Below are 57671 nucleotides of genomic sequence, written 5' to 3' on the forward strand. Positions count from 1 at the left end.
AAATATCTCAACCTCTCCTTGTGCATTATTGGAAAAAGTTGTAGCTCCATCTATCTTAGATACATGAAATGCATTTAAACTTATTGCGGTTTGATTATCTGAAAAATCATTACTTGAGAAAGTTCCTAGGTCAGATAAATCATCATTAACGTGCAAACCATAACCATCACTATTAGAAATAGATGAATTAGTCAAATTCAAAAACCCTCCTGCATCCAAAGCAATATTGGCTTTATAATCTGCGCTACTTGCTAAAGCCCATTCTGAATTTCCAGCATATGATACCTCTACATTATTTAAACTATTGTTTTGATTTGAAGAACTGATGTAGATCCCTTGCCAGTGTATTCCCCCTGAAATATTAGAACTGGTGAAGGTAATAGTGTTAGATTCTCCTCCATCCGCATTGATGCTAGCACCTGAATTGATTGAAAAATAAGTATCTTCATCAAAAGCAAAATTAGATCCCTCAGCAATCGTAAGATTACCATTTATGTTTATATCTCCACTTACTCTATACTGTGTATTAGCATTCAATTTGTTCCAAGTTACAGTTTCAGTATCCGGAAGAGTCGAACCAAAAATTTCAACATCTGCATTTGCATTATTGTTGAATGAAGTAGCGCCATCAAGTTTGGCTACATTTAGCGCTCTGACTGAAATACCTCTACTATTATTTTCAAAAATATTATTAGCAAAAGTACCTAAATCACTCTGATCATCATTTACATGAACTCCATATCCTGCACTATTGCTGATGGTGGAGTTTTCAATATTTAAAAATCCACCTTCGTCTAATCCAATATTGGCTTTATAATCTGCACTGCTTCCAAAAGCCATTTCTGAATTTCCTGCATACTCAACCGTGGTGAATTCCAAACTATTTCTTTGATCGGATGATTGAATAAAAATCCCCTTCCAAAGTTGGCCTGCTGCTACATTAGAAGATGTCAATTTTACCATGTCTTCTGCAGTCCCATTCGCATCAAACACTCCACCAGAACCTATATAAATTTGTACGTTTTCATCTAAAATCACTGTGACACCCGGATCAATTGTTAAATAAGCAGAGACAGAAATGTTCCCTATCACCTGATAATCAGGTAAACTAGAGTCTTCATAAACATTTTCCCAAGTAGTGTCTTCTATTACATCAGAATCAATGATTACCGGAGAAACCTCGGCTTCAATAGTTGCTTGCGCAGTACTTTCATTTCCCTGACCGTCATCAACTGTTAATTGGATGGTATATTCACCAGCTACATCTGCTGTAAATTCCAATGTAACCGTTTCTTCATTCGCTAAAGTCGGTGTGCTTCCAGAAGGGGCTGAAGTAACTTCCCATAAATAAGTTAAATCATCATTTTCTGGGTCAGATGAGTTTGCTCCTGATAATTGGAATGTGTTTCCAACATTAATAACATTATTGTCATTTTCTGGAGCTATCAATTGACTATTTTCATCTGTGATGATAGCCTCAGGAGCTTCGTTATTATTAACAGTAACAAAAATTACAACATCATCAGTTGCTGTATTACCATCTTCATCTTCAACCGTCAAGGAAGCGGTATATTCACCTTCAAGATCAGGGACAAAACTTGCCTGTTCGCTTGATGCATCAGAAATACTTACACTACTGCCTGTGGGAGATTGAGTTAATTCCCAACTAAATGTTAAGGCACCTCCATCCGGATCAGAAGAATTACTTCCATTGAGTGTGACATTACTATCCACAAACGCATTAATATCTGTTCCTGCATCAGCCACAGGTGGTTCTCCTACAATCGGATCTTCTTTTGTACATGAAATCATGACGAGGACAGCAATAGCCAGCGTCCCCCATTTTCTTAATTGATTTAAATTTTTCATAATTGTTTAGATATAGTTTTTTCTTTTCATCATGCTATACACCAACTTTTTCTAAGTTGGGTCATATTTTAATAATTATTATAAAAAAATATCTATCACTAACAAATTCCGTTTTCTCAGGTTAGCCTTTTATCTTTGTAAGCTTATGGAAGTAGTAGAAAAAACAGATGGTCAGATAGATTTCGAAAGTCTTGACCCTAAAAAATATATCATCATAAAAGGTGCTCGGGTCAATAATTTAAAAAACCTTAGTGTTGCCATTCCAAGAAATAAACTAGTGGTAGTTACTGGACTGTCAGGTTCTGGCAAATCATCTCTAGCATTTGACACACTATTTGCCGAAGGGCAGAGAATGTATGTGGAAAGCTTGAGTTCTTATGCTCGTCAGTTCTTGGGAAGAATGGAGAAACCTGAAGTTGATTATATCAGAGGGGTATCACCTGCCATTGCAATAGAACAAAAAGTAAATACCCGAAATCCGCGTTCTACGGTTGGGACTACTACTGAAATTTACGATTATATGAAACTCCTTTTCGCTAGAATTGGAGTGACCTATTCTCCTAAGAGCGGCAAGATCGTGACAAGAGATACCGTCACTAGTATTTCAGATGAAATTCACCAACATAAGGAAGGTGACCGATTTATGATACTGGCGCCTTTAATTGTAACTAAAGGCAGGACTTCACTACAAGAATTGGAATTGCTTTTGAGCAAAGGATACACAAGGGTTATCCATAAAGATGAAGTATTGCAGATCGAAGATATTCTAGAAGAAGAGCAAGCCTTGAAAAGAAAAGAACTTTTTATTCTGATTGACAGGACATCTGTTCAGAAGGAGGATGAAGACAATCAATTTAGAATTGCCGATTCTATTCAAACTGCTTTTTTTGAAGGTCATGGAGAATGTGTGATTGATTTTGTAGAAAGCGAAGGCAAAAAAGGATACAATGACCGTTTTGAATTAGACGGAATCCAATTTGAAGAACCTTCTATCAATTTATTTAGCTTCAATAATCCGTATGGGGCTTGCAGGACTTGTGAAGGCTTTGGTAAAGTCTTAGGTATAGATGAAGATTTAGTAATTCCTGATAAAACGCTCTCTGTCTATGAAGGAGCAATTGCCCCTTGGAAAGGAGAAACCATGAAAAAATGGGCAGAACCGCTATTGAAACATGGAATTGAATTCGATTTTCCTATACACCGACCAATTGAAGAACTGTCTACAGAAGAATATCAATTACTATGGGAAGGAAATAAATATTTCAAAGGGTTAAATGCATTTTTTGACCACCTGCAATCTAAAATGCATAAAATTCAGTACAGAGTAATGCTTTCTCGATATAGAGGACGCACAGTCTGCCCTGATTGCAAAGGAACAAGATTAAGAAAAGACGCAGGTTATGTGAAAATCAATGATGCTTCGATCATTGAATTGGTTTTAAAGCCAATTGATAAATTAATTGAGTTTTTTAATGGCATTAAGCTCACAAAAAATGAGCAAAAAATAGCTGGCAGAATACTAAAGGAGATTAGCAATAGATTGGAGTACCTGATGGAAGTAGGTTTGAGTTATCTTACACTCAATCGTCTTACATCGTCACTGTCTGGTGGTGAATTTCAGCGAATTAAATTGGCTACTTCATTAGGAAGCGCTTTGGTGGGTTCCATGTATATTTTGGATGAACCCTCTATTGGTTTGCATCCAAGAGATACTGCACGTTTAGTAAAGGTATTGAAATCATTACGTGATATGGGCAATACCGTCATTGTAGTAGAACATGAAGAAGAAGTAATGCTAGAAGCCGATGAAATTATTGACATCGGCCCTGATGCAGGAGTTCATGGCGGAAATCTGGTATTCCAGGGAAATTTAGATGAATTAAAAAAAGCTGACAATACCCATACTGCTAGATTTCTAAATGGCAGCAATGAGGTAGCGGTTCCGAAAAGCCGGAGAAAATGGAAAAATAGTATTTCCATAAAAGGAGCCAAAGAAAACAATCTTAATATTAAAGAGGTAAAAATACCTTTAGAGGTTTTGACTGTAGTAACTGGTGTCAGTGGTTCCGGGAAATCTACTTTGATTAAGAAAATATTGAATCCGGCTTTGGCCAAAATGATTGGGCAAGGAAGTACGGAAAGCACTGGTAAATTCGAAAAGCTGGATGGAGATTATAAAAAAGTAAAATCTATTGAGTTTGTGGATCAAAATCCGATTGGAAAATCTTCTCGCTCCAATCCAGTGACTTATGTAAAGGCCTATGATGCTATTCGTCAATTGTTTTCAGATCAGACTTTAGCAAAGCAAAGAGGCTATAAACCTGCCTTTTTCAGTTTTAATGTAGATGGCGGAAGATGTGAAATGTGTCAGGGAGAAGGCATCCAGAAAATTGAGATGCAGTTTATGGCTGATATCGAACTGACCTGTGAAAGTTGTAAAGGGCAAAGATTCAAAAATGAAATACTGGAAATAAAATATCAGGACAAAAATATAGCGGATGTTCTCGATATGACGGTAGAAGAAAGCTTAGAATTCTTTGAAGGTAACAATCCTGTAATTAATAAATTACAACCTCTATTTGATGTAGGATTAGGCTATATCAGGTTAGGTCAATCTTCCAATTCATTGAGTGGTGGTGAAGCGCAAAGAGTCAAATTAGCATCCTACCTAGGAAAAGGAGGCGCTATAAAAAATGATCATAATCTGTTTATTTTTGATGAACCTACTACTGGCTTACATTTCCACGACATCAAAAAATTATTAGAATCTATCAATGCGTTGATTGAACAGGGAAATTCAGTAATTATTATTGAGCACAATATGGAAGTCATCAAAACAGCTGACTGGATTATTGATTTAGGTCCAGAAGGTGGAGAAAAAGGCGGAAAAGTTGTTTTCGAAGGTCTACCTGAAGAAATGGCTAAGCTAAAGGATAATTATACAGCTCAGTTTTTGAAGGACAAATTATAAACCTGAAAATAAGAAGTCAGCATAGTTCTTTTTTAAATTCTATCATGAATACCAGTTTTTTGTATCTGCTAATTGGTCAATTCATGGACTTTGTCAAAGCCTTGATCGAAAAAGAAGCGAATTAAAACACTTTATAATAAATTAATTATGAAAAAATAAAACCGAATGAACATTCATTCTTACATTTGCATCAATGAATAAAAGAGAACTCATATTAGAAGCTACACTTGATTTGATCACGGAAAATGGTTTTCATGCCACTCCAATGTCAATGATTAGCAAACAGGCCAAAGTAGCAGCTGGCACAATCTATCATCACTTTGAAAATAAAGAAATTCTATTAGAAGCTTTGTACACAGAATCGAAGCAAAAAATGGGCAGAGCCATGCAATTGGCTACAGTGAATGGAGAGAATTATGAAGCTGATTATAAGTCGATATGGATTTCACTATTTATCTTCTATGCGGAAAATAGCAAAACATTTCAGTTTCTGGAACAATATGCTCAATCTCCCTTTATCAGAAAAGAAACTAAAGAAGAACAACGAAAACATTATCAGCCAATTATTGACTTCCTCGGTGAAGGAATAAGAAAAGGATTCCTAAAGTCGATGGATGTAGAAATTTTAACTGAAATGGTGCATGGCACAGTGGTTTCAGCAGCAAAAATATTTCATCAGCAAAAAGGGCTATCTAAAAATACAATAGACGAATTAGCTCAGTTCGCCTGGCAAGCTGCTGTAGCATAAAAATTTTAATTAAAAACCGAATGCATATTCAATCTATAAATATTAATAAAATGAAAACTGCATTAATTACAGGAGCTTCTTCAGGCATTGGCATGGAGCTAGCAAAAATTCACGCACAAAAAGGAGACAATCTAGTTTTAGTGGCTAGATCAGAACAAAAATTGAATGATCTTAAAAAGGAACTAGAAAGTCAGTACAAAATCACAGCAACCGTTATTGCATTAGATCTTTCCAATCCTGAGGCTGCGCACCAACTCTTTGACTTAACCGAAAAGGACAATATTCAAGTTGACTATCTGATCAATAATGCTGGCTTTGGTGATTTTGAGGAATTTCAAAAATCAGATTTAAATAAAGCCATGCAAATGATAGATCTCAATACTAAAAGCTTAACCATTCTAAGCAAACTTTATTTAGATGGGATGGTAGAAAGAAAATCAGGGAGAATTATGCAATTGGCCTCCACAGCATCTTTTCAGCCTGGCCCTTTGATGGCGGTTTATTATGCCACAAAACATTATGTGCTGGCTTTTTCAGAAGCAATAGCAGAAGAATTAAAAGGTTCTGGTGTTACGGTTACAGCATTATGTCCAGGCCCTACATCATCAGGTTTTCAAAATGCTGCAGATCTAGGAGAGTCAAAATTAGTGAAGGATAAAAAATTACCGACCTCAGCTGAAGTAGCAAGGTATGGTTATAAATCCATGATGAACGGAAAACGTGTAGCAATTCACGGTTTTCAGAATAAAATGATGGCTTTCAGTGTGCGTTTTACCCCTAGAAACTGGGTGACTGCGCTAGTTAAGAAACTTTCTGAAAAAGGATAAACTAATCCACCTTATTCAATTTGAAAGTGTAAAAACCATAATCGTCATATACTTCTATGTTCAAGTTGTTAAAACCAATTCTAGTTGCATTGCTATAAAAACTGAAATTTTCACGATGGATATGATCAAGGAATTCCATATCAAGGGTATAAATTCTTTCATTCCCATCGTGATATTGGGTTTTGTGAAGCGTTAAAAACCAATCACCTTCAAAATAAGCATTTAATGAGGCGTCATAATATTCAGCAAATCCATCATCATAAAATGTAATTTCATCACCTCTGTAGTCATCTATTAAGTTTTTTCGAAAAAGCGCATAATCACCTTTGTAAAAAGCGCGGTCAAAATACCATCGACCTTCTATACGATTTTCTCTTCTTTCTAATCTACCTCTATCGGTGCAAGAGATGAATACGATAACAATCAGCAAAAGGAAGCTTAATTTTTTCATAAGTCTGATTTTTGATTAGTTTTTCCTAACCAAAAATCAGACCAAACTGCATTTTACCTATGTTTATGACCAGGTTCATATATCAGTCTTATGAAGCTACTTAATCGTTCCCTTTCTCTGTCTATGGGTATTCCACCAACAATACCCACCAATAAATTATTAGAAATAGATACTCTCATTTGAGGTCTAATAGTCATATCAAAATCATTTTTGGCAAGAGTTTTATTAAACTCCACCCCAATAAAATTGCGTGTATTAGGAATCATATAATGAAAGTTAGTATTGATTTCATATTCAAAGTCACGATCTAATTCACTATTGAAAGGTACAAACCATTTTGGACCAGTATAAATCAAAGAATGAAATCCGTTTCTCCAGTTTGTAGCTGTAATCAGAAATGGATTGACTACATCACCTTCAAAAATCGAGCTTGTGCTTATGCTATCTAAGGGTGTAAATACCAATTCATTTATTCCTCCAAATGCCACGGAAGTATTCATTTTTTCAGACACTAAAAAAGTCCACTGAAATGCAGTTTTGATAGATTCAACTCTATTGGAGGGTCGCATCCCATTAGTATTCTCCAATCCATTGGAAGTATAAATAGAAACGGGTACTTCAATTTCCAGACCTAATCGATCCATTACTGCCCACTCGTATTCCACCAAGGCTTCATATTTGTCATAATTTAATCTATCAAACATTCCTAAGCCAACATTCCATTCACTTTCGCCTTTTCTGGCTCCTAAATCTCGAATAAGGTCGATAAAAAGGGGTTCAGCATGTTCAATTTTTAACGGTTTTTCAGCTTGTTCCTCAACTTTTTCTTGTGCATTGACCGTGTGCAGGGCACATAATAATAGTATTGCTATAAGTATAGCTATAGATTTCTTGTAAATCATCTCTAAAATAATTTTATAAGTTAAACCCTGGAATTAGGGCTATAAATAAATTGCGACCAACTAAATTGTTGATTCTTAAGATTGTGATTTACAAAAATTGAGGTGGTGGTGTATCAATCACTTGAAACCCCTTAGCTATGCTGAAATAGGGATATATAGATTGATTCTCGCTGATATGATTATTCTTTTCAATTAATGTTATTTCCAAAGTACTGCTCACAAATTTTTGAATGCTATCCACTAAATCATCCGAACTATCATCATGTTCATCTGTCTCAACCAAATCTGTATTTACAACATCCTCTACCAATATCTCTAAAATACCTGCAGCATTATTTTCAATTTCCGTATTTGGATTGAAGCGCTCCATTTCAGGTATCAAAATATTGTTTAGCAAAATAAAAATGAGGAAAATAGACGAGACTACTTTACCTTTTCTAGATGTGATATTTTCTCTAAGTATTTTCAATATAGATACAAAACAATAAATTTTTGAAGCAACAAACGTAGATAGAATCTGTTTGGTTTAATAATTTTTCTCATATTTATTAATCCTTAAACACTCAACTAATTATTTATGTCTGAAAACGAATTATTAGAAAAAATAAAACAAAGAAATCCCAACGAACCGGAATTCATACAAGCTGTGGAAGAAGTCATTTCTTCTGTAAGTACTGTTTTCAAGAAACATCCTGAATATCACCGTTTGAAGCTTTTGGAAAGAATGGCAGAACCTGAACGACTGATCTCTTTTAGAGTGAACTGGTTGGATGATGCAGGTGAAGTACAAGTCAACAGAGGCTTTAGAGTCCAAATGAACAGTGCCTTAGGTCCATACAAGGGAGGATTAAGGTTTCATCCTTCGGTCAATCAAAGTATTCTTAAATTTTTAGCTTTTGAGCAAATTTTCAAAAATGCTTTAACTGGCCTTCCATTAGGAGGAGGCAAAGGAGGAGCGGATTTTAATCCAAAAAATAGATCTGATGCAGAAATTATGAGGTTCTGTCAAGCTTTTATGAGCGAACTCTATCGCCACATCGGTCACTTCACAGATGTTCCTGCTGGGGATATAGGAGTTGGAAGCAGGGAAATTGGATTTTTGTTTGGGACTTACAAAAAACTACAAAATGAATTTACTGGAGTACTCACAGGAAAAGGCAGAGAATGGGGCGGTAGTTTAATAAGACCGGAAGCAACCGGTTATGGATTAGTTTATTTCTCTCAGTATATGTTAGACAAAGTAGGTGATAGTTTGAAGGATAAAATATGCATTGTCTCAGGTTCTGGGAATGTAGCGCAATTTACTTTGGAAAAATTAATAGAGTTGGGAGCCAAACCTATAACTGCATCAGACTCTTCAGGATATATAATTGATGAATCAGGAATTGATGTTGAAAAATTAGAATACATTAAAGAAATTAAAAACATCAATAGAGGAAGGATATCGGAGTATATTGAAAAATACCCTGATGCAAAATATCAAGAACTCAATAGAGAAAAAGACCATAATCCCTTATGGAAAACAAAAGCCGATTGTGCTTTCCCTTGTGCCACTCAAAATGAAATTAATAAAAAAGATGCAGCGAATTTAAAGAATTCAGGTGTAAAGCTAATTACAGAAGGCGCTAACATGCCATTAACAGCTGAAGCAATTGACATTATTTGCGAATCAGAAATTTTGTATGCTCCAGGCAAGGCAACTAATGCTGGTGGTGTGGCCGTTTCAGGTTTGGAAATGAGCCAAAACAGAATTGGTGTGTATTGGTCGAGAGAGGAAGTGGATGAAAAACTGAAGAAAATCATGAAAGATATCCATGATAATTGCGTGAAAACCGCAGAAGAATATGATCTTAACCAACACGATTATTTGGCTTCAGCAAATATTTTTGGCTTTCTAAAAGTGGCTGATGCCATGAAGGCGCAGGGGGTTATTTAAATAAAAGTAAGCTGTCATAACATTTATAAATTCATTCTAAAAATCGAATAAATGTTATGACAGCTAGCAATGCTTTTAATCAGGGTCTCCACTGCATTTACAAGTTCTAGTACTTCCCGAAGTGGATGTGATCCCGCGTTTATAACCATTGTTCTCGCAGCATTCTTGACAGTCTTCGGTATAAGTTACAGGATCGCTTGATGCACCAACGCAAGCATCAATTTCTTCCCCACCACAAGAGCTAAAAAACAATCCGAATGCAATGAATATAACTGTAAATAACAATCTTCTCATAATATTCTATTTTTGTTTCTATACTCTATCACAAATTTACGAACAAAATCAGGTCATAATTTTTCGAGAATTAAAAATATCCCGATTATCAAATAATTCTTTGAATATTTAGCTTAATCTTCTAGCTTTCAATTTCACTATCAACCTTTAATAGCATGAATTCAATTTTAAGGCATCAATGGCTTAGTTTTAGAAGATCCCCAGCTTTTGAAAAAGATTTAGGGATAAAAATATTCTTAGCAATTTTAGGTCTACTTGTCTTGGTAAACTTAATTTTTTTAAGTTCCAACTTGAATGAAACACTTCAAGCATTAGGGGTCGATAGCGAACCAACTCAATTGGTTAACCAGTTTCTTCTTTATTATTTCATCAGCGAACTGGCGTTAAGGTACATTATGCAAACTGTTCCAGTTTTAGACATTGAGCCTTATTTGCATTTGCCAATAAGAAAAAAGCTGATAACACGATTCTTAGTAATTAAATCGATTTTCAATCCCTACAATTTGATTGCTCCGGCAATTTTCATCCCATTAGCTATCACCACTTTTATTCCTGAAATAGGAATTGAAAAATCGATAGTTTGGCTCGCATTTACGCTTCTACTTTCTCTTTCCCTTCATTTCTTTAATATTTTGATGAAGAAAAAATTGGAGAACAATATGATGGTATGGTTGGTATTGGCAGCTTTGGTTGTGTTAAACTATATAGGAAATCGCTATATGAGTTTTGAATTAATTCCCTTGGGCACCTGGGCAACAGCAGTTTACAATATGCCAATACTTTTACTCATTCCAGTAACGCTTTTAAGTTTCTTAATTTACATAAGTGTTCAATTTTTCTATCAAAATCTTTACTTAGAAGATCTATTTGATGCCAAAATGATGTCTGGTGAAAAATTTACTAGCCGGCTTAGCAACTGGGAAAATAAAGGTTTGATGAATACACTTATTGTTCAAGAGCTAAAACTTATCTTGAGGCACAAGAGGAGCAGATCAAGCGTTATGCTCGCAGGAATATTTCTATTTTACCCATTACTTATTTTTAGTATGGGAGAAGAAGCGCAATCAAAAGCAATGGCTATTTTCGTGAGTGTCTTTTTTACTGGAATATTTATCATACAGTATGGCCAATTTTTGTGGAGTTGGAACACCAACCAAATGGATTTCTTTTTAACTAAAATAAACCCCTACACTTATTGGGTAGAATCAAGATATAGGCTGTTGATTTATTCTGTCTTAATTACCTCAGTTCTTTCCCTACCCTATTTTTATTTTGGCTACGAAGTAATGTTGATAATGGGGGCTACAGCTTTATATAATGTTGGTATAAATAGCATGTTGATCATGCGGATGAGTCTTTGGGGTGCTAAGCCTATAGAATTGAATAAAAGTGCAATGATGAATTATCAAGGTGTTGGAGCTGCTCAGTTTGTAGTTGGAATCCCCCTAATTTTAGGCCCAATAGCTGTTTATACTCCCTTTTCTTTACTTTGGAATAACCATATTGGGATTTTAGCTATCGCAATAGCAGGTCTAATTGGCTTGATATTTAGAAAAGCTTTTTTCAATGCCATTGCAAAAAAGCTTAAAAAAGATAAATATAAACTTATTCACGATTTAACCATTTAGAACAGTGATCAATATAAACAACCTTAAAAAAAGTTACAAAAACAATACAGTTTTAAACATACCAGAAGCCGAAATACCTACAGGTCAATCGTTTGGGTTAGTTGGCAATAATGGAGCAGGAAAAACCACACTATTGAGAATCATGCTAGATTTAATACGCCCCACTGATGGAGAAGTATTAATTGAAGAGAAAGCTGTAAACAAAAGTGAAGAATGGAAAAGTTTTACTGGTTCCTTTATAGATGAAAAATTTCTTATTAATTATTTAACTCCCGAAGAATATTTTCAATTTATTTCAAAAATAAGAGGAGTAAGCAAAGGAGACCTTGAACAACATCTAAAGTTGTTTCAAGCACTTTTTAACGATGAAATTTTCGGGAAGAAGAAGTACATTCGGGACTTATCAAAAGGAAATAAAAAGAAGCTTGGAGTTGCTGCAGCTTTATTGGGAGATCCCAAGCTGGTTTTGCTAGATGAACCATTTGAAAATTTGGATCCTACTAGTCAAATCCGACTAAAGAAAATTATACAGCAGTTCAGAGCTGATGATTCAGTTACTTTCATAATTTCTAGCCATGACCTCAATCATGTTACTGAAATTTGCGAGCGCATTGTGATTTTGGACAAAGGTGAAATTGTAAAAGATATTGAAGTGACAGAACGCACTTTGCAGGAACTCACAGAGTATTTTGGGGAAAATGTTTAAAGTCTTACAATAATTTTCAAACTCTTAGGTTATAGGGGCTTTATTTTAAAAACTACTAACCTAAACCCAATTACAATATGAAACGCCTTTATTTCATTATTTTTAGCTTATGCTTTACAAATGCAATTTTAGCACAAGACGAACTCCCTCATATTCCTATTTCTTCTTACGACCCAGATAAACCTACAACAGAGCTAAATCAACTTAATTATTATTTCGAAGATGTCAGGCTCATTGGCCTGGGAGAATCAACTCACGGCACTAGTGAATTTACCCTAATGCGCCATAGATTATTTCGCTTTTTGGTAGAAGAGCATGATTACAATACTATTTTTCTAGAAGAAGATTATGCCACCTGCTTAAGAGTAGACAACTATATTAAAGGGGCTGAAGACAATCCAATTGAAGTGGTTAAATCATTTAATCAATGGCCATGGATGACGCAAGAAATGGCGGATTTAATTGAATGGATGAGGGAATACAATTCTGATAAGAAGAATGAACAATTAAGCTTTGTAGGTATTGATATGCAATATTACAAAACCACTTTAGATTTAATTGATAGTATCTTAATTGCTAACTCATCAGCTTTAAAAAATGAGTTGACGGTTTCAGAAACAACAAATGAGCAGTTCATGACTAAGTCTGATACTGATGGAATTGAAAAGTTCGAAAACATAGTAAAGGAAAGACAAGCTGCTATTGAAAATATTGACTTATCAGAAACTGTTGAAAATAAATTAAAACATCTAACAAGAGGCTTAAAATTTATAGTAGAAGAAAAGCATAATCTGGATAATGGAGCCTATAGAGATGTTAAAATGGCGGAAAATATTTTGGCTCATTTTGAAGAAGCTCCTAAAACCAAAGGGGTTTTTTGGGCGCATAATGGTCATATACTAACGGCCTGTTCAGACAAAAGCGTTAGTAAATGTAGAGCAGGGGCAAATTTGAAAGATAAGATGGGAAATGAGTATTTTGCAATTGCTTTCGATTTTGATAAAGGGGCTTTCAATGCTTATTATCTTTCAAACAATGAAGGGGATCAGAATGATAGAGATAATTACAAATTGGGCGAAGTTGCAGTTGATTCTGCTCCAGACGGCTTTATCGCATCTAGAATAAGAAATAACTATAATTCTGTAGTATTTATACCAAAAGAAAGTTTTGAAAACAGAAAAGACAGAAAGCTAGCTGGACGATTCGTAGGTGCAAAGTTTACCAATTACTCGAAAGAAGGCTCCCAACCTTATTCTGAAAAATGGTATATCAGACAGTTTGATGCAATAATTATTATTAAAAATACTAGTGCTACTCAATTACTAGTAGATTCTTCAAAATGAAAAAAAAGGTTGGCTTTTACAGCATTCTGTTTATAACCAAAAAGAATCAGGGCAAATTACTTTTCTCTGTTTCTTTTTGAATTTAAAGGTCATAGTGAGCTCATGACTTCCCCCACTGTAAGGCCCTATATCTGAAATAATAAAATCATAAGAGTAAGTGAATGCAAAATCCTCCATTGCCGAAAAACCAACTAAAGCACTAAAGCTATCATCTTGACGGAAGGAAGTACCAAACCAAAAATTGTCATCTTTTTGAGCTCTAATATTTATATCGAAGTGTCCAGAAGATGGACGCACTGATTTAAACAAGACTGAAGGAACCAAAAACCAACCTGATCTTTCATCCCCTACATCAAGTTTATAACCAACATTAGCAAAATAATGCGCCTCCAAATCAAAGGTCTCTATCTGTCTTTCTCCTGTTGGTAAAAACATTGTAGTATTACTAATGATTTGAGTCACGGATGCACCAAAGTAAAAACGGTCACTGTATAGCCATATTCCAACTGAACCATCAGGAATAAAACGTGTGGGCATAAGGCGATCGATAATTGGATCATTTGAATTTCTAAAATTCAATTGGCCCATATCAATTGTATGTTGCAAAACACCTAAAGATGCTCCTACTGCACCATTTAGATTGGACGTAAAAGGGTGGTGATAAGCGTAATTAAAATGTGCAGATGTTTGACTTACAGGACCGGTGACGTCCTTAATCAAAATCGCTCCTATGCCGTGATGTCCTCTTTTTTTCATGGTCGTTTGAAAAGGCATTTTCTTAAAGGGTGCATGATAAGTGGCAAAAACAGTTTGCGGGGCATCCTCAAACCCTATCCATTGAATCCTTCCACCCAATTTGATTTCATCCATATCTTGAGAGCCCGCAATGGCAGGATTAATCAAGAATTGATTTGTGGCATATTGTGTATACTGTGGTCTCTGCTGAGACACCACATGGTGAGAAGCAAATGCCCATAAAATTATCGATATGTAAACTATTTTCTTCAATGTATCAGTACAGTATAGTTATTGTCCCTGTGACGGCATCATAACCATCTTTTAAATCTATCACATAATAGTAAACACCAGGTGCTAATACTTCACCATTAAACACACCATCCCAAGGTTCATTATAACCTATAGATTGGAACAGTTCTTTTCCCCAACGATTATAAATTTTAACCTCAGCATCGGGGTATTCATCGATTTGATCTATTAGCCATACATCATTAAAGCTATCTCCATTTGGAGAGAAAACATTTGGTGGCTCAACAGGAGGACGAACAACAACTGTTACAGAATCTACATCAGGACAACCATTTAATGTTAAACCATCTACAATAAAAGTGGTAGTCTTTTTTGGACTAACCTGAATCCTTGCATTTCTAACATCACTTTGGATGGAAACATCATTTCTCCACACAAAACTTTGCCCATTGGTGGCCTCCAAAATTCTTGTATCTCCTTCTCTTATACTAATATCATTACCTGCATCAATCGGATCATAAGGCACTACCCGAGCTGTTGCTGGGGGAGTAGTTTGTGGACATAACCCTTGTGAATCAACTATCCTTGCTCTGTAGTATGTGTCTTCCTCTGGAAAATCAACTAGCTCAGGGTTAGAAACACCTAAACTTGTCCAATCTTCCAAATTAGTGCTTACTTCCCAATCTAATATATTATAATTACCAGGATCCAAACTTACCACTACCGAATCCCCAATACAAACAGGATTAGGGGTTGCATAAGTGTTGCCTGGATACTGATAATCTAAAATATTTGCTACTACTTCATTGGACATTACCTCATTTTCAATGACACATTTTGCATCAGAAATTAATTTGGCACTTATAATATCTTGATCAGCTAACAAGGTACTATCAAATTCATCTCCTATTGATCCTCCATTTATAAACCACTCAAACTGCGGATTACCTCCTTGATTTTCAGTTTCAACCGTTACGGATACATCAGTATTCTTACAAACAATATCAGGGACACTAATATTAATGCTAGGAAAAGAAGATGGTTCAACAGCAATGGTCTTTAATAATTGATTTGTATTACATATAAAACCATCAATATTAATAGATACATCTTTCTGCCCTGCAGAATTCCAGAATAACTCATATGGGCCAAAACCAGATCCGCTAATAACTTGTGCATCACCAAAATCCCATGTATAGCCATCATCTGCTATAGCTAACCCATCAGCCTCAAATTCAACAATGGCAATTTCATGTTGACAAATAGAATCACGTTCCACCGTTAAATTTTCAAGACTGAAAACATTCAAGCTATGAAAGGCTGTATCTGACGGACAGCCATCTAAGGTAGTCACTACATAGAGGGTTTTAATTCCACCTTCATCCCATCCTAATTCATAGGTTTCATTCCCTAAATCGTTTTCAGTTGTTGCCCCGTCAAAAAACCAATCATAAATTACTCCGGTTCTCAAACTATCGCCAAAAGAAATATCTGCTGTGCCTTCCAAACAAATAAAATCAGGCGCATTTATTGATGCAACAGGTTTTTCACGTATTTCTATTGATGTGGTATAGATATCCTGACAACCATTTTCCAAAACACTCAAGCTAACTTCAATACTCCCTGCTTCATCTAATAACAATTCAAAATCAACACTATTTTGGGTGCCTGTCTGACCATTATAATCATAACTCCATCGGACTATACTAAATGGAGAAATATCCCAATCTGGAACTAGCATGAGCAGATCATCTTCACACATGAAATTATCTGTCTGAAACTCTGCATTTGGCAACTGTTTCACCTCTATTTGGAAGGTGCTGTCTCTAACACAACCTTTATTATTGATACTGACAGTAACATTTTTAATCCCAACAGAATCCCAAGTGACATAGTAATCTTCTCTAGTATTGCTAATTTTAGTCACTTGACTTGGGTTATCAAAATCCCATTCAAGCTCACGGCCATTTACCATTGGTAGATTAAACACTATCCTTGCGCTATCGTTGGAACAGATCTCTGTATCAGCTGAAATATCAAAAGGTATTAACTCACCTACATTAATGAAAAAAGTAGTATCAAAATCCTGACAAATAGCTCCATCAATCATAAATCTTACGCTTTTCTCACCGGTTGAATCATAGCTAAAAACAAGTTCTGTGGAATCTGCATTTGACCATAAAGAATCAACTCCCTGAAAGTCCCAGCTCCAGGTAGCTCCTGGATCAAAAAACTCAGGATTAACCGATGCCATGCCCAAAGAATCAATACATAGATTTGTATCAATAAATACTGTTGAAGCTGAATTATCATATACATCTACGTTTTGAAAGGTAGTGTCAGAAATACAGCCTCCATCTTGTACTACCAGACTTAATTCCTTAGAGCCTGGGGTCGGCCAATGAACTTCAAAAGTTGAATCATTCAATTGTGTTGGAATTCCATCTACCCAATCCCAAATTAATTCACCGCCATCTGAAGTTGATCCTGTATAGGTGATAGTAGTTAAATCTCCTAAGCAATTTTCTGTTGCTCCCAATGTGAAATCTGATGTAGGCTGTTCTCCAATAACGAAGCTACTTTGAAAGTCATCATCATTACATGTTTCGCCCGTAATCTCTAAGCGAATAGTTTTTGGCCCTGTTGAATTATAAGTGATTTCAAATAATGAATCCGTTGCAATTTCATCTACGAAGTCACCTGCAGCTTCATCAAGATCAAAATCCCAGTCATAAGTAGCTCCTGGCTCAACGACTCCTGTGAACCATATGCGTGTAGTAGCTCCTTCACATAAAGAATCATTTGCAGTAGACAATTGAAATTCGGCCAAGTTATTTACCGCTATGATATCGGTGAAAGTTTGGCTGCCACAATTGTCATTAGTAACTGTAAGCGACACATCTTTTCTGCCGGGAGTGGTAAAAACCACATCATAATTTTGTGTTCCTGCAATTTGAGTTGCACTTTCCCCTGCGGCAGAGTCAAGATCAAAATCCCAATCAAACGTATCAATATTTATATCATTATCTCCAGTATAAACTATAGTTCCGGTTGCTTCCCCAGTATTTTCATCTAAGCAGAATAGCGGGGCATCAAAACTTGGATCAGGAGAATTTAAAACCCTAATTGTTCTTGTTCTAGTAGTGCTGCAACCATTTATACTTGCAGTAGCAGTCACATTAGTATTGCCAACATCTTCCCAAGCCGCTGTAATTCGAGTGCTATCTGCATTTGCAGCAAGAATGACACCGTTTGATCCAAGATCCCAAGAATATTGATAAGTGGAATCTGGATTCGAAATAAATAAATCTTGTTCCACAAACTCACAAATAGTTGCAGGTAGGGCGAAGGATACTGTAGGCGAAGGATTAATGGTAATTGTAGGGAGAGAAATGGTATTCTCACATCCGCTTTCACCAATAATATCCACGACAATAGGATAAGTTCCTGGGGTATCCCATACTACCTCATAAGCTTCTTGTCCTGACAACTTAGAAACAGAAACTGCATCATCGAAACTTGTACCCCAATCAAAATCTGCAAAGATACCAGCAGCCCCAGTTCCACCATAGCTCACTAATGTTGATTGACCCACACAACCAATATCCACTGTGATTTCTCCTAAAGGAGTTGGCAATACTTCTACAGTGGCTTGACGAGTAATATCACATTGACCATTAGAGATTGTATAGTTCACTGTTTTGCTGCCTGGTGTAGTCCAAGTCAGCAAATTCTGATTATTGGAGTCTACAATTCCATCTTCACCAGGATCTATGTCTACTAGCGTTTCACCTCCCAAATAGAATGCAATTTGATCAAAAGCACATGGTTCCCCGTCATACACTGCTAAATCTGTTGGCCCTTGTCGTAGTTCAACATCAAAACTAACATTGTTCAGACATCCATTTGAATTTTCTACTTCTATGCTTATCGTGCGTAAACCAGGCGTACCCAAACTATCATATCGAACCCTATACGCTTGTTGACCTGCAATTTTGGTTGCATAGTTTAGATCAGCGGCCTCAAAAGTCCAATCAAAATCATCTGTAAATGGATCAGCACTGCCAGTGTAACTTACAATGAATTCTTCTCCCAGACAGAAATTTGCTGGGGCATCATATGTCATAGTTGGTAATGGCAAGACTTCGACTTCTATACTAGTAACTGCCGGGCAATTGTTGTCATCCAACATTTCAACTCTAATTTCCTTTGTACCTGAGGAACTCCATGCAATGGTAGAGGTAGTATTATTAGATCCAATTTCTGTTCCACCATCGAAATCGGTAACATCAATTGCTATACTACCAGTATAATTAGTACCCAACACACCTGTATATTCAAAAGTGAATAAATCACCAACACAAACCTCAAGCGGGCTGGCATCATATACTACATCTGGCGCAGGGTTTACGATAATATCTTGAGAAAGTGAATTATTACAACCGCCTGCACCTGTTATCTGCACACTTACCGTTTGAGTGCTAACGCTTGGAAAAACCAATTCATAATCTTCATTTCCTAAATCTGTAACAGCAGCATTACCAAAATCCCAAGAAAAATCAAAGTCTGATATGGTTCCAGTTCCATTATTGACTAAGCTAACGGTGACTGGTGAATTTCTACATACATCAGCAGGTAGATCGATTTCAAAATCAGGAAATAGTAAAACCTCTACTGTACGACTCGCACTATCGATACAGCCACCATTATCCAATATCAGATTAACTGTTTTAATTCCGGGGGTTTGCCATGCAACTGAATAATTTCTGTCAGGGGTGTTTTCAACAATATCATTACCATCGTCCTCCATGAATTGCCATTCGGCTACAGTACCTGCAGGCATGCTTCCATTAAAATTAAAATCCACTTCTTCACCAACGCAGACAATATTATCACTTCTGGTAAAAGATGCTACAGGTATATCATGAACCGCTATTTGGTAATCAGCAGTATCAATACAACCTCCATTATTCACAATTAATGAAAAGTTCTTAGTTCCAACTGTATTCCAAACCGGAGCAAAAATACCGTTTTCAGGCTCATCGTTAGTGGTGTCATTTGGCATATTGCCATAGATGATTTCCACGCCATTTAAAGTACTGTTTGTTGTTAGCAAACTCATGTCATAAGCAATATTCGCTACTTCACCTACACACACATTTGCATCAAAGTCTAAAGAAGTATCAGCTGGCTCACCAATATTTACAGTAATGCTGTCTTCAATGATGTTACATTGGCCAACTATCTCCAACCCTATAGTTTTGGGTCCAGAAGTATCCCAACTGAGTTCATATTCTTCGTCTTCTACCACTTCGTTTACATTTGCCCCGGCAAAATCCCAATTAAAAGTGGCTCCATCTTCTACTACACCAGAAAAACTTATATTTAAAATATCACCAATACATCCATTGTCAGGAAAGGCATTTAATTCAATAAAATTGTAAACAGCATAATCAATAGTTTCAGTATTATTAGGACAACCATTTCCAGAAACATCTCTCACTTCCATGATCGCTTGTTTATATCCACCATAATCCCATCCGTCAAGAAACAAACTTAATCCATCCGCTGAAATTACTCCTGTTGCATTGTCATCATTAGGTACTAATCTAAAACCAATGATTTCAACATCAGTATCAGTTGACTCTACTAACTCTATTTCATAAGGATCGGGGTCGTTAATACATACTTGCTCTTCAAAATTGACGGAATAATCTGGCCCACCAGATACATCTACTGTAGCAGTTTGAACTTCCGTACCGCAGTCCCCGTCAATAGTTAAACTTATGGTTTTTTCTCCAGGAGTATCATATTCAACGCTGAAAGTAGTATCATTGACTTGTTCAAAAATTGCACCATCGCCAAAACTCCAAGTTGTATCAATATCTACTGTTAAAACATCTGGATAAGTCACAAAAACCGCAATATTTGTACAAGTATTATTTGAAGACAAGCCAAAATCAGGGTAAAAATTGACATTTATACTAAAAGTTGTATCTACAGTACAACCAGCGCCACCTGTCATTGAAAGGGTAACCACTTTTTCTCCAGGACTATCAAATTCTACTGTCCAACTATCAGTTCCATCAAAGGTGAAAGTTCCCCCCGCATTTTCAGTCCAGTCGAAATTCGTTACTTCTGCAGCATTACCTAAATATTCAATTTGAAAAGGTTCATTTTCACAAACATTAGCAGGGACATCAAGATCTCCTAATTGCGGTAAATAACCTATAGTAATAGTTTCTGTGTCTGTACTCACACATCCATTAGGAGACTGAACTCTTAATTCAATATCTTTATCACCAGGATCTGCCCAACTCATGGTCCAAATTCCAGCACCATTGTAATTATCTATTGCTCCTCCATCAAGATTCCATGTATAAGAATTATTTGCATCAAAATCAGCTGAAATATCAACTGTTACAGGATCGGTAGTACAAATAGAACCTAAATTTGGAATTGCAGCGATTGGAGCTGGTTGTACAGTTACATCTTCTTGAAAAGTTATATCACAATTTCCATTAGATATTAACGCTTCAATTGTGTAAGTAGCAGCAGTTCCAGTGACTGGAAAAGAAATTTCTATATCTCTATTGTTTCCTGAAACTTGCGTGAAAGTTACACCAGCTGGCATTGTCCAAGTAATAGCTGGATTTCCTGGCCCTTGGTAGGTGAAATTGGCTGTTTCATTATCACAGACTTGTGTTTCCGTATCCATATTATCGGATGGGATAGGGAATATTTCTATGTTTTGAATGATAGTAGAATCACATCCATTGATGGAATAGGTAGCAGAAATGGTTTTAGTACCGATGGAGGACCATACAACATCCCACACTTCTGGGTCAGCTGTTGCTGCCTCAGTTCCATCAGTTCCAAAATCATAACCTGTTAAAGTTGCCCCTGGCAAATTACTATCAAATGTTACGGATACAGTTTCATTTAAACAAGCTTCAGTTGGAGCACTTATTTGTGGGACTGGTTTCGGAGAAATTGATATGGTAAAATCTCGAACAACTGTACAACCATCTTTAATAATCTCAAGCGTTATGGTTTTGATCGTATCAGCAGGATTGTAAGTATCCCAAGTCACGTCATAAACCTGGTTTCCTAAATCAACTTCATCGTCAGCATCCTCAAATGTCCAATTGAATGTTGTTCCAGGATCATTCGTATCACCAGAACCAGCATAAATAAATCTGGCAGGCTCACCTTCACATGCAAAAGCAGGATACGTGACAGTTGTTGTAGCAGGTTCTAAGACATTAATTGTATAGGTCTCCGTATCTACGCAGCCCTCATTATCAATGGTTAAGGTCACTGTTTTAGTTCCAGCAGAATCCCACTCTAATTCAAAATCAATATCTGCATCCGTTACATTAACTTGAGTAGCATCACCAAAATCCCAAGTAAAATCGCCCCCCGCATCATTTCCACTAAAAACAAATGAAACAGTTTCATCTACACAAATTGAAGTCTCTATTGCAGGAGTGAAATCAATTACCGGTTTCTCCGCCACTTCTATGGTTTGTGATAATAAAGTGCTGGTACAGCCATTTTCTGTTACTTGTAAAGTTACCGTCTTAGTGCCAAAGGAACTCCACTGCACATCATAGGCCTCCTGACCGCCCGATTTTTTCACTGCAGTTCCATCTACACCCCAATTCCAGTCAAATTCCAATTCAGTAGAACTTAGACTTAAATTAGCAGTACCTGTGTAAAGCACTACCACATCTTCATCCATACAAGCACCTGCTGGTAAATCAAAATCGGCCGTTGGTGTTTTCCCCACATTTACTGTAAATGTTGTGTCTGTATCACATCCATCTTGATTCACGTTTAGAGTGATCGTTTTAGATCCTAATGTTGCCCATGTGACATCGAATTCTCGATCTGCATCAACAACATTCGAAACAGTACCACCATCCAATGTCCAAACAAGTTGAGCTGCAGCACTTGCAGTTCCAGTATATTGAAAAGTTGCTGATTGGCCTGAACAAACATTGGTTGGAGCATTCAAATCTGTTGTTGGAACTGGAAGTACTTCAATTGTGAACAATGAATCATTCACACAGCCTCCTTCATCAACTGACAACAAAACAGATTTCGTTCCTGGGGTATCCCATACTACCTCCGCATTAATGTTGTCACCTGAATTTACACCTCCGTCAAAATCCCAATTAATGTTTGCAATTGATGTATCTGCATTCCCCAAATAGTCAATAAATACAGAGTTTGTAGCACATACACTATCAGGAGCACTATAATCAAGTGTTGGTCTTCTGGTGATATCAATAGTGACAGAATCAACTACCAAACAATTTCCTTCTTCTATTTCAAAACGAATTGTTTTAGTTCCCAGGGAATCCCAGCTAACATCGAAATTTCTGCCCGGGTCGTTAACATTTTCAACCATACCACCGTCCCAGTCCCAAGTGAAAATGGCAGTAGGTGTAGCATCACCAAGATATTCTATATTTACTGGCTGAAGTTCACAAGCAGTGGCTGGCAAGTTCACATTTGTTGTGGGGACATTATTGACGACCACTTGAAAAGTTGTATCTCCCACACATCCGTACTCATTTGCAATTTGGAGACTTACATCTACAGTTCCGTTTGTGTCATAGGTAACTGAATAATCTTTGGTGTCTTCACCGGACTCCGAGGAGGTGGAACCCGTAGTTCCCCAAAAATATTCAGTGAGCCCCCCTGCCGGATCAGCAGCTGCTGAAAATAAGACAGGATCTCCTTCACAAACCTCAGTTGGCCCAACAATTCCTAAATCAGGATTAGGATAGCCGCTAATAACGATGGTATCAGCTATATCAAAACATTGTCTTTCACAGGGAGAAACTGCTACACCTTGAACCCAAATAGTATCCGTTTCTTTAAAAATTGTATAGGTTAAAATATCCGTATCAGTAGTATCTCCAGTACTCCAAACATAAAAAGAACGATCTCCTCCGTCTGCTGTTAAGGTAATTTCATCTCCAAAACATCCTGCCGTTGCAGAAGCTTGAATTTCAATATCATTACCTGCTATTGCAGCTAGATTTAATGATTCTATCGAAGTTGCGTCTAATACTTCATCGAAGTATCGTATGTAGTCTACAGTTACATCTGCTATCGCATCTCTAAAGCCGTTTTGCCCTCCACCTTGTGCAGGATTAAAATATTCTGTATTATTTTGAAGTGTGAAATCACCTGCCCCACCACCTGAAGCAACAGTAAACTGCTCCTCTCCATCGAAATATACAACAAGATCATTCCCGTTCGTTAAAGGCAAATGCTAAATTAATCCACTCAGTAGGCACGTCATCTGGATAATTTGGTGATACTTTATCAGTTCCACAAGTTCTATTCCCACTACCATCATCAATACAAACAAATCCATTCTCATCAATAATCAATGAACCCTTACCGCTTTGATTAGCAAAATTCATAATCAATACTGTACCATCAGGATTGGAAGCAGGTATATCATCTATTCTAAATAATAATTCAATTGTATAATTACTTTGATCCAATAAAGAGCCATTGTCGACTTGTAATCCTTGATCAGCAGACATAGAATAATGCTTATTATTACTATTTAAGCATAAATCCTCAGCTGGAATAAATGTACCGACTTCATTATTATTAGGCCCTAAGGGTTCTAAAGGCTGAATACCTGTACTATCATTATCATTTTCAAAATCATCAACAAAATTGTAACAAGCAGCAGGAACTAGTACAGAATCTGGATGAAACTGTCCCAATGTAAGAAATGGGCTGAGAAGACAGCTTAAAAGTATTAATATCGATATTTTGTGAACCTTACTTACCACTTTGCTATAAACACATATATTTATTAGACGTACACTATGATTCATTCGACAAAACGAACTTTATTCATCACAAGTACATTTATCTACAGAATCCATCTTTACCATCTAAGTAAAGGTAAATATTAAGGCTTGGTTAAGAAATTGATTTACACCGATAAACTGGCGATGTAAGTATCAATACACAAGTTTAATTTAATTAAAATTGCACATAATCAATAATTATTTTGCTTTTTTATGTATATCGATTTAGTTCTGAGGGCTTATCTTCTTGTCTAACTGCTCTATTAACGCAAATGAGATTTTTTTTAGATTTTTAAACCATATGCAGCTTTTGCAAATATCGATCTTAGCAGCTACCGCCTTTTTTGTGTTCAACTTTAAACCATCTCGATAACTCACTATCTGAATAAATCCTCATATGATTTAAAGCAATACTTTTTTTGTGATGAAAGATTTTTAAAAAGATGTGGCAATTAAGAATTGACATGATAGCCCTTTGTGTATAAAAAATAACGAACTACATATCCTATCATTTAGCAGGAGATTACTACTTCAAAGACTTTTAGCTGAGCCATGATCGATCAAAAAACCTAGCATCCCTCCAAAGTTCTTTTCTACTTCAGACTACTGTGCCACCGACCTAAGACAATTATAATATTTAAATAGTCTTTAACATATGGAGGCACGACTCCTTTACTTTTTGAAAAACAAAAGGGTAAGATCAGACCTTACCCTTTACAAATTATATTATGAACTAAATTATTCTCCAGCTCTTCCACTTATAGTCTGACCATAAAAAATAGCATTCATCAGCAATCGATTTGTGCCATACCAAAATGCTCTAAAATTAGTATTATCAGTAAATGATATAACTTTACCTCCACCAACTCGGCTAACGGTCACGGCTGAAGTTCCTTTCAATTTTTCAGCATTCTCTTCTGAAATATAGCCGTTCATCAAAGGAGATTGAGTATATCGAACCGGATTTGCATATTGATTATTAGACTTTTCCATAAACAATGTACTGTTTCTGAAAACCGGCATTTTCTCATTCTTCAATCCATAAGTAAGCGGATGGCTTAAATCCAATTCCACTTCAAAAATCGCTCCGCCAATCACTTGAGCTCCTCTATTATTGCCTAAATCTTCATAAGATTCGTAGCCTGTAGTGTCTGGCTTGTTATCTGCAAATTTAACCTTGGTCACTTTCTGATCAGAAAGCCATTTAGCAGCAGATTTATAAGCAATAATTGTCCCGCCATTTTGAGCCCACTGTTGTATTTTATTCTTTTGACCGCCAATACTTCCATAACCCCAGCCATTTGGCATAATCAAAACATTATAGCGACTTAAATCAGCTCTTCTAAAATCATTAACATCAATTTTAGTAATCGGCATCTCGTAATGCTGATCCATCAAGAACCAAATCTCACCCGCATCATAAGGACTGATTCCATCGCCAATGATCATGGCTACTTTTGGTTGATTCAAAGATTCAAAAGATGGACTTCCTAAATTAATTCCATTGGTATTGCCACTTCTAACGGAATAAATATTTACTCCAGAACCTTCAATAGCTTCCTCTAATATCTGATAAATTTGAATTGGCGTTTGTTCTTGTTGTTTAACTGGAATCAAAATAGAACCAATCGCTAAGGTAGTTCCATCTTTTAAAATTACTTCCTTAGTATTCACTTTAGTCCTCAACCCTGCTTTCTGAATTTTATATAATGCTTTAGGAGCATAGAAATCATGCCATTCCATGATGTATGCATATTCACTTTTACCTCCCTTGATGTTTCCTTCAGGTCGCATCGAGATTTCAAATTTTTCTCCTAAAAGTCCAGTATTAAAGCTTCGCTTATCAAGGCTTTTATAATTCAAGTTATAAGACATTCCCATATTGAAGGCTGATACATCATAAAAAAGACTATCTGTAAAGCTCGTTCTAACATCAAAAACAGCCTTGATCAACCTGCTTTGATATTGATTCATCGGAATGATATAACTATTGTCCGTTTGAAAACCATTGGTATTTTTAGCCAATTTAAAAACATCAATCTCATGTCTGTCTAGCATTTCTGCAAAACGGTATAATTTAGAAACATCCTGATCTGAAACTACCCAAGCTTGCTCATTAGCTTCAGAAGCCATATTTACAGAGTTTTTATAAAAATCTCTTTGGAAGCCGAGCAATTCTCCTCGCATTTCATATCCGGCTTGAAGCGTACTTAATGATGCGGTAAACTGGTTTTTAATGGTGAAAGGAAATTCCAAAACTCCGTTTACACTTTCTTGTGCGTGTCCTCTAGAACTCGCCTGCTCAAAAAGTATTCCTATTGCTCCTTGCACATCTGGGAAAGTGGAGCCTTTTCCGTAATAGAAGTCATCGAAACTTTCCTTGCTGTAATAGAGTGATCCTACTCTATCCAAAAATTCAGCATGATATTCACCAATTTGACCCGTTAAATCTTGATTCTTCTGAGGAGTAATTGGGTGCGTCCTTTCTGGTATTCCGGGTTGGAAAAAGAAAGTGCTGTTTGTACCCATTTCATGATGATCTGTTAAAATATTAGGTTTCCAAGCATGGAATTGCGCAATTCTATTTTGCGACTCAGCTAATTGCACTGGCAACCAGTCACGGTTCATGTCAAACCAATAATGATTCGTTCTTCCGCCAGGCCAAGCTTCATTGAATTCTCTGTCATTTGGATCTGTCACCAGGTTCTCGCTTTTATGCATATTAGCCCATGTGGCAAATCGATTCAAACCATCAGGGTTAAATGATGGATCCAGTAAAACCACCACATTTTTTAATTTATCTTCAATATCTTGTCCTTGTGCTGCAGCTAAATAATAAGCGGTCAACATGGAAGCATTACTTCCACTTGGTTCATTTCCATGAATGGAAAAACCCATCATGATTACTGAAGGCATTTGAGCAATATCCAAACCGGAAGATTTATCAGGATTGGTTAATTGCTTATGGTTACTTTTGATTTCATCAATATTAGCGAGATTATCAGGATGAGTGATAGTCAGCAACAATTGCGGTCTGTCTTCATAGGTCACCCCCGTTTCTTCAATAGTTATCCTATCTGACGCCTCTGCAATGGCTCTCATATAGTACACTAACTTATCGTGAGTGACATGCCATTCACCGACTTGATGACCTATTACACTTTCAGGAGTTGGAATAGCAGAATCATAGGTCACACTATCTGGTAAAAAATAGGATAATTCCTTTTGAGCTAGGGCTACATTTGCCATTATGAAAATGGAAATTAAACTAAGTAAATATTTCATATTTGAATTAATTGTTTTTATTTAAAAATAAAGTTTATAGAAGCTTCCTTGTAGAATGCACATCATGAAAAAATTATCTTTTAGATAGCACAATTCTCGAAATTTCAATCCTCATCATAGAAAATTTAAAAATCAATTTAATGAATTATTTCGAGACAACTATCTAAAATTGTTTAAACGGCTATTTTCCTGTTTTTATAAAATTAAAATTTAATTCACTCGATATTAATGTTAACTTAATGTTAATTTTGTGCAACGGAATTATAATCAATAATTAACCTATCAAAAAAGGTATAGAATGATTAGGGGTTTAATTTTGCATTTAATCAAAAAAATAAAATAAGAAGAAATGAAGAGAATTTTACAGAGTTTATGTGGAATAGCGATTTTGTTAGCTTTTGCAACAGGATCGGCTTTTGCGCAGGGTGTAACTACATCGGGACTTTCAGGTGTAGTAAAAGACGACAAGGGAGAAGAGTTACCTGGTGCAACTGTGCAGGCAGTACACACTACAACAGGTACAACTTACGGTGCTGTGACCAATGTGGATGGTAGATTTAGAATGCCAAACGTAAGAGTTGGTGGTCCATACACAGTGACAGTTACATTTGTGGGTTTTCAAGAGTATGTGCTTGAAAATATAAACCTTTCTTTAGGTCAAACACGTAATCTTGAAGTTACTTTAGATGAAGAATCAACAATACTTCAGGAAGTAGTTGTAAAATCTACTAAAGGTGAGACTATTGATGGAGACAGAACAGGTGCTTCTACAAACTTATCAAATGAGAGAATTGCTTCAATGCCTACTATTAACCGTAGCATTAACGATTTTACTCGTTTAAATCCTCAGTCGAATGGTACTAGTTTTGGTGGTGCAGATAATAGGTACAACAACTACACAATAGACGGTAACTTATACAATAATAATTTCGGTTTGGGAAGCTCACAATTTGCTGGTGGAAACCCAATATCAGTTGACGCCATCGAAGAAGTGCAAGTAAACATTGCTCCTTATGATGTGACTCAAAGTGGCTTTACAGGTGCAAGTGTAAATGCTGTAACTAAATCAGGAACCAATAATATAGAAGCTTCAGCTTATACGCTTTTCAGAAACCAGAATACACAAGGTACTACCTTAAATGGTGGCCAAGATGTCCCTTTTTCAGAGTCTAAGACACAAATACATGGTGTAACTTTAGGCCTTCCAATCATCAAAGACAAATTATTCTTTTTCGGGTCATTCGAATATGAAGACAATGCTATACCTGGTGATACCCGAAGAGCAGCTAGACCAGAGCAAGGGCTATTTCCAGATTTAGAATTAGGAATTGCTCGTATGACTGCTGACCAAGCTCAATTTGTGCAAGAGCAACTACAAGAAATCTACGGATACGAAACAGGTGCGTTCGAAAACTATCCTTTTGAGGATGTTGCTACTCGAATGAATTTCAGACTAGACTATAATCTGAATCAGCAAAATAAAATTATGGTACGCTACAATAACTTCCAGCAAAGAAGAGATGTAGGAATTAATGGAAGCAGTCTTCGGTACATCAATGAGCTAAGACTTGGAAATACTGTTCGCTTCGGAAATGAGGCATTGACCTTTAGAAATGGTAATTACGGAAGTGAAGAAAGTGTACAATCGATCGTAGGAGAATGGACTTCCACCATTAATAATAACATGGCTAACAAACTAAATGTTGGTTATACTAGCTCTGTATCGCAAAGATATATTCCTGGGGATCAAAACTTTCCAATGTCTGAGATTGTTGAGTTTCAAGGTTCCACACCACTATACTTTGCATCTTTAGGGACTGAGCTATTTACAAGAGGTAATTTACTGGATAACAAAACCTTTAATATCACAAACAACTTCAACTATTTCATGGGAAAACACACCTTCACAGCTGGTGTTAATTTCGAATACATGACATTTGATAATGCATTCAACCCAATGTGGGATGGATGGTACAGATGGAATTCTTATGATGATTTTGTGGCAGCCGTTATAGATCGTGATCCTAGTGTACGTCCTGCTGGCTTTGCCATAGGATTTACTTATGATGAAAACAATCCATTTGAGCTTCCTACTGACAGAACTGAATTTGGTCAAGTAGGTATATATGTGCAAGATGAGTACCAAGCGAATGAAGACTTGATATTGACTGCAGGTTTACGAATGGAACTACCATTCTATCCCATTGACGCTCCGAGAAATCCAAGTGTTGAGGCATTAGGAATAAGTGTAGAGGATCCAAGAAACCCAGGTGAATTTATTGAGCCAAGAGTAGATCAGTTCCCATCAGTTAATCCAGTATTTTCTCCTCGTTTCGGTTTCAACTGGGATGCATTAGGTGATAAAACTTTGCAAGTGCGTGGTGGTACGGGTGTTTTCACTGGTCGTCCAATTTTTGTTCACTTATCTAACCAAATTAATGGTAATGGTGTAACTCGAGGAGGAATAGGTATTGAAGCTGACGAGTGGGGTCAAGATGGAAATCCAGAATGGGAAGGTTTTCAGGCTGATATTAATTATTATCGCCCTAATCCGGCTGAGCAAGAGCCAGGCGTATCAAGTGGTCTTTCAATTACCGATCCTAATTTTAAATTACCACAAACATGGAGAAGTAATTTAGCTGCGGATTATGTATTCAATGGTTTTGTATTTACTGTTGAAGGTATTTTCTCAAAAGATTATAACACACCATTTAGTACCAACTTATCAAGTAGACCTACAGGGGATGCTGTTATTATTGGTGGAAATGAATATCCTACCTACACCCAAGAAGCGTTGGGAGGTGCTATAAATGAATTGTTTTATTTGACAAATATTAATGACAGAACCTACGCTGGTTTAACTTTAGGTGTAGAAAAAGACTGGGGAAAAGGTATATTTACTAGCTTAGCTTATACGAGAAGTCAAGCAAGAGATTTTGGTTTAAGTGGTGGTTCACAAGCTGCGTCTTTATGGCCTAGTGATGTTCAGCAAGGTAGAAACAATCCGGAAGAAGGATTCTCACGTTTCGATCAGCCTAATAGAGTGGTTGGTTTAATTGCTTTTAATACCAAAGGATTAAACGAAACAAACAATACTTCTTTTAATTTATACTACTCTGGTGGAGAACAAGGTAGATTTTCTTACACTTATAGTGGTAACTTAAGTGGTGAAAACAATGGTGTTTCGTTAATGTACATCCCTGAAAATTTTGAAGATGCACAATTAGTGGATAGAACTAGTGGAGGAGTAATCACTCAAACTGCTGAAGAGCAATGGGAAATTCTAAACAACTATATTGAGAATGATCCATACCTAAGCGAAAATAGAGGTTCAGTTTCTGAAAGAAATGGAGCTATTTTGCCATGGTTACATAGATTAGACCTTTCAATAACTCAGGATATCCACTTAACTAAAGACCCAAGCAAGCATAAGCTTCAATTTAGAGCAGATATACTTAATGTACTAAATATGATGAATGATTCGTGGGGTGTAAGCAGACGAACTGTCCAAAGAAACTTAATGCAATTTGTTGATACTGATGAAAACGGAAATGGACAATTTACGATCAATCCGATTCAAGGAGAGTCTACATTCCCAACAGATGTTACTGTACCAAACTTTGATTTAGGTCAGACTTGGAGTGCTCAATTTGGCGTTAAATACATATTTTAATTAAAAGCAACAACTTTTAAATAATTATCGAAATGAAAAATATTTTTAAATATACATTTTTACTATTAGCAGGAATAGTGATGTTCACTACAGCCTGTATAGACGAGAATTACGATGATACCTCTGACATAGGTATAACAGATAAGCAGCTTATCATCAATGTATTGAATGATGAAAACCAATCTGGTGAATTGAGTATCTTTTTGGAACTAGTAGAGGCAAATGGATTAACTGGTGCCTTAACAAGTAGAAGAACACAAGATCAAATCACTGTTTTTGCACCCAATAATGAAGCATTTGAATTATTGGCCGAAGATCTTGGATATGACAATGTAGACGGTTTACTTGAAGACGAAGATGTGAATCTAGTAGAAATTCTGGAAACTCATCTAGCACTTGCAAATCTTACAATTAATCAAATTGAAAACGGTTCTTTTAGATCAATAGCAACATTTTCAGGTATTAACATTCCAGTAAGACGTGAAGCTGGTACTTTTGTGCTTAATGCGAATGAAGACCTAGAAATTTTAAATTCAAATACAGAAGGAAATGGTACAGTACACATCATTTCTAGAGTAATTCTTCCAATAAGATTTAATATTGATTTTTCGGAGGACTTTGGAACTGATTTTGCGGGCTGTTCTGAAGCATTAGATGCTTGGACTGTTGAAAATGTAGTTCTTGCAGGTGGATCTGGCTGGGAATGCACTGGTTTCGGATTTGAAGGACAAGGGATTCAAGCAAATGGTTTCTCAGGCGGTGCTCAAGAAGTAGATTCTTGGATTATATCTCCTGTTTTGGAATCTAATGATGTAGTTCTTAATACGTTGAAATTTAAATATGCAAGTAGATTTGACGGGCCTAATCCAGAAATTTGGGTTATTGCTGAAGAAGATTATGATGGTGAGGCTGCGATTGATATGGAAGCATGGACTAAACTAGACTTCAACTTCCCTCCTCCAGCTAGCGCAAACAATGTCTTTTCAGATTTATCAGTAGGTATTCCATCTGAATTTCACACTGATGCATATAGATTTGCATTCAGATATTTATCTGGAGCAGGAGCAACTCGTGCAACTATAGATAATATTCAAGTAGGCGAGGAATAAAATCTCTCAAATAGCATTTATAAAAAGTTGAAACCCGAAGTAGATTTACTTCGGGTTTTTCTTTTACCATGATCTGGTGATAATTAAAAAATGCACATAATCACCCAATTATTTTCAGGCAAATTGAATTATATCATGAATCTAATAATCCAGATTCAAATTAAAAGGCTCTTCAATTCACCTAGAATGACACAAGCCGTATTAAAAAAATATAAGTATACTTTTGAGGCTTAACAGCTGACATGGATCGAAAAAGATATATTGACATCAAAATCTTGGGTTATATTAATCTATACCATTAAATTTGTCTCTTAAAATATTACCGCAAATACTAGCCATTAATTCTCACTAAACTGACCTTAATGTCTATAAAATTAATACTTGAAATGAAAAACATCTTACTACTTATAAGCTTTACAATTATAAGCACAACAGCATTTTGCCAGCCTGATGGATACTACGAAGGAACAAATGGATTGACCGGAGAACCTCTAAAAACAAAACTTCATCAAATTATTAATAATCATGAAGTGTTTGAGTATGGAGATTTTCGAGATGTGATTCTACCAGACCTAGATCAAGACCCAAATAATGAAGAAAATATTATACTCTTTTATAAAAACGCTTCAATTCCAATTCAGAATTTTGCTTCCAACAATGAACCAGATTTTTGGAATCGAGAACATACATGGCCATCATCTCATGGTTTTAATAACGAAGACACTGCCTATACTGATGTTCACAACTTAAGACCCTCTGATGCCACGGTAAATAGCTCAAAAAGTAATAAAGACTTTAATGATGTCGAAAATATTGAAGCTAATGAAGAAGGTGAAGCTCCTGATACTTATACTAATGCGGATTTTTGGGATCCTAGGGATGAAATTAAAGGGGATGTTGCCCGTATTTTATTTTATATGGCTACACGTTACGAAAGTGAATCACTTGACCTTGAATTGGTAGATAGAATTAGTTTTTCGGGTGAGCCTGAATTAGGTATTTTATTTACTTTAATCAAATGGCATAATCAAGATCCAGTGGATAATGCTGAAAGGGAGAGACATGAAGGGGCTTTTGGATATCAGGGAAATCGAAATCCATTTATTGATCATCCTGAATGGGTAACTGAAATTTGGGGAGATGCTACTGCACCAAATCTCATCTTAAATGATTTAAATTTTAGTAGTGACTTTGGTAGAGTTGAGTTAGGATCGACAAAAGACCAACAATATCAACTAAATGCATATAATTTAACTAACGATGTATCTGTTGTTGTAGAACCTCCATTTTACGTCTCTTCTGACGGAGAAAACTACTCTGATAGCATCGGATTTTCATCTGATAATAATCCTGAACAAGTATTTACAGTTCATCTTCGATTTGATCCAGAAACGGAAGGTCAAGACGCTACTGCAGAGGTATTACACAGTACTAATGGTGATTCAGAAGTGCTTCATGTACAAGGACTAGAAGGTGCAATTGAAGTAATCAGAATTGCTGATGCAAGAGAACTATCACTGGGAGAAATTGTAAATGTGGCAGGAATTGTAATTGACAATGGAAACAACAGCAGTAACAATAGAGTAATTTATGACGGCAGTGCCGGAATTGTTGTTAGAAGCTTTGATGCTGGAAATGAATCAGCAAATCTTCAATTAGGTGACAGTATTATTGTAACTGGTGGCTTGGAAGAATATAATAACCTCTTACAAATTGCTGAATCACCAATTACTATTACAATAATTGAACAGGGAGTGAATCTTCCTGAACCAGAGATTATTGAGATCACTGATGTAGGTGAAGAATTTGAATCCCAACTTATTAAAATTGAAAATGTGGAATTTGTAGAAACAGGCAATTTTATGGGAGGTGGTTCTGACGGGAATTTCACCATTACAGATGGCGAAAATGAATTGATCTTTAGAATTGGTTCAAGTGAGCACCCCCTAGCTGGAGAACCAGTTCCTTCAGGCACATACAACGTCACCGGTTTTGTAGGACAATTTGGTGATGACTATCAACTTTCTCCTCGAACTATTGATGATTTGGAAGCTGTAGAAGATGAAACGGATTCAACTGAAAATCCACCACTTGCAGTTGCTGACTATAAATCAATAGATGGTTTGATTTTTCCAAATCCTGCCAAGGATGTAGTATTTATCAAAACTGAAAAAACAAACTTTAACCACCCTGTTACAGTAACGATCTATTCAGCTGATGGTAGAGTTAAGAAAAGATTGAGCAACATCTCAAAGAATTACAGCATTAAAATCAACGATTTAAGTGCTGGTATTTACTCTGTAATGATTTCAAGTGAAGATCAACACTATATTCAAAAGCTAGTTAAATATTGAAATTACAGTGAATTAAATAAAAGAGTTCTCTGCATAGATAGGCAGAGAACTCTTTATATCCAATCATCCCCATTTCCCACCGTTAGAGAGAAAGCATTCTAAATCAGTAACCTTATCGCTTTAAGTAAGTTCTAACTATTTGTATGTTTGTACATCCAACTAGCTCTACACTTTTTAAAATTTTATCATGAATAAGATCATTATCAGGATTATAGCCTCCGTAGCAGTTTTGGCTATCATTATATATTTGATATTCCCTAATATTTTCTCTTCTGAAGAAAAAAGCAAAATAGAAACTCCAGCCACAGGAGGAAGCACTAAAATTGCTATTGATGCGCAAATCGTGAAGTATGAAACCTTTGAAAACGACATAGTGCTAACGGGTTCCCTATTAGCTAACGAATCGGTTCAACTTGCTAGTGAGATTTCAGGAAAAATCGATGATATCTATTTTAAAGAAGGCGAATTTGTTAAAGAAGGCAAATTATTGGTGCAAACTAATGTAGCAGATTTAGAGGCTAACTTGCAAAGACTCAAGTATACTGCAAAATTAAATGCGCAAACAGAGCAGCGGCAAAAGCAATTATTAGAAAAAGAAGCTATTAGCAGAGAAGAATATGATATTGCATTCACTAATCTTAAAACAACACAAGCAGAAATTGATGCTTTACAGGCAGAAATAGATAAGTCAAGAATTCGAGCACCATTTTCAGGTTATATAGGCTTAAGGTACGTCAGTGAAGGAAGCTATATCACACCTACGTCTCAAATTGCTTCACTATATAATGTAGATCCGATCAAAATTGAATTCTCTGTTCCTAGCAGATATAGTGGTTTGGTAAAAAAAGGAAGCAAAATCACTTTCTCATCAGAAGCTGAAAATAAAGACCGAAATGCAAACGTGTATGCTATAGAACCACAAATTGATCCAGTGACAAGAACCTTAACAGCAAGAGCAGAAACGCCCAACCCCAGTAACGAATTGATTCCTGGTCAATTTATTAGAATCAACCTGAGCTTGGAAAATAGAGAAAATGCTATATTGATTCCTACCACAGCTATTATGCCTAAAGCAAATGGACATACAGTATTTATCATCAAGGAAGGGAGAGCACATCTCAAAGATGTTGAATTAGGAGCTAGAACATCCAACAGAGTTGAAATTCTTAAAGGAATTAGCAAAGGAGATACGGTTGCAATTGCAGGAGTTCCTCAATTGAAAGACAGAGCGGAAGTAGACATAAAAAAGCTGGAAAAATAAAACAATGGCATCATTATCAGAAGTAAGTATTCAAAGACCGGTTTTAGCCATTGTGCTTTCACTGGTTATCTTGATTTTTGGCTTTATCGGCTTTAATTTTTTAGGTGTAAGGGAATATCCGTCCGTGGATCCTCCAATTATAACCGTAACCACAGATTATGCGGGTGCGAATGCCGATGTAGTGGAATCCCAAATCACGGAACCGCTTGAAGAGGCTGTAAATGGAATTGCCGGTATTAGAACCATCACTTCTACCAGTGCTGAAGGAAGAAGTAGAATTACAATTGAATTTAATTTAAGTGAGGATTTAGAAGCTGCTGCAAATGATGTACGAGATAAAGTTTCAGGAGCTAGAAGAAGATTGCCGGAAGATGCCGAACCACCTACAGTAAATAAAGCCGATGCCGATTCCGACCCCATCGTTTTTTTGAATATAAATAGCGAGCAAAGAAGCTTATTGGAGTTATCTGCGATTGCTGAAAATACCTTTAAAGAAAGGCTACAAACCATCTCTGGAGTTAGTGAAGTCAGGATTTGGGGAGAAAAGCGATATGCCATGCGACTATGGATGGATCCCATCAAATTAGCCGCCTATCAATTAACACCATTGGATGTATTAAATGCCGTAGAAAGCCAAAACGTAGAACTACCTTCAGGAAGTATTGAAGGGGATATGATTGAGCTAGTAGTTAAAACGCAAGGGCAGTTATCTACCGAGAAAGAATTCAATGACCTCATAATTGCCGAAAGCAATAATAGTTTTGTTCGCTTTTCCGACATTGGATATGCTGAATTAGGTCCTCTTAATATGAGGACGGTACTGAAAAGGGATGGAATTCCGATGGTGGGTGTTGTTTTAATACCTCAGCCCGGCTCTAATAGTATCGATATTGTCGATGAATTTTATAAAAGGGTTGATAATATTAAAAAAGACTTACCTGAAGATATCAATCTGGGGATCGGATTTGATCAAACAGAATACATCAGAGAATCCATAAATGAGGTACAGCAAACGATCATTATTGCATTCTTACTTGTTATCTTAATCATTTTCGCCTTTTTAAGAGATTGGAGAACAACCGTTATCCCAATTGCCACGATTCCAGTTGCTTTGATTGGTACATTTTTCGTTATGTATTTGGCAGGATTCTCCATCAATGTTTTAACCTTATTGGGAATTGTTTTAGCCATCGGACTTGTAGTGGATGATGCCATTGTGGTATTGGAGAACATATACACTAAAGTAGAGGACGGAATGGAACCGATGGAAGCAGCAAAAAAAGGAGCTGTAGAAATATTCTTTGCTGTAATTGCTACAACTGTGGCACTAGTAGCAGTATTTATGCCCGTAATCTTTCTGGAAGGAATCACAGGTCGATTATTCCGTGAGTTTGGGGTAGTAGTGGCGACTGCAGTGATGATCTCTTCATTTGTGGCGCTTTCATTGACGCCAATGATGAGTAGTAGAATATTAAAAAGAAGAGAGCGCCATAATTGGTTCTACAGAAAAACAGAGCCTTTCTTTGTTTGGCTAAATAAAGGTTATGCTAGAAGTTTGGATGGCTTCATGAAAGTGAGATGGATGGGGATCTTATTGTTCCTTGGAGCAGTTGGTTTAATATACGGTTTATTTAAAACCCTCCCTTCTGAATTAGCCCCATTAGAAGATAGAGGGATGATCTCAGTAAGCACTACTGGCCCTGAAGGAGCCACTTTTGAATATATGGGAGAGTATATTGATAATTTGGTAGAAGTGACGATGGACACTTTACCTACTGACGGATTAATATCTGTTACTTCACCAGGATTTGGTACTCAAGGAACCAACTCCGGTTTTATGAGAATTATGCTTGTTGATGCCTCAGAAAGAGAAAAAAGTCAACAACAACTCTATGATGAATACACTCCCATTTTGAATGAGTTTCCTGCTGCAAAGGCTTTTGCATTTCAGCAACAAACAATTGGAGGTAGAAGAGGCGGATTACCTATCCAATATGTAATTCAGGCAACTTCTTTGGATAAACTGCAAGCAGTACTCCCAGCATTCATAGAAAAAGCGAGTAATAACCCTACCTTCACTATAGTAGATCAAGATTTAAAATTCACTAAACCGCAAATTGATATTCAAATCGATAGGGAAAAAGCTCGTTCATTGGGTATTTCGGTAATTGATGTAGCTAGAACTCTTCAGTTAGGGCTCAGTGGTCAGCGTTTTGATTATTTCATAATGGATGGTAAACAATATCAAGTAATTGGACAAGTCCAAAGAAATGATCGAAATGCCCCAGTAGATTTAAGGTCACTATATGTTCGTGCTGAAAATGGTCAAATGCTACAATTAGACAATTTGGTCACTTTAGGGGAAAGCTCTACTCCTCCTTCTTTGTATCGCTACAATAGATACATCTCAGCAACTTTATCTGCAGGTTTAGCACCAGGTAAAACAATTGGAGATGGAGTTGAGGCAATGGATGCCATAGCCGCTGAGGTTTTAGATGAAACTTATAGCACCTCTTTGTCAGGAGCATCATTAGATTACTTTGAAAGTTCATCTAGTTTATTATTTGCATTCGGGTTTGCTATTATCTTAATCTATCTAGTATTGGCAGCGCAGTTTGAAAGCTTTCGAGATCCAGTCATTATCTTATTTACAGTCCCATTAGCAGTGGGTGGTTCATTTCTATCACTGTGGCTATTCGGTGAAACCTTAAATATTTTTAGTCAGATTGGAATTATCATGCTCATAGGGCTAGTTTCGAAAAATGCCATTCTGATAGTGGAATTTGCTAATCAGAAAAAAGCACAAGGATTGAGTCTTAATGAATCAATTACTGAAGCTGCAAAATCTAGGTTCAGACCTATATTGATGACAGCACTCTCTACTATTTTAGGGATTTTACCAATCGCACTAGCATTAGGTGCAGGTTCGGAAAGTAGGGTTTCTATGGGGATCGCAATTATTGGAGGTCTGATATTCGCAACCGGTTTAACGCTATATGTTATTCCAGCTATTTATTCTTTTTTCGCTAGTAAACATGCACGTGTATCACGTGTTGAATCTTAAATTTTTATGATAAAGTATATAAGTTTATCTTTTTTAATGTTTTTGGGATTCTCCCTCAGTGCCCAAAACATCAGCTTAAACGAAGCCATTACAACTGGGATGGAGAAAAACTTTTCCATCAGGACTTCTAAAAACACTGAAAAGGTGGCCATCATAAATTCCAATTATGCTTTTGCTGGTTTTCTACCGATAGTAGATGTTACTGGAGCCAGAAACTTTGATGTAGAAAATGTTAGCCAACAATTTAGAACTGGGGATACCAATGAGTTGGATGGTGCTCGATCAAATAATTTTAATATTCGTGGTGATCTTACTTGGACCTTATTCGATGGAACAAAAATGTTTTTGGATTACAAATCTCTCCAATTGGAGCGAAATCAAAGTCGATTTGAAACACAAGCAGTAATTGAAAATACTTTAGGGAGTATCATTCAATCTTATTTTGAATTGGTCTACGAGCAATATCAATATTCCGTTTTGCAATCAGCTGTGGAGCTCTCAGAGCAAAGGTTAGAAATTGCCGAGGCTAATTATGAAGTGGGTAAATTTTCTAAAACAGAATTGCTCTCAGCAAAAGTAGATTTAAACACAGATAAGAGCAATTTATTAAATCAAGAGGAAATAAAACAACAAGCAAGAGTAGCACTTAACTTACTATTAGGTCAAGACCCAAATCAAGAATTACTAGCCACGGACAGCATGAAAATTGATGAAAGTTTACAGTTAAATATGTTAATTGATGATTTGACCGAAAGGAACAAGCAATTGCTTGCACTGATGCAGCAAGAGAATATACTGCAGCTACAGAATAAATCCGTTATGACTGAATTGTTGCCTCAACTTGATTTCAATTTAGGTTATGGTTATACTAATTTCAATTCCCAAGCTGGCTTTTTATTGCAAAATCAATCCATAGGTGTTAATTATGGCTTAAGTCTCTCATGGAGAATTTTTGACAGACTTGACAGATCCAGAAGAAATCAAACTACACAAATAGCTGTTGATAATAATGCTATTGCGATGGAGGAATTAGAAAATCAATTGACCGGTGATCTATCCTCTGCCTATGTGAGATATAGAAACAAACTAGATTTAATTGAACTGGAAAAAGATAATTTGGAAGTAGCCAAAGAGAACGCTGAGATTGCAATAGAAAGATACAGAGTAGGCCGTTCCAATGCAATTGAGTTAAGAGAAGTTCAACTCAATTCAATAGAAGCGGAAAGTCGTTTGCTTAATGCCATCTTCTTGGCCAAACAAGCCGAAATCAATCTTTTAGCCATTAGCGGGAATTTACTCAATAAAGATGAAGTCAATTAAATAAAGTATGTTTTTAAAAAGATTTTAATTGCCCGAATCTCTTTTATACAATATTTCCTAATCATTGTAAGCAACTGACCTTATCTTTGGGCAAAATCAAAACAAATGTTTGAGAAATTAAAAAATAGATGGGAACTAAAGTCTGGATGGCAAGTATTTATTGTCTTAATAGTATTTGCTTGCACAGGGTTTACCGTGATGTTTTTAAAGGAACCCATCTTGTCATTAATAGCTGCAAAAGAAGAAAGAAATTGGATATTTACAACCATTTACTATATCCTCATTCTACCCGTATATTTCATTATTCTTCTTTTCTACGGTTTCATATTTGGGCAAAGTAAATTCTTCCTTGGCTTTGTCAAAAAAACCTTTAGCCGATTTAAAAGAAAAAATAAATAAGCTGATTTTAGTTAAAATTCTAAACTACTTTTCATATAAGCCTTTTGGGAATTGCTTGAACAGCTAAGTAGTTACAATAGAAGAAAGTAGTTCTGAGATAGTCCAATATTTCAATTCTACTTTGTAAAAGCGTCAGACCGAATTTCCTTCTACTTCCTTGGCTTCATTAAAAAAACCTTTAGTAGCTTTAAGAAACAAGACGAATTATAAAATATAAATTTATTTACGATAAACACTAGTAGCAGTAGCACTGTACAATTTAGGTCTGGTCTGACCTACAGCACTGACCTAAGTGCTATTCATCCCTCATTTAGCACTTAGCTGCCAACTATTTTCTCCCATGTCTCAACAATTGATGCAGCCAATTCCCCGCCAGCTGGCGGGTTAGGGGGCTCTAATTTCCCCTTTTGGGGCTAGAGGGCTTTAACGCTCCACCTTAAAGTTTACTCTTCTATTTTTAGCTCTATTTTCTCGAGTATCGTTTGGATAAGCTGGTTCATTTTCTCCTTTACCTAAATATTCCAATCGTTCCTCATCAATACCGTTCTGCGTTAAATAATTAACCACTGATTGAGCTCTTTTTTCTGAAAGCACTTGATTATATTCCTCTGGACCTGTGCTGTCAGTATGGCCAATGATAACTACTTCAATCTGGCTGTTATCATTCATTACCTCCACCATTCTATTCAGCTCAGACTTACTGCTGCCTAACAATTCGTGACTATCAAAAGCAAAAAACACGTTATTTAAAACGATCTCGGCCTTTTCTTTAATAGGAGCCATAATCATATCATTATTAAAGCTTTTTGATTCCTTCTGATTAGTTAAATCAACATTTTCACTAATTGGCAAATATCCCTTCACTTTTGCGATGTATTGGTATTCTTGCCCGGCCGGAAGTGTAATTTCATACTCACCAGTAGTAGGATCCGTTTCCACCTTACCCACTTCTACTCCATCTTGTGTCTCATAAGAAACAATTGCAGCCAATGGCTTTTGCGTTTCCATATCAACCACTCTGCCTGAAATTGTAATAACTGGATCTAACTCATTAAATAATGGCATTGGTAAACGGTAAATATTCATATCACCTACAGAATCTTCCTTTGTGTAGTAGGCAAAATTTCCCTCTGCCGGCATACTAAAAAACAAATCATCTCCACTGGAATTCACTTGAGGCCCCATATTGTAGGGCTCACTCCAATTTTGCCAAGTATCATCCAATCTGCGAGTCATATAAATATCATTTTTTCCGAACCCTATATATCCAGATGAAGAAAAGAATAAAGTTTTATCATCAGCTGCCAAAAAAGGAGAAGTCTCATCTGTTGCAGAATTTACATTTTCGCCCAAATTCATAGGGGCTGTCCATGTGCCATCCCTTTTTTCAAAACTCACATATAAATCTCTATCACCAAATGAATCATCTCTTTTGATAGACATTATTAGTGTCTTCCGACTGTTAGCTAAATAAAAGTTGGCTTTTTCTGCCATGTTATAAAAATCATCTATCTCTAGGCTTTCTGGTTTAGACCAAGAATCTCCTGCTTTAGAACTTACTGAAACACCAGAAAACATCTTATCTCTTTTTTCATCATATTTATTTCCAATCAATAAGACCATTGTATTCCCGTCAGGGGTGATGGAGCTAACCCAATTTGGCCCGTCACTATTAAGTGGTTCTCCTAAGTTCTTTGCTTCTTGCCACTCATTGCTAACCGTATCCAAATCACTAACCCATATATCTTCATAATCCTCTATCCCGCCTACGTTGTCTGGATGAAATTTCCTACCAAAGAATAATTGCTTTCCATCTGGACTTAAAATAGGCTTCAGTTCCTCATATGGACTATTCACTCTTTCATCTAATTTCTCAGAAACTAATTCCTCTTTTACATTAGGAACCAATTCCAACTGTAAGTCTATAGGAGTTTCAGAATCCGTTATTCCAATAGCATCGATACTGTAATATCCTGGCACTGCATTTCCGTCAAATTCCAGCTTAACAGCCGCAACATTAAAATCAGTGAGCTCCGTAAATAATCGAAGAAACCTACCTGGCTGATTTACAATTACAGGCTCTCTTTCGATCATTAGGTATTCATTCCCTGCCTCATCGTAGAAGAATATTTTTGTTAAGGCACTTGGATTATAAGATTCAGCAATGGCAATTTGTCTGATAGGCTTAGGGTTATCGAAACCAACCTTCACAAATTCATCTCTTCCTGGCCTACTTGGAGTCCACGCACTTGGACTACCTTCACCCCAAGGATAAACATTTGGTTTGCCCAATAGCTGCTTTACAGAATATTGTGTTTCTTCCAGTTCAGAAGAATACTCTATAATTCTATCTGCCCAATTCGCATCTTGAGCATTAGATTGATAAAAAGATGTGCAAAATATTAGAAATACTAACAGTAGTGGTAATTGTCTTTTCATTGTTTTTTCTATTCAGCCTTCAATATTCGAGCTTCTACTCTTCTATTATTTAACTTTGCTTCTTCAGTACTTTCTCTACTAAGAGGTTGGGTACCACCGAACGCTTTTGTTTTTATTCTATCAGAACTTACGTTCTTGGAAGTCAAATAAGATTTAACAGCGTTAACTCTTTTTTCGCTTAATCGCATATTCGCAGAAGCACTTCCACGGAAATCCGTATGTCCTTCCAATTGAATTTCCATATTCGGATACTCCTTCATCATATTGAGCAATTTATCCAGTTCGCCATATGAGTTTTCAAGTATTTCTGCTTTGCTTTGCTTAAAATTTATGTCTAATCTTAAAATAGCTCCAGCACCTGATGGCATAAGGGAGAAAACCAATTGATCCATATCTTCTTTAACAGCGATTTCTTCTTCAATTGTTATGTACCCTTCTGACTCTACTTTTACTTTATAATCGTTATTCTCTTTAACTTTAAATGAAAAATCACCTGTTTCTTTCTTGGAATGGAAAACTCTTATATCGCCTCCATAAGGCAAACTTTCTAAAGTTATTTTCGCCTCAATAGGGCTTTCCAATGCCTCGTTAATGACTTTTCCATCCAATGAAATCCAATTACTACCCGGCTGTCCATAAGCTAATTGACAGCAAAATAGCAAAACAAAACTTAATTTAAAGAACAAACCTTTCATATGGTAATTTCTATTGAATTTTTATTAAAATAATTGTGCAAAACTAACTTTTATAATTGGGAAATATGAGATTATTCGATGAAAATATTGGAATTCTATTCGAGTGGCTTCTTATTAAACATCAAATACCCTATATTAAATAATAAAAGGAAGGGTGTTTGATCATCATAATAATGTCCGGAAACACTTATAGGTCCAATTGGCGATTGATAAAATAAAGCCCCCATGCCAGAAAAGTTATAATTAGGTACCAACCCACTTCTACTAACTATTGCTTCATTTTCTTCCCAAATAATAAGTGGCTTAAAGGCATGTCCTTCTAAGCGAAAATGAAAATCTTTATACAGCTTAATCTGATACTTCAGACCTCCGGCCATAAATAAAGGAGAACGGAAATTTTCAAGATATAAACCTAAACTTTCAAATGTTGGACTATAGGCTGGTGTGTTCAATAAGGTGCCTCTATAATTTGAAAAAGTTTTTAGATTAGAGGCTTTAGCTGTTAAAGAAAAACCTAAATCTCCAAATTTTAATGAATAGTATTTTTCGACTTCAGCATTAAGTTGAAACCAATTATGCTCTGTTTCATTTTCTTCTTGTTCGGAAGTTGAGCCAGGAATAAAAGTTTCCACGCCATAATTATGGGATAAGCTCACAGCAATTTTACTACCGCTTGTCGGGAAGATTCTATCATTTAAGTTAGAGTATGAAAGTGTCAAGTCATGATTTAAGCCATAAAACCTGTTAAAATCCAATGTATCGGTAGTAATGTAATCTTGATTGTTGGTATATTCATTCACCTTCCTTAACAAGCTGCTTTTGAATTCTAACTTCATCCTATCAAAAATTGGTATACCAATTTTAACACCGTAGTTCCTATCAAATTGATTAATAGGAATGACTCTTCTGTTGTCAAGAAAATTTCCTGTATTTAAGAAATCCCATCCATTATATTTAAAAAATGGTTCTGCATAAAATTGATAGCCAAAAGGAAATTGAATTTTTAGATTATATTGAAAACTTTTGTAAAACTGTCCTATGCTAAGTGAAGTATTATGGTTAAACAGTAAATAATTTAAATGGTCAAATCCTGCGCCCAAATAAAAATTACTTAAACCCGAACTGGCTACATTACCACCAAAATTAAGACGGAGGTTTTCTTCACCTTCAGATGATAAATCAAATTTATAATGCTGGCTTGCTGAATCAAAACCAATTGCAGGGAATACACTACTAAAATAAGGATCTGCTACTAACCGAAAATAATTAGCTTTCAATTCTGCTATGTCCAATTCATTTTTATCTAATGGATTAATGATTTTCTTAATATAATTTCTTTCGTCATCTCGAAAATCAGTGAATCCAAAAGCAGAGAACTTTAAAGGCTTCATATTTTCCTTAAAGGTCTTCCTCTCCTTTTTTAATTCTTCTTGTGATCTTCGCTCTTCAATACTTTTTAGTAGACTTGGCATCACCTTTGTTGCTGCAGCATATCCGCTATCAATGATTTGGGAAGCTTTTGAAAAATCAAATCCAGTTATGCCTTCCAGATTGGGTTCAATAAATGCGTGCTCCTCTCCTAAGTCCTTAGGGTCAACTTTATCCATTATCATATATAATAAGGATGTAGAAATCAACTTTTTATCATTTTCTGGGTACTCCTCAAAAATCTTGGTTGATACATTTACTCCGATAAGAAAATCAGGCTGGTATGCTTCACGCATGTAAGTGGCGGGGAAATTATCATATATACCCCCATCAAAAATAAATTTACCATCTATTTTAACTGGCTTGTACACAAAAGGGACTGACATGGTCGCACGCAAAGCCTCTCCTAACTTGCCGGAATCCATATAAATAGACTTTTGAGTAAAGATTTCAGCTCCTACTGCTTTAAATGGAACAAAAAGCTTATTAAAATCTTCTCCAGCAACCTGGTTGGCCTTAGCCGTAAATTCAGCTAAAGTGAAATTCAATATCAAATCATTTGCTACCTGGGGCCGAAAATTTGCTTCAAAAGTAGAATCTACTCCTAAATTAATTTCCAGCCAGCTAGGGTTTGGAGCCCCTTCAAAATAGAAAGTATTAAAATTATCAGGAAATGTGCCGTTTATCCAGCTTTGAAATTCCGGAGACCTCGCAATGGAGTCTATTTCAAAAGCATTGTAGCCAGAAGCATAAAAACCTCCTACTACCCCACCCATTGATGTACCAACAATGTAATCTATGGGAATATCATTTTCTTCTAATGCTTTTAGTACTCCGATGTGAGCTAAGCCTTTAGCTCCTCCACCGCTTAGTACCAAACCTACTTTTTGAGATAAAAGTGAGTGGTTGATAGTGATTAAAAATATGAAAAGCAGAAAGCTTTTTGCGCAATTCATGTGGTTCAGTATTTATCTTCTTTATGTTAAAGTCAAAAGATAAAGAACTGAATCCATTTTTATTGCATCCCGGCCATTAAAACTTCTTCTTCACTTTCAGGATAAGGGATTTTATCCAATTTAGATTTTACAAATCCTTTATAACGATTGAAATTAGATAAGTAATCTTCTTTAATAGGTTCAGAAGGCGGTAAATCTACTTTCATGGCATCCACCTGTCTTCCATTTTTCCAAAAACGGTAGCATAGATGAGGCCCAGTGGCTAATCCTGTTGATCCAACATAGCCAATCAATTGACCCTGCTTTACTTTTCCTCCTGGTCTAATGCCACTTGCAATACGTGACATATGCAAATACTGAGTTGAATATGTAGCATTGTGCCGGATTTTTACATTTCTCCCATTATATTTTTCATATTGTGCCTTGGTAATCACTCCATCGCCCGCTGCATAAATTGGCGTGCCATTTGGCGCAGCATAGTCAGTTCCTAAATGAGCCTTATATCTCTTTTGGACTGGGTGATACCGCTTTGCAGTATACCTTGAACTAATTCTTGTAAATTTTACTGGATAACGTAAAAATGCTTTTCTTAAACTTTTACCTTCTTCATCAAAATAATCAACTCCATCGCCTTGGTCAAATGCAATGGACAAAAACGGATTGTTATAATGCACTAGTTCGGCTCCTATTATTTCTTCTATCCCTACAGGTGTTCCATCAATAACCCTTTCTCTATACAGTACTTTAAATTGGTCTCCTGGATAAATTTTAGTGAAATCAATTTGCCATCCATACATATCGGCCACTAAATCGACCAATTCTGGAGTGCCTCCATTGTTCAAAATTTCTTCGTAAAGAGAAGAACTAATTGTTCCACTAATCGATTTTTCCTCGATTGTAACAGGTCTTTTCTCTACATAAACCTTTATTGAATCTTTTAAATTGAAAACCACATATTCTTCAGGGTTTGGCTCGTAAACCAGCGCTTTGGCTGATGGAAAAGAATCCTCCTCCTGGTAAATGACAGTATACTTTTTATTAGGAGCTATTTTCCTAACATCAAACACATTTTTGGATAAATTGGCTAACTGAAAAATAGTTTGGTGTGATACATTGTAGGCTAACAAAATATCAGAAATACTTTGATTCCGTTTTACGGCATGTTCCTCTACTTGAAAAGAATCTACTACCATACCATACAAAATAGTAGGAGCCATCTGTAAAGGTTCAGAGGCTAAAGAATCTGACGTTGTCTCAATTTTGGATTGAATTTCTCCTATTGAATTATATTCAAATGTGTAAAAATAAGCTAGCGACATGACAGCCAAAACAACGACTGTGCTCAGTATTTTTCTCATCATTTTATTCTCACCTATTATTTGCTGATTGCAATATTATTATATTTTATTAAAAACCAATGGATTAGCTACAATATTTTAAAGTAATGATTTAAAATTTAAAGCATTTAATTGATATTTTTCTAAATGTAAAAACAAATTACGGCTTAGCTATGGGTAAATCACATAAATTTTTAATCATTTTATCCCTTGTTAGAAAATAATTTAAAATCTATGATTAATATCAGTTTAAATCAAATTAAATCAATACGACCCGAAATATCTTCTGATAAACCATTCACCAAAAACCAAAATGAAAATTAATAAATAAGGGATTATGTTTTGGGTAAGTGGTACGGTTTCACTTTCCCCGCTAAGTACTCTAGAATATTCTTTAGCATTTAAATAATCGCGTAATTCATTTGTTTGGCTGGAATTAAAAAATTGACCTTGATTTTTATCTGCCACTCTTTCCAATAGTTTAAAGTTGGCTTGAAGATTTTGACTTTCCATATCAAACTCTTCCACTACAAATTGCCCCATACTTTCAAATCCTTTACCTTGAATCTTGGTAGATGCGGTATATTCATAAATTCCGCCAGGCAAATTTCCAAGTACAAAGTCTGGCTTCAATCGGTCGGGGGTGAATTCATAATTAAAAACACTATCTTCTGAAGATTTCAATTGCAATTGAACTGGAATTCCATATATGCGATCATACACTTCATTGTACATCTCTACTTGAAACTCAAGCTTTTCATTATCAGCAAAAGCCTCTTTTTTTGGAAACACTTTAAAGCGGTCTTTCTGATTTTTTGCTGTTAAATAACGAATGCTTTTCATCACCCAATCATCAAAAAAATCGTGGCCTTGGGTGTTTAGAAACTCCACCATACGCCAAATCCTGAAATTTTGGACTAAGAGTGTTGCTTGTCTAATGTCATTATTGTTATAAAAAACAAAAACAGGCTCTTCTGTATTAACATTCCCTACCCTTTTAAGGAATAGTTCTCTTGACAAAGGATGAAAATCATGCTTTGCAAATGGCATAGAAACAGGCGGCAAATCTCCCAACACCTCTTGCTGCTCATTACTCAATTCAAACAAGTCAAAATTTGAATTGACAACCGCAAAGGCTTCATCTGATTCTGAAGAAGGTGTCAGATTCACAGATTCATTCAATTCATTGTGTCGTCTAATATTCAATTTTGGGCCTGTAATAAACCATAATGGCATCTCCGAAATTTTCAACCTCCTTATTTCAGCATCGAAAGAATTAGCTATGTTGGGAAGATGGAATAAAATTGCAAGATCGTACTCCTCTATATTTTTAATTTGATCCTCACTGATTCCGGCAATAGCCAAAGTGAAATCATAATTTTGATTTCCTTCTATGGCTGCAGAAAGAGCCTTAATATCTGGGTGAGGATATGGAGCTAAAAGTAAAATATTCTTTTTCCCTTCCACAATATTGATGTAGGCATTTTTAGTATTATTCTGAGCATTGAATTCATCTTCCAAAACTTCCACCTCCACTTTATAATCCTGAAAGCCTGTTTTTTTTGCATCTACTAGAAATTGAACTGTCGACACCTGTTGTTCATTTTCAAATTGAATTGTTTTTTGGGCAATTACCTCGCCATTATTGCGTAGAAACACCCTAGTGTTTCTACCCGAAAAGCCTGAGTGCAGAATATCTGCTTCTATAGGAAACTGATTACCCTCGTAAGCTACCTTATTATATCTAATTTGTTGTAAATTAATATCCTTCTTTTGGGTTGTATCTCCTAAGCCAACTGTGGATAATTGAAAAGGAAATGCATAATAATCTGGAGAAATGCCTTGATTATAAATTCCATCTGAAAAAAGGATGACTTCAGAGATCAGGTCATTATCAAAATTCTCGGCTACATTTTTAATTGCAGCATTTAGAGGGCTGGTTTTCCTCCCATTTTGGATACTGTCCTGCCCAGACAAATCATTCCCGTCTAGATCTATGACAGGAATATCAACTCCTTTTTCTTTTTCTAAGTCAATCCGGAGCGCTTGCAAATTTTGCCAATAAGATTGTAAACCGCTTTCGCTTTTATCAACTGACTCGGAATCATCCCAAAGAAATACGATTTTGGATGGTTCTGAAGTAGTTTTCTGAATACTTAAAAAAGGTTCTAAAAAAAGATAGCCAATCAGACTCACCACCAAAAAGCGTAACGCAAAAAGTACCTTATTCCATACTGGAGTCCAAGGTTCTTTTTTACGACTATACAGCAAGTAAGCGTAAGCTAAGCCCAGAACTAAACATAAAATAAGCCAATAAGGAGAGTAAGCAGTTTTTAACATATCAGTTGGCTAATTTTATCATTTATCATCATTATTAAAAAGAATTTTTATAAAGCTTTCAAGCAGTGCTGTTTTTAGGTAGTTAAAGCCACCAAAGCCTTTCCCGATAAATACGGGACTACATCATAAATACTTTCCTGAATACAATAAGAAATATCTTTTTTAACATTCAACTTGGCCAATCTTTTTGCATGAGAAGAATCTTCCATATACTTTATCATATCTTTTCGAGCTGTCAAATACATTGCTTCTGCTGCTAATGGAGCATCGCAGGCAAATTGGAAATCACTTTTTAATTGATGGCAAAGTGCTCCAGCAAAAAGTGTATCTTCTAAATTAAATTTTCCTTTCCAGCCTGCACATAATACTATAATGTCTTCCTCTTTGTTTTTAAGATAGTTGGTTACAGCTTCTAAATTCAAAAAAGCCCCAATCAGAACTTCTTTTGCTTTTAGGCTTTTTGATATGGCAAGTGTTCCATTAGTGGTAGTAACCGCTACCTTTTTACCTTGCACTTTTTCATCCATATATTCAAAAGGGGAATTTCCCATATCAAAACCTTCTGCTTTGCTTCCGTTTCTTTCTGCTGCAGCCAAATAACCTGTCTCCTGCAAAGCTTTGCATTCCTCTAAAGTTGCTACTGGCACGATTTCTTTAACGCCATTTGCCAATCCGCTCACCATACAGGAAGTGGCGCGCAAAATATCCACCACCACTACAATCTTATTCTCCAGTTCATATTGGTGCAATAGGTCTGGCGTTAAGCAAACATCTATATTCTTCATTATTTGGATTTAACTGAGTTGAAATGCAAAAATTGCAAATAAATTTGAATTTATCCCTCTAAGAATCCTTTCATTCGAGTTTGAGTTGTTTGTAACCTCAAGCCATCTCAATCTTTCCAGCCAAATTCTGGTCAGCCTTTGGCTTAAAATAAATTAAGGATTAAATCCAGAAAAAGCTAAATATATCTTCCAGTTAAATGTAGCAAATTACTGTTTACTTTTAGGTCCGAAGGGCTGATATATCATAAGGTATGGTGAAAGCCCTACATAAAATAATCTGGCTACAAAAGCCCTGAAAGGGTGCAATATTACGCCCTTTCAGGGCTTTGGAGTGAGTTTGTTTATAACACAGGGCTTCACCCTGTGTTATAATATGACGTCCTTTCAGGACTAAAAAAATAAAAATCACTCAAGTAAGATAAGAATTTAAAAAGGATTCAATTTCATACAAAGCTTAACTTAATGATATCAACAGTGCGGGACAGGTTATGCGAGACCTTTTAAGCGTCAAAGACGCCTGCTAACATATTTTCTTTTAAGAATAGTCTCTGGAAAATAAAAAGCAACTTCTAAATATATCCGAATAGGTAAACCCGTCATTTTCATTAATTTTGCGGTCAATGAACAGCTTATTATTCCGGTATAAATAGTGAAATTCGTGCAAAATATTAAACAGCTATATATTAAACTTTACTTCCTAACTGCGATATTGTTTACAATAGCTTGTGATGCCCCTAAAGAACAGTCTGATGTTCAAAAAGGGAAAGAGCTGATTCAATATAGTCAAAACCTAAGCATAGAGGAATTTGCAGATTATTATAAAGTGAAAGTAATTCAAGCTGCTTCTCCTGACAGCATTCAATTCAATTATATATTCTATAGAAATGAGAAGCCTGAGATAGAAGCTGATGCCTTTATTTCAATTCCCATTGAAAAAGTAGTTTGTCTTTCCACCAATCATTTACCTGCATTTACAGCACTGAATAAAAGTGAAACTGTAGTTGGCTTTCCAGGAATTCAATATATTTATGAAGAAGCTTTGCTAGCCTCCGCAAATAATGGAGGTTTAAGAGATGTAGGACAAAAAAGCGGTGTAAATATTGAAGTTTTGATGAGTTTACAGCCTGATTTGGTTATGGGCTACACCATGGGTAGCAGCTTTGAACAATTAAAACCAATCCAAAAATCAGGAATTCCAGTGATTTTAAATGCTGATTATCTGGAAAACAGCCCACTAGGTAGAGCAGAATGGCTTAAACTTACCGCAGTTATCCTCGATAAATATAATGAAGGAGACAGCCTCTTTACAAGTATTGAAGAAAATTATCTAGCCACTAAAAAAATAGCTGAAAAGGCGAATCAAAAGCCTTCTGTTATGACTGGAGTGATGTACGGAGATGTTTGGTATGTTCCAGGTGGCGAAAGCTTTGCTGCCAAATTTATTGAAGATGCTGGCGGAAAATATTTATGGTCGGATAATCCAAAAACTGGCAGTATAGAATTAAGCTTTGAATCGGTTCTAGAAAAAGCTAAAAAAGCAGATTTCTGGATTGGAGCAGCTTCTTTTACTAAATTAGAAGAATTGAAAAACAGCAACACCAACTATTCATTATTTGATAGCTTTGAAAATGGAGAGATTTATTCCTACACTAAAAGAGTCAACAAAAACGGAGCTAATGACTTTTTAGAATCTGGTTATATGCGACCTGATTTAATCCTGAAAGATTATTTAAAGATTTTGCATCCTTCCTTATTACCTGAAGGAGAAAGCACCTATTTCCAGCCATTGAAGCCTTGAAAACATTGACAAAATATCAATTGATTATGATACTGCTACCAATCTTGGCAGTAATTTTTGTATTGTCAATTAGTTTAGGCTCAGTAGTTATTCCATTTAGTGAAATATTGGAAATACTGTTGGGGAATGGCTTGAAGGATAGTGCCAATTATCACATTATTCAATCTTACCGCTTGCCCAAGGCTCTAACTTCTATGTTTGCTGGTGCGGCACTAGGATTCGCAGGCTTACAAATGCAAACGCTTTTTAGAAATCCTTTAGCAGGACCTTTTGTTCTAGGAATTAGTTCTGGAGCAAGTTTGGGGGTGGCAATTTTAGTTTTATTAGGCGTTGGTGTTAATGGCGCTTTTGCTTATTGGGGAATGGCAATAGCTTCTATTATTGGCTCTTCTGCCGTTTTACTTTTGGTGGTTTTGGTATCAATACGTTTGAAAGATAGTATGTCCCTCCTATTGGTGGGCTTAATGTTTGGAGCATTTACTTCCGCCATTGTTAGCATAATGCAATATTTCAGTACTGCAGAAGATATACAAAATTTCCTATTTTGGACATTCGGAGCGACTGGCAATTTGAGTTGGGAAGAACTGCAAATTTTCATTCCTGTTATCATCATTGGAATTTTATTAGGTTACTGGCAAGCCAAACCATTAAATGCCTTATTGATGGGTGAAAATTATGCTCAAAGCATGGGTTTAAGAATTCAATATGTGAGATTATTTTTAGTCATTTCTACCAGTATTTTGGCGGGAATAGTTACCGCCTTTTGTGGTCCTATAGCTTTTCTGGGCTTAGCTGTGCCGCACATAAGCCGGATCATTTTCAAAACTTCTAATCATTTTATCCTTGTTCCATCAACTTTACTTTTAGGGGCTTGCCTATTGTTGATTTGCGACTTAATTGCTCAACTGCCAGGCATTGATTTAATCTTGCCTATCAATGCCGTCACCTCCTTATTTGGAGCACCAGTCGTGATTTGGCTAATTTTAAGAAGAAAAAATATAAGCAAGAATTTTGGATAATCTCAACTCGATATTGACCCTTTCTCAACTTTCTGTTGGCTACAAAAATGGTCAAGAGAAAAATGTCTTGATGGAAAATCTAAATCTGGAAATTCCAAAAGGTAAATTCATTGCGTTGCTGGGAGCAAATGGAGTAGGGAAAAGCACGTTGATTCGTACCCTTGCCAATCTTCAAAAACCTTTGTTCGGAAAAATATTACTTGCAAAAAGAAATATCAATGAATACGATTCCAAAGAACTTGCCAGACAAATAAGCTTGGTTCTGACTGATAGAATTCAAGGTGGAAATCTCAATATGCGAGAATTAGTTGAAATGGGAAGATATCCACATACCAACTGGACAGGTAAATTAAGAAGTCATGATCATGAAAAAGTAGAAGAAGCCATCCATCTTTGTGCTATTGGTTATTTGAAAGATGCCAATATTTTCGAAATAAGTGACGGTCAATTACAAAAAGCTATGATTGCAAGAGCACTGGCTCAAGACGGAGATCTAATGCTATTGGACGAACCCACTGTACATTTGGATGCTAATAACCGTTTTGCTGTAATGGAATTACTAAGAAAATTAGTTGATGAAACACAAAAGTCTGTTTTAATGAGTACTCATCAGGTAGAAATGGCACTCAAAATGTCTGATGAGCTATGGCTTGCAAATTGTGGGGAGAATATAATAACAGGATCACCTCAAGAATTAATTTCACGAAAGGAAATTGAAAGAACATTTCCTTATTTACAGAAATTGAAAAACTGAATACTAAATAAAAGCCCTTTTGAGAGAAAAAGAGCACAGGAAGTCATTATGAATAGTTATAAAAACTCCCTATAGCCACAGATTGATTTTTTTATAAAAATGTTACATCCGTTATTTAATCGACCGCCTATCTTAAAAAAATCCAAGAATTATAATTAATTTTGAAGTTTTACAACGTACTATCAACTAAACCGTGAGAAACTTTTTTAACAAGACTATTAAAATCAGCGAAGAGAAATACTATCTGAAAGTTGTCAGTGAGGGCGATCGTTCTGATTTTGGTGTAGTTCTGCGAAATGCTGAAAAAATTCATAATGCAATTCAATCTTCAAAAAAAGAACTAATCCTATTAGATTACACTAAAACTATATTCAAAATGCCCCACAACGAAGCTTTCAACTTGCTGAAAGTTTTCGAATTAAAATTAACTGATTTCAGAAAAGTTAAGATGGCTATTATCATTAATGCTAGAACTGAAGAAATTGGTAGTTTCTGGGCTTCTATTTGCCAAAAAAGAGGATTTGATTTTAAAATTTTTCAGGATACAGAGGAAGCCGAAAGCTGGCTCCTTGCGAAGGATTAATTTAGCTGGCATTCTTTGCAAACCCCATTCATTGTATAGCTTATGCTGTTCAATTGGTATCCATTTTCTAATTGAACATCAGGAATTTTTACATCCTCCAAGCAGTAAGTTTGATTACATTCTTCACAAATAAAATGGGCATGTTTGTCTTGATGAACGTGTTCAGGGCAACTATCAGAACAAATAGCGTAGCGCATATTACCATTTGGATCAGGAGTTTGATGCAAAATCCCATTTTCTTCAAAAGAATTCAAAGCTCTATAAATCGTCACTCTATCATGACTTGATTTTAAGTCTTTCTCTATATCATTAACAGATAAAGCATGTTTCGAACCCATGAAAATCTGAAGCATTTCCAAGCGGATCTGCGTTTTACGCAAACCATTAGATTTCAATATGTTTTCTGCTTTCACTGTGGTTTCCATTGCTTTCTATTCTACTTCAAATATCGGAAAATTAACAGAAAATTCAAATAAACGCAATGCCTTTGCTTTTGCTGAATATCTGCCGAATAAACGAAAGACATAATTTTATCAAATGTCTATTTTAGTCAAAAAAAATACTATTTTTATTCCTTTTCAACACTTTCTCCCTGCAATTGCTTATTGTATAATTCCTTATAAGGCCCTTCCCTTTCTAAAAGCTGAGCTTCGGTCCCCTGATCAACAATTTCACCATCATGCAAAACTATGATGTGGTTTGCCAGTTTAGCGGAACTCACCCTGTGAGAAATGATGACACTGGTTCGATCTTCCATTATCTTTTTCAATGCGTTTAGAATAGCATTTTCTGTTTTGGTATCAACAGCTGAAAGTGCATCATCCAAAATCATGATTTTAGGATCTCTGGCAATAGCTCTGGCAATGGAAACTCGCTGCTTCTGACCACCAGATAATGTAATTCCTCTTTCCCCTAATTCAGTATCATATCCTTTAGGGAAATCTAAAATATTGTTGTGAAGATCAGCATCTTTAGAGGCCTTAAGAATCTGTTCTTCATTTAGCCCCGTACTGCCAAAACTGATATTATTACGAATGGAATCCGAAAACAGAAATACATCTTGCGGAACATAACCTATTTGGCTTCTTAAATTTTCTACTTTAAAATCAGCAATAGGAATATTATCAATAGTAATATCACCTTCAGTAGGGTCATACATTCGAGTAATTAAATTGGCGATCGTACTTTTCCCAGACCCTGTAGTTCCAATAACCGCTAGGGTTTCACCTTGCTTTACTGAGAAACTGACCTTTTTTAATGCCTTTATTCCGCTATCAGGATAAGTAAAGCTCACCTTTTCAAAGCGGATTTCACCGATAATATCTTTCTCAAGATTTTTATCAGAAACAATTTCTGTTTTTGTATCCAAAAATTCATTTATACGCTTTTGAGAAGCCGCTGCCCTTTGAATTATACTGGTTACCCAACCCACTGAAGTTACGGGCCAAGTCAATAAATTCACATAAATAATGAACTCTGCAATATTTCCAGCACTAATTGCGCCATTCATAACCTCTACTCCGCCAATGTAAACAACCAATATCACACTTAATCCTACCATACCCATAATGAGAGGAAAGAATAGGGCTTGAATAAAGGTTAATTTTAATGCCCTGAATTTATAATTATTTGTTTCTTTTGTAAAGTTTTGTAACGAATCTTCCTCTCTTACAAATGCTTTCAAAACCCTAATTCCCGAAAATGCTTCCTGAACTAAAGTTGACAACTGAGATTGACTTTGCTGGATTTCCTCTGAGCGTTTGTTGATCAGATTATTTACAAAATAGATACTTACTGAAAGGAAGGGTAAGGGGATTAATGAATACCATGTCAGAGTGGCATTCACTGAAAACATGATAGGAATTACAATACAAAAAAGGGTCACCAAATTAACCGAATACATTATGGCAGGCCCTAAATACATTCGAACCTTGCTTACGTCCTCGGATATCCTGTTCATGATATCACCGGTATTATTTCTTCTGTAAAAGCTTAATGGTAATTTCTGATAATGGTTATAAATCTCATTTTTCAAATCATATTCAATATGGCGTGACATTACAATAATGGTTTGCCTCACTAAAAAGAGAAATAATCCTCTACCCAGTGCTAGTAAAATGATAATGCCTCCATAAATCAGGATAGCAGAGGCAAAAATCTCATAATAATTGGACTGCAATTCAAAATTTTCGAACATGCGGTACATTTCAATATTTTCCTTCACCAAATTGAAGGCATAGCGCACCACCTGAGCAGGAAATACTGCAAAAAAATTGGACACAATCATAAAAATTATGCCCAGCAATAGCAGATACTTGTATTTTAAAAGGTACTTATTTAGATGTTTTAATTCTTGCACGAAAATTACAACGTTTGATAAAGTAGATGGTTCAAAGTAAAAGTCTAAACCCCAAGACTGAAGATATTATTTGCAAATATACTATTCCACTTACGGATTGCTTTGATTTTTAGGTCTATTTATCTAAAAGATTCAAATTATTTACCGTAGCCTTACAATTTACAAAATACTGCTAAACTTCCACAAGCAAAATTAAATTTTAC

The 57671-nt window shown here is 35.9% G+C and carries 35 protein-coding genes (1 of these 35 running past the window's edge); 18 read left to right on the forward strand and 17 right to left on the reverse strand.

Translation table 11 applies throughout. The annotated features are described in order from the left end of the window. Positions 1 to 1869 carry the 5' portion of a PKD domain-containing protein gene (locus tag FTRAC_RS09420; RefSeq protein ID WP_013454007.1) on the reverse strand. 513 nt of this gene lie to the left of the window's left edge, so the window shows 1869 of its 2382 coding nt (coding positions 1-1869); the start codon lies at positions 1867 to 1869; the stop codon falls past the left edge of the window. Between the two features lie 145 nt (positions 1870 to 2014). Here FTRAC_RS09420 and uvrA point away from each other — a divergent pair, with 145 nt between their 5' ends. The 3 genes from uvrA to FTRAC_RS09435 all read left to right on the forward strand — a co-directional run bounded on the left by uvrA (position 2015) and on the right by FTRAC_RS09435 (position 6415). Further along, positions 2015 to 4840, forward strand: coding sequence for an excinuclease ABC subunit UvrA (gene uvrA, locus FTRAC_RS09425; protein WP_013454008.1), 2826 nt, complete (start codon positions 2015 to 2017; stop codon positions 4838 to 4840). Positions 4841 to 5033: 193 nt separating this feature from the next. Beyond that, entirely contained in the window at positions 5034 to 5588 is a 555-nt protein-coding gene (locus FTRAC_RS09430) for a TetR/AcrR family transcriptional regulator (protein ID WP_013454009.1), read from the forward strand. A gap of 50 nt (positions 5589 to 5638) precedes the next feature. Then, on the forward strand, positions 5639 to 6415 hold the full coding sequence (locus tag FTRAC_RS09435; protein WP_013454010.1) for an SDR family NAD(P)-dependent oxidoreductase: 777 nt from the start codon (positions 5639 to 5641) through the stop codon (positions 6413 to 6415). Between the two features lies 1 nt (position 6416). On the opposite strand, the gene FTRAC_RS09440 is transcribed toward FTRAC_RS09435, so the two are convergent. The 3 genes from FTRAC_RS09440 to FTRAC_RS09450 all read right to left on the reverse strand — a co-directional run bounded on the left by FTRAC_RS09440 (position 6417) and on the right by FTRAC_RS09450 (position 8237). Next, a complete protein-coding gene (locus FTRAC_RS09440; protein ID WP_013454011.1) occupies positions 6417 to 6866 on the reverse strand; it encodes a hypothetical protein in 450 nt (149 codons plus the stop codon). A 53-nt stretch (positions 6867 to 6919) separates the two neighbouring features. Next, positions 6920 to 7768 carry an HAEPLYID family protein gene (locus FTRAC_RS09445; protein WP_013454012.1) on the reverse strand — a complete coding sequence of 283 codons (849 nt, stop codon included), beginning with the start codon at positions 7766 to 7768 and terminating at the stop codon, positions 6920 to 6922. An 88-nt stretch (positions 7769 to 7856) separates the two neighbouring features. Further along, a complete protein-coding gene (locus FTRAC_RS09450) occupies positions 7857 to 8237 on the reverse strand; it encodes a hypothetical protein (protein WP_148230065.1) in 381 nt (126 codons plus the stop codon). Positions 8238 to 8345: 108 nt separating this feature from the next. Here FTRAC_RS09450 and gdhA point away from each other — a divergent pair, with 108 nt between their 5' ends. Then, complete coding sequence (gdhA, locus tag FTRAC_RS09455; protein WP_013454014.1) at positions 8346 to 9704, forward strand: NADP-specific glutamate dehydrogenase; 1359 nt, start codon at positions 8346 to 8348, stop codon at positions 9702 to 9704. A gap of 75 nt (positions 9705 to 9779) precedes the next feature. Here the strand turns inward: gdhA and FTRAC_RS19690 are convergent, their stop codons facing one another. Further along, complete coding sequence (locus FTRAC_RS19690) at positions 9780 to 9998, reverse strand: hypothetical protein (protein WP_013454015.1); 219 nt, start codon at positions 9996 to 9998, stop codon at positions 9780 to 9782. Positions 9999 to 10153: 155 nt separating this feature from the next. On the opposite strand from FTRAC_RS19690, the gene FTRAC_RS09460 reads away from it, so the two are divergent. The 3 genes from FTRAC_RS09460 (at position 10154) to FTRAC_RS09470 (ending at position 13675) form a co-directional block, all read left to right on the forward strand. Beyond that, positions 10154 to 11626 (forward strand): DUF5687 family protein, encoded by a 1473-nt coding sequence (locus FTRAC_RS09460; protein WP_013454016.1) that lies wholly within the window; start codon positions 10154 to 10156, stop codon positions 11624 to 11626. Between the two features lie 4 nt (positions 11627 to 11630). Beyond that, positions 11631 to 12332 carry an ABC transporter ATP-binding protein gene (locus tag FTRAC_RS09465; protein ID WP_013454017.1) on the forward strand — a complete coding sequence of 234 codons (702 nt, stop codon included), beginning with the start codon at positions 11631 to 11633 and terminating at the stop codon, positions 12330 to 12332. 77 nt (positions 12333 to 12409) lie between these two features. Then, positions 12410 to 13675, forward strand: coding sequence for an erythromycin esterase family protein (locus tag FTRAC_RS09470; RefSeq protein ID WP_013454018.1), 1266 nt, complete (start codon positions 12410 to 12412; stop codon positions 13673 to 13675). A 30-nt stretch (positions 13676 to 13705) separates the two neighbouring features. Here the strand turns inward: FTRAC_RS09470 and FTRAC_RS09475 are convergent, their stop codons facing one another. The 4 genes from FTRAC_RS09475 to FTRAC_RS09490 all read right to left on the reverse strand — a co-directional run bounded on the left by FTRAC_RS09475 (position 13706) and on the right by FTRAC_RS09490 (position 27795). Continuing rightward, a complete protein-coding gene (locus tag FTRAC_RS09475) occupies positions 13706 to 14683 on the reverse strand; it encodes a PorP/SprF family type IX secretion system membrane protein (protein ID WP_013454019.1) in 978 nt (325 codons plus the stop codon). 4 nt (positions 14684 to 14687) lie between these two features. Beyond that, entirely contained in the window at positions 14688 to 23948 is a 9261-nt protein-coding gene (locus FTRAC_RS09480; protein ID WP_013454020.1) for a T9SS type B sorting domain-containing protein, read from the reverse strand. Then, entirely contained in the window at positions 23926 to 24420 is a 495-nt protein-coding gene (locus tag FTRAC_RS09485; protein WP_041649675.1) for a hypothetical protein, read from the reverse strand. Before FTRAC_RS09485 ends, FTRAC_RS09480 begins: the two co-directional genes overlap by 23 nt. Before the next feature lie 828 nt (positions 24421 to 25248). Further along, a complete protein-coding gene (locus FTRAC_RS09490; RefSeq protein WP_013454022.1) occupies positions 25249 to 27795 on the reverse strand; it encodes a M14 family metallopeptidase in 2547 nt (848 codons plus the stop codon). A gap of 349 nt (positions 27796 to 28144) precedes the next feature. Here FTRAC_RS09490 and FTRAC_RS09495 point away from each other — a divergent pair, with 349 nt between their 5' ends. From FTRAC_RS09495 to FTRAC_RS09525, 7 genes are all read left to right on the forward strand, one after another. Beyond that, on the forward strand, positions 28145 to 31468 hold the full coding sequence (locus tag FTRAC_RS09495; RefSeq protein ID WP_013454023.1) for a TonB-dependent receptor: 3324 nt from the start codon (positions 28145 to 28147) through the stop codon (positions 31466 to 31468). Positions 31469 to 31500: 32 nt separating this feature from the next. Further along, complete coding sequence (locus tag FTRAC_RS09500; protein ID WP_013454024.1) at positions 31501 to 32577, forward strand: fasciclin domain-containing protein; 1077 nt, start codon at positions 31501 to 31503, stop codon at positions 32575 to 32577. Positions 32578 to 32963: 386 nt separating this feature from the next. Next, positions 32964 to 34931 (forward strand): endonuclease, encoded by a 1968-nt coding sequence (locus FTRAC_RS19280; protein WP_049784095.1) that lies wholly within the window; start codon positions 32964 to 32966, stop codon positions 34929 to 34931. 187 nt (positions 34932 to 35118) lie between these two features. Beyond that, a complete protein-coding gene (locus FTRAC_RS09510) occupies positions 35119 to 36192 on the forward strand; it encodes an efflux RND transporter periplasmic adaptor subunit (protein WP_013454026.1) in 1074 nt (357 codons plus the stop codon). Positions 36193 to 36196: 4 nt separating this feature from the next. Beyond that, positions 36197 to 39256: an efflux RND transporter permease subunit gene (locus FTRAC_RS09515; protein WP_013454027.1), complete on the forward strand. Its 3060-nt coding sequence runs from the start codon at positions 36197 to 36199 to the stop codon at positions 39254 to 39256. A 6-nt stretch (positions 39257 to 39262) separates the two neighbouring features. Continuing rightward, positions 39263 to 40576, forward strand: a complete 1314-nt coding sequence (locus FTRAC_RS09520; protein WP_013454028.1) for a TolC family protein — start codon at positions 39263 to 39265, stop codon at positions 40574 to 40576. A gap of 105 nt (positions 40577 to 40681) precedes the next feature. Then, complete coding sequence (locus tag FTRAC_RS09525; RefSeq protein WP_013454029.1) at positions 40682 to 40975, forward strand: DUF6787 family protein; 294 nt, start codon at positions 40682 to 40684, stop codon at positions 40973 to 40975. A gap of 423 nt (positions 40976 to 41398) precedes the next feature. Here the strand turns inward: FTRAC_RS09525 and FTRAC_RS20165 are convergent, their stop codons facing one another. The 6 genes from FTRAC_RS20165 to FTRAC_RS09555 form a co-directional block, all read right to left on the reverse strand. Beyond that, a complete protein-coding gene (locus tag FTRAC_RS20165) occupies positions 41399 to 43414 on the reverse strand; it encodes an OmpA family protein (protein ID WP_013454030.1) in 2016 nt (671 codons plus the stop codon). 8 nt (positions 43415 to 43422) lie between these two features. Further along, positions 43423 to 44109 carry an OmpA family protein gene (locus FTRAC_RS09535; RefSeq protein ID WP_013454031.1) on the reverse strand — a complete coding sequence of 229 codons (687 nt, stop codon included), beginning with the start codon at positions 44107 to 44109 and terminating at the stop codon, positions 43423 to 43425. A gap of 95 nt (positions 44110 to 44204) precedes the next feature. Then, positions 44205 to 46493, reverse strand: coding sequence for a patatin-like phospholipase family protein (locus FTRAC_RS09540; RefSeq protein WP_013454032.1), 2289 nt, complete (start codon positions 46491 to 46493; stop codon positions 44205 to 44207). Between the two features lie 59 nt (positions 46494 to 46552). Further along, positions 46553 to 47854 (reverse strand): M23 family metallopeptidase, encoded by a 1302-nt coding sequence (locus FTRAC_RS09545; RefSeq protein ID WP_148230066.1) that lies wholly within the window; start codon positions 47852 to 47854, stop codon positions 46553 to 46555. Positions 47855 to 48094: 240 nt separating this feature from the next. Further along, complete coding sequence (locus FTRAC_RS09550; protein ID WP_013454034.1) at positions 48095 to 50170, reverse strand: hypothetical protein; 2076 nt, start codon at positions 50168 to 50170, stop codon at positions 48095 to 48097. Between the two features lie 74 nt (positions 50171 to 50244). Further along, a complete protein-coding gene (locus FTRAC_RS09555) occupies positions 50245 to 50955 on the reverse strand; it encodes a 2-phosphosulfolactate phosphatase (RefSeq protein WP_013454035.1) in 711 nt (236 codons plus the stop codon). Positions 50956 to 51613: 658 nt separating this feature from the next. Between FTRAC_RS09555 and FTRAC_RS09560 the strand changes: the two genes are divergently transcribed. From FTRAC_RS09560 to FTRAC_RS09575, 4 genes are all read left to right on the forward strand, one after another. Continuing rightward, positions 51614 to 52753, forward strand: a complete 1140-nt coding sequence (locus tag FTRAC_RS09560; RefSeq protein WP_013454036.1) for an ABC transporter substrate-binding protein — start codon at positions 51614 to 51616, stop codon at positions 52751 to 52753. A 26-nt stretch (positions 52754 to 52779) separates the two neighbouring features. Beyond that, entirely contained in the window at positions 52780 to 53772 is a 993-nt protein-coding gene (locus FTRAC_RS09565; RefSeq protein ID WP_013454037.1) for an iron ABC transporter permease, read from the forward strand. After that, on the forward strand, positions 53765 to 54526 hold the full coding sequence (locus FTRAC_RS09570; RefSeq protein WP_013454038.1) for an ABC transporter ATP-binding protein: 762 nt from the start codon (positions 53765 to 53767) through the stop codon (positions 54524 to 54526). The genes FTRAC_RS09565 and FTRAC_RS09570 overlap by 8 nt, the downstream gene beginning before the upstream one ends. A 193-nt stretch (positions 54527 to 54719) precedes the next feature. Further along, entirely contained in the window at positions 54720 to 55109 is a 390-nt protein-coding gene (locus tag FTRAC_RS09575; protein WP_013454039.1) for a hypothetical protein, read from the forward strand. Here the strand turns inward: FTRAC_RS09575 and FTRAC_RS09580 are convergent. Both FTRAC_RS09580 and FTRAC_RS09585 read right to left on the reverse strand, forming a co-directional pair. Continuing rightward, a complete protein-coding gene (locus tag FTRAC_RS09580; protein ID WP_013454040.1) occupies positions 55106 to 55534 on the reverse strand; it encodes a Fur family transcriptional regulator in 429 nt (142 codons plus the stop codon). The two genes, FTRAC_RS09575 and FTRAC_RS09580, sit on opposite strands and share 4 nt — an antisense overlap. A 143-nt stretch (positions 55535 to 55677) precedes the next feature. Continuing rightward, positions 55678 to 57468: an ABC transporter ATP-binding protein gene (locus FTRAC_RS09585; protein WP_041649680.1), complete on the reverse strand. Its 1791-nt coding sequence runs from the start codon at positions 57466 to 57468 to the stop codon at positions 55678 to 55680. Positions 57469 to 57671: the final 203 nt, after the last annotated feature.

It is taken from the genome of Marivirga tractuosa DSM 4126 (assembly GCF_000183425.1).
GTDB classification, from domain to species: Bacteria; Bacteroidota; Bacteroidia; order Cytophagales; family Cyclobacteriaceae; genus Marivirga; species Marivirga tractuosa.

Excerpts from the sequence above, each read along its gene's own strand:
- uvrA (WP_013454008.1), top strand. The coding sequence starts at position 2,015 with ATGGAAGTAGTAGAAAAAACAGATGGTCAGATAGATTTCGAAAGTCTT.
- FTRAC_RS09500 (WP_013454024.1), top strand. The coding sequence starts at position 31,501 with ATGAAAAATATTTTTAAATATACATTTTTACTATTAGCAGGAATAGTG.
- FTRAC_RS09490 (WP_013454022.1), bottom strand. The coding sequence starts at position 27,795 with ATGAAATATTTACTTAGTTTAATTTCCATTTTCATAATGGCAAATGTA.
- FTRAC_RS09535 (WP_013454031.1), bottom strand. The coding sequence starts at position 44,109 with ATGAAAGGTTTGTTCTTTAAATTAAGTTTTGTTTTGCTATTTTGCTGT.
- FTRAC_RS09495 (WP_013454023.1), top strand. The coding sequence starts at position 28,145 with ATGAAGAGAATTTTACAGAGTTTATGTGGAATAGCGATTTTGTTAGCT.
- FTRAC_RS09515 (WP_013454027.1), top strand. The coding sequence starts at position 36,197 with ATGGCATCATTATCAGAAGTAAGTATTCAAAGACCGGTTTTAGCCATT.
- FTRAC_RS09460 (WP_013454016.1), top strand. The coding sequence starts at position 10,154 with ATGAATTCAATTTTAAGGCATCAATGGCTTAGTTTTAGAAGATCCCCA.
- FTRAC_RS19280 (WP_049784095.1), top strand. The coding sequence starts at position 32,964 with ATGAAAAACATCTTACTACTTATAAGCTTTACAATTATAAGCACAACA.
- gdhA (WP_013454014.1), top strand. The coding sequence starts at position 8,346 with ATGTCTGAAAACGAATTATTAGAAAAAATAAAACAAAGAAATCCCAAC.
- FTRAC_RS09580 (WP_013454040.1), bottom strand. The coding sequence starts at position 55,534 with ATGGAAACCACAGTGAAAGCAGAAAACATATTGAAATCTAATGGTTTG.
- FTRAC_RS09430 (WP_013454009.1), top strand. The coding sequence starts at position 5,034 with ATGAATAAAAGAGAACTCATATTAGAAGCTACACTTGATTTGATCACG.
- FTRAC_RS09510 (WP_013454026.1), top strand. The coding sequence starts at position 35,119 with ATGAATAAGATCATTATCAGGATTATAGCCTCCGTAGCAGTTTTGGCT.
- FTRAC_RS09550 (WP_013454034.1), bottom strand. The coding sequence starts at position 50,170 with ATGTTAAAAACTGCTTACTCTCCTTATTGGCTTATTTTATGTTTAGTT.
- FTRAC_RS09525 (WP_013454029.1), top strand. The coding sequence starts at position 40,682 with ATGTTTGAGAAATTAAAAAATAGATGGGAACTAAAGTCTGGATGGCAA.
- FTRAC_RS09545 (WP_148230066.1), bottom strand. The coding sequence starts at position 47,854 with ATGATGAGAAAAATACTGAGCACAGTCGTTGTTTTGGCTGTCATGTCG.
- FTRAC_RS19690 (WP_013454015.1), bottom strand. The coding sequence starts at position 9,998 with ATGAGAAGATTGTTATTTACAGTTATATTCATTGCATTCGGATTGTTT.
- FTRAC_RS09555 (WP_013454035.1), bottom strand. The coding sequence starts at position 50,955 with ATGAAGAATATAGATGTTTGCTTAACGCCAGACCTATTGCACCAATAT.
- FTRAC_RS09470 (WP_013454018.1), top strand. The coding sequence starts at position 12,410 with ATGAAACGCCTTTATTTCATTATTTTTAGCTTATGCTTTACAAATGCA.
- FTRAC_RS09435 (WP_013454010.1), top strand. The coding sequence starts at position 5,639 with ATGAAAACTGCATTAATTACAGGAGCTTCTTCAGGCATTGGCATGGAG.
- FTRAC_RS09440 (WP_013454011.1), bottom strand. The coding sequence starts at position 6,866 with ATGAAAAAATTAAGCTTCCTTTTGCTGATTGTTATCGTATTCATCTCT.
- FTRAC_RS09520 (WP_013454028.1), top strand. The coding sequence starts at position 39,263 with ATGATAAAGTATATAAGTTTATCTTTTTTAATGTTTTTGGGATTCTCC.
- FTRAC_RS20165 (WP_013454030.1), bottom strand. The coding sequence starts at position 43,414 with ATGAAAAGACAATTACCACTACTGTTAGTATTTCTAATATTTTGCACA.
- FTRAC_RS09445 (WP_013454012.1), bottom strand. The coding sequence starts at position 7,768 with ATGATTTACAAGAAATCTATAGCTATACTTATAGCAATACTATTATTA.
- FTRAC_RS09540 (WP_013454032.1), bottom strand. The coding sequence starts at position 46,493 with ATGAATTGCGCAAAAAGCTTTCTGCTTTTCATATTTTTAATCACTATC.
- FTRAC_RS09565 (WP_013454037.1), top strand. The coding sequence starts at position 52,780 with ATGATACTGCTACCAATCTTGGCAGTAATTTTTGTATTGTCAATTAGT.